The sequence below is a fragment of the Streptomyces actinomycinicus genome (assembly GCF_016741775.1).
In the GTDB taxonomy this organism is placed as follows: Bacteria; Actinomycetota; Actinomycetes; order Streptomycetales; family Streptomycetaceae; genus Streptomyces; species Streptomyces actinomycinicus.
This window is the reverse complement of the sequence record NZ_JAERRK010000027.1, coordinates 56639-114309: the sequence shown is the minus strand read 5'-3', so window position 1 is coordinate 114309 and position 57671 is coordinate 56639. Positions and strand designations below refer to the sequence as shown.

The following is a 57671-nucleotide window of genomic DNA, read 5'->3' as shown; positions in this document are numbered from 1 at the left end:
TACGCGCGGTGGGCCGTATGCCCTGGGAGGTGACGATCGACATCGTCCCGCCCTGTACGCACGTGCCGCCGCGGGCCCTGCTGGAGGCGGTGGCCTCGCTGCGCGAGCAGGGGTTCCGGATCAGCGCGGACGGCATCGGTGACGGTGACGTACCGCTGAGGCTGCTCACCGACCTCTCCCCCGACGTGATCAAGCTCGATGCGTCACTGCTGGCGCGGCCCGGCGCGGTGCGGGCCATGCGGACACTGTGCGAAGAGCTGGGCGCCCTGGTGGCGGTGGAGGGTGTGGAGACCGAACTGCAGTGCGCGGCGGCGCTGTCGGCAGGTGCCCAGTTGGCCCAGGGCGAGCTGTTCGCGCCGCCGGCCCGGATCCCCGCGGCGGACGTGTACGTTCCGCCGCGGACTGCAGGTGCCGTGACGGCGCCCCGGTCCGGTCCGTCGGTGCGGGAGTTCGTGCGTCCCGCTGCCGTCCTGCCGGTGACCGCTTCGGCCGGGCAGGTGCGGTCGCTGCTCACAGGGTCCCCTGAGGTCTCCGGTGTGCTGCTGGTGGACCAGACGGGCCGGCCCGTCCGGTCGGTGCACCGCTCGCGCTTCCTGCTCTCGATGTCCGGCCGCTACGGGCACGCTCTGTACGCCGACCGCCCGGCCTTCAAGCTCGGCGACGCGCCCCGCACGGTCGGCGTCGACGCGACGGCCTGGGAGGTGCTGGACGTGGTGGCGGTCGGCGGCCGGGACCGGACCTCCGACGATGTGGCCGTGGTGGACGCACGGGGCCGGTGCGTGGGGACCGTACGGCTGGCGGACCTCGTGCGGGCACTGGCCGAAAGCCGGGTCGAGGAGGCGGCCGGCCTCAACCCGCTCACCAGACTGCCCGGTTCGGACGCGATCGTGAGCGAGGTGGACCGGCGCATCTGCGACGGGCGGCCGTTCGCGCTCAGCTGGCTGGACATCGATCACTTCAAACAGGTCAACGACGGTGCCGGGTTCGCCGCGGGCGACGAGCTGATTCGCGCGGTGGGCCGTGCGCTCCAGGGCGCGGTGGCGGGACACGCGCGCGTGGGGCACATCGGCGGGGACGACTTCCTGGTGCTGGCCGACGCGGAAGCCCTCGATCCGCTGGTCGCCGCCGTGCTCGACACGCCCTGGTCGGCGGCAGGCCGGCCGGTCACGCTGTCACTCGCGACCGTCGTCTGCACCGCGGGCAGCGTCGACGACCATCACCAGGCCGCAGCCCAGCTCGCGCCGCTGAAGAAGGCGGCCACGGCGCTGCACGGCGCGAGCTGGGTGGTCGGGCATGCCGGCTTCCCCGGACACGAGATCCGCCGCGGCAGCCCGGGACCGGCTCCGGCCCAGGCCGGATACGCAGCCGCCGAGCCAGGATGGTGAACGGCTCTCCCGTACGTGTCCGTTGTGGCACGTGCGGGCCGGCCCGCATCGAGGGGCGAGCCGGTGTCACTGTCGCCGTCGGCAACCTTGACGCCCCCGGGGCGCCGGTGAACACTTCCCCGTGTCAGCCGACATCGCCGTACATTCTCGGTGTTATCAGGCACTGCGGAACGGGTCTGTCCTGCTCCACGGCCCGTCCCTCCAGGGCGATACGGCTGCGACGGCACGCTCGTCACGGACGCCGGGCGGGGCGCGGGTCCCTCCCTGCCTTCGACTGAAGTCGCCAAGGGGAACCTCCTGCACGGAGGGCCGGGGCCGATCGCCCCCAACCGCGCCAAGGGAGCCGCCATGAGCAACGGAGACATATTCGTCGGCGAAGTCATCGGCACCGCGATCCTGATCCTGTTCGGTGCCGGAGTCTGCGCGGCGGTCACTCTCAGATACTCGAAGGCACGAGCTTCGGGGTGGGTCGTGATCGCGTTCGGCTGGGGGTTCGGCGTGCTCGCCGGCGCGTACACCGCCGCGCCGCTGTCCGGCGGTCAGCTCAATCCCGCGGTCACCATCGGTATCGCCGTGGACACCGGCAAGTGGGACAAGGTCTGGGTGTACCTCCTGGGTCAGATCGTCGGCGCGATGCTCGGCGCCGTGCTCGCCTACCTGGTCTACCTCGCCCAGTTCCGGGCCAACGTCCGCCAGGGAGGGACCACCGAAGGCACCGCCGGCGAACCGGTGCCGACGCTCGGCATCTTCTCGACCGTGCCCGAGATACGGAATCCGGTCGCCAACCTCGTGACCGAGATCATCGCGACCGTCGCGCTCGTACTGCCGGTGCTCGCCTTCGGACTCACGAAGGGGCTGGGCGAGTCCGGCACGACCGTGCTGATCGTCTCCCTGCTCGTCGTGGGCATCGGGCTCTCCCTCGGCGGCCCCACCGGCTATGCCATCAATCCGGCCCGCGACCTGGGCCCGCGCATCGTGCACACCTTCCTGCCGATCCCCAACAAGGGCACCTCCGACTGGGGCTACGCCTGGATCCCCGTCGCCGGCCCGCTGATCGGCGGAGTGCTCGCCGGCCTCCTCTACAACGTGGCCTTCTGAACCTCACGGTCTCGACAGCGATCCAACCCAGCGACCCAGCGACCCAGGGACAGCCATGACGGACACCGCCGACACGTATGTCGCAGCCATCGACCAGGGCACCACGTCCAGCCGCTGCATCGTCTTCGACCACAGCGGCGCGGTCGTCGCCGTCGACCAGCGCGAGCACCGCCAGATCTTCCCCAAGCCCGGGTGGGTGGAGCACGACGCCACCGAGATCTGGTCCAAGGTGCAGGCCGTGGTGGCCGGAGCGCTCGCCAAGGCCGGGCTGCGCGCCGACCGGCTGAGCGCCCTCGGCATCACCAACCAGCGGGAGACCACGGTCCTGTGGGACCGCGCCACGGGCAAGCCCGTGCACAACGCGATCGTCTGGCAGGACACCCGCACCGCCGCCCTGTGCAGCGAGCTGGGCGGCACGGACGGCCAGGACCGCTTCCGCGAGCAGACCGGACTGCCGCTGGCCAGCTACTTCTCCGGGCCCAAGGCGGCGTGGCTACTGGACCACGTGCCCGGACTGCGGGACCGGGCCGAACGGGGCGAGATCGCCTTCGGGACCATCGACTCCTGGCTGATCTGGAACCTCACCGGTGGCACCGAGGGCGGCCGGCACGTCACCGACGTCACCAACGCCGGCCGCACCATGCTGATGAACCTGGACACTCTCCAGTGGGATCCCTCCATCCTGTCCGCGATGAACCTGCCCGAGGCCGTACTGCCCGAGATCCGGTCCTCCGCCGAGGTGTACGGCACCGCGGTCGGGCAGCTCGCCGGGGTGCCCGTGGCTTCCGCGCTGGGCGACCAGCAGGCCGCCGTGTTCGGGCAGGCCTGCTACGACGTCGGCACCGCGAAGAACACCTACGGCACCGGCAGTTTCCTGCTGTTGAACACCGGCAACCGGCCGGTCCCGTCGAAGAGCGGGCTGCTGACGACGATGGGCTACAAGATCGGCGGGGAGGCGCCGGTGTACTGCCTGGAGGGGTCCATAGCGATAACGGGCGCGCTGGTCCAGTGGTTCCGCGACCAGCTCGGGATCATCCGCTCCGCCGACGAGATCGAGACACTCGCGGCGAGCGTCGACGACAACGGGGGCGCCTACATCGTGCCCGCGTTCTCCGGCCTGTTCGCCCCCTACTGGCGCTCCGACGCGCGCGGCGTCGTCACCGGCCTCACGCGGTACGTCACGAAGGCGCACCTCGCGCGCGCGGTGCTCGAGGCGACGAGCTGGCAGACCCGTGAGGTCGTGGACGCCATGTACCAGGACTCCGGGGTGCGGATCACCACCCTGAAGGTCGACGGCGGCATGACGAAGAACAACCTGCTCATGCAGCACCAGGCGGACGTCCTCGGCGTGCCGGTGATCCGGCCCCGCGTGTCGGAGACGACCTGCCTGGGGGCCGCCTACGCGGCTGGGCTGGCCACGGGCGTGTGGGACGACCTGGACCAGCTGAAGTCGCACTGGCAGAAGGACGCGCAGTGGACGCCGGCGATGGAAGCGCCGGTGCGCGACCGCGAGTACCGCAACTGGCGCAGGGCGGTGGAGAAGAGCTTCGGCTGGCTGGAGGAGGACGGGGCGTAGGAACCGCCGCACGCGCGCGTGGGCGCTGCGCACAGGACCACGGCCCGTACCCCGGTCGGCGGGGGTACGGGCCGTGCCTGCCGGTCAGCCGATGGCGGCCTGGCGGCGCCCGGCCGCGTACTCCATCGCGTGCCGGACGACGCCGATGAGCACGTCCTTGACCGACTCCCGGTCCCTGGCGTCGCAGAGCAGGACGGGCACGTCCTCGTCCAGGTCGAGGGCCCGGCGGACGGCCTCGACCGGGTACCGGGCGGCTCCTTCGAAGCAGTTGACGCCGACGAGAAAGGGTATGGAACGCCGCTCGAAGTAGTCGACCGCGGCGAAGCAGTCCTCCAGGCGCCGGGTGTCGGCCAGGACGACCGCGCCGAGCGCGCCCTCGGTCAGTTCGTCCCACATGAACCAGAACCGTTCCTGCCCGGGTGTGCCGAAGAGGTACAGCACCAGGTCCTCGCGCAGGGTGATGCGACCGAAGTCCATGGCCACCGTGGTGGTGTGCTTGCCCTCCACGCCGCTGGTGTCGTCGACGGGCCGGCCGGCCTCGGTGAGCAGTTCCTCGGTGCGCAGCGGCCTGATCTCGCTGACCGCGCCGACGAGGGTCGTCTTGCCCACGCCGAAGCCGCCGGCCACGAGGATCTTGAGCGTGACGGGCTCGACCGGGGGCTTGCCGCGCTCAGAACGCCCGAAGATCATCGATCTCTTCTCCTGCTTGATGGGGTTCGGGCGACGGTCGGCCGTAGCCGCCGCCACCAGGGGTTTCGATGACGAGTACGTCGCCGGGACCGACGTCCGCCGAGCCGCTTCCGCCGAGGTCGGTGACCGTTCCGTCGGTCCGCTCGACCCGGTTGGCGCCGAGGGCTCCCGGGGCTCCGCCGGCCATGCCGTAGGGGGGCACGCGGCGGTGCTGCGAGAGCGTGGAGACGGTCATGGGTTCGAGGAAGCGGATGCGGCGCAGGGCACCGTCGCCGCCGCGCCACCGTCCGGCGCCGCCGCTTCCCCGCCGCACGGCGAACTCCTCCAGCCTGACCGGCAGCCGCCACTCCAGGATTTCCGGGTCGGTGAGCCGGGAGTTGGTCATGTGGGTCTGCACGACGTCGGCGCCGGGGAATCCGTCGCCGGCTCCGGATCCGGAGGCAACGGTTTCGTAGTACTGGTGCCGTTCGTTGCCGAAGGTGACGTTGTTCATGGTGCCCGAGCCCTCGGCCTGGACACCGAGGGCGGCGTAGAGGGCGCCGGTGAGGGCCTGGGAGGTCTCGACGTTGCCCGCGACCACGGCGGCGGGCGGCTCGGGGGCGAGCATCGAGCCGGACGGCACGACGATGTCCAGCGGGCGCAGGCAGCCGTCGTTGAGCGGGATGCCGTCGGCGACCAGGGTGCGGAAGACGTAGAGCACGGCCGCGTTGACGACGGCGAAGGGGGCGTTGAAGTTGGTGGCGAGCTGGGCGGAGGTACCGGTGAAGTCGATGGTGGCGCGCCGCTGCGCGCGGTCGACGCGGACGCGGACCCGGATGACGGCGCCGGAGTCGGCCTCGTAGGCGTACTCCCCGTCGTCCAGGACGTCGATGACGCGGCGGACGGCCTCCTCGGCGTTGTCCTGGACGTGCCGCATGTACGCCTGGACGACGTCGAGGCCGAAGTCCTCGATCATGTGGCGGACCTCTTCGACGCCCTTCTGGTTGGCGGCGATCTGGGCGCGCAGGTCGGCGAGGTTCGTGCGGGGGTTGCGGGACGGGTACGGCGCCTCGGTGAGCAGGCGGCGGGTCTCGCCCTCGCGGAAGCGGCCGTTCTCGGCGAGGAGCCAGTTGTCGAGGAGGACGCCCTCCTCGTCGATGGTGCTGCTGTGGGCGGGCATGGAGCCGGGCTGGATGCCGCCGATCTCCGCGTGGTGGCCGCGTGAGGCGACGTAGAAGAGGATCCGCGGCTCACTCTGCGTGTCAGACGCACGGTCGGTGTCGAAGACGGGGGTGATCACGGTGACGTCCGGCAGGTGTGTGCCGCCGTGGTACGGGTCGTTGACGGCGTAGGTGTCGCCGGGGCGCATCGTGGTGCCGCGGCGGCGGATGACCTCTTTGACGCTGGTGCCCATGGAGCCCAGGTGGACGGGGATGTGAGGGGCGTTGGCCACCAGGTTCCCGTCCGGGTCGAAGAGGGCGCAGGAGAAGTCCAGCCGCTCCTTGATGTTGACGGACTGGGCCGTGGACTCGAGCCGGGCGCCCATCTGTTCGGCGATCGACATGAAGAGGTTGTTGAAGACCTCGAGGAGAACCGGATCGGCTTGTGTGTCGAGATCGGAACTCTGCGTAATCGCCGTGCGTTCCATGACCAGATGCCCGTCAGCGGTCGCGGCGGCCCGCCAGCCGTCGTCGACGACGGTTGTCGCGCCGGCTTCCGTGATGATCGCGGGTCCGGTGACGGTGTCGCCGGGCGGAAGGGCTTCCCGGCGGTGGAGGGGTACGTCGCGCCAGGCACCGCCGGTGTGGAGGCGGACGGTGCCGGGCGCACAGGAGCGGCCCTCGTACGGGGCGAGGGCGGACAGATCGGGGGGTGCGGTGATGCCGGTGGCTTCGACGGAGAGGGCTTCGACGACGACCGGGCGGTCCAGGGTGAAGGAGTACGTGGCGCGATGACGTTCTTCGAACGCCTGCTTCATGGCGCCGGCCTCGGCCAGTTCGACGGTGAGGGTGGTGTCGGTCCCGTCGTAGCGGAGCTGGGCACGGCGGGTGACCTGGATGCGGTCCTCTGGGACGTCCTCGGCGAGCAGTTCGGCGCGTGCCGCGGCTTCCAGGTCGTCGGCCGTCTCGCGGACCCCGGGCATGGCGGCTGCCTCCAGGGGTGCCTCCACGGACTGCTCGCGCATGGCCGTCGTGTCGGCGAGGCCGATGCCGAGCGCGGAGAGGACGCCGGCCATGGGGGGTACGAGGACGGTGCGGATCCCGAGCGACTCCGCGACCTGGCACGCGTGCTGGCCGCCCGCGCCGCCGAACGTGGTCAGGGCGTAGCGGGTGACGTCGTGACCCTTCTGGACAGAGATCCGCTTCACGGCGTTGGCGATGTCCGCCACGGCGATCTGCAGGTATCCCTCGGCCACCTGTTCCGGGGTGCGGTCGTCGCCGGTGCGTTCGTGGACCTCGCGCGCGAGGGTGGTGAACTGCTCGTGGACGAGGGAGGCGTCCAGGGGCTGGTCGCCGGAGGGGCCGAACACCGCGGGGAAGTGGGCGGGCTGGATGCGGCCGAGCATCACGTTGGCGTCGGTGACGGTGAGGGGGCCGCCGGCACGGTAGCAGGCGGGGCCGGGGGCGGCGCCCGCCGAGTCGGGGCCGACCCGGTAGCGGGAGCCGTCGAAGTGCAGGACGGAGCCGCCGCCGGCGGCAACGGTGTGGATGTCCAGCATGGGGGCGCGCAGCCGGACGCCCGCGATCTGTGTGGTGAAGACGCGTTCGTACGCACCGGCGAAGTGCGAGACGTCGGTGGAGGTGCCGCCCATGTCGAATCCGATGACACGGTCGAAGCCGGCGCGCTGCGACATGCGGGCCATGCCGACGATGCCGCCGGCCGGGCCGGAGAGGACGGCGTCCTTGCCGCGGAACCGTCCGGCCTCCGTGAGCCCGCCGTTGGACTGCATGAACATGAGCCGGACGCCCTGCAGTTCGTCCGCGACGTGGCGTACGTAGCGGCGCAGCACCGGCGAGAGGTAGGCGTCCACCACGGCGGTGTCACCGCGGGGGACGAGTTTCATCAGCGGGCTGACCTCGCTGGACAGCGAGATCTGCGGGAAGCCGGTACGGGCGGCGAGTTCACCGACCGCGCGTTCGTGGGCGGGGTGGAGGTGACTGTGCAGGCAGACGACGGCGACCGCGCGGATCCCGTCCTGGTACGCCTCCCGGAGCGGGCCGGCCAGGGCCTCGAGGTCGGGGGCGCGCAGCACGGTGCCGTCAGCGGCGATGCGCTCGTCCACCTCCACGACCCGTTCGTGGAGCAGCTCGGGCAGCTCGATGCGGCGGGCGAAGATGCGCGGGCGGTTCTGGTAGGCGATGCGCAGGGCGTCGCGGAAGCCACGGGTGACGACCAGAAGGGTGCGCTCGCCCTTGCGCTCCAGCAGGGCGTTGGTGGCGACCGTGGTGCCCATGCGGACGGCCTCGACGGGCTCCCGGGAGTCCCCGAGGAGTTCACGGACGCCCGCGACGGCCGCGTCGGCGTACCGGCCGGGGTTGTCGGACAGCAGCTTGTGGGTGAGCAGCCGGCCGTCCGGGCGACGCGCGACGATGTCGGTGAAGGTACCGCCCCGGTCGACCCAGAACTGCCAGCCAGTCACGTCACTACCCCGCTTCCGCGCCGGTCACAGCGCTCGGAGGCCGTTGATCACGTCGCGCAGAATACTCTCGTCCGGCAGCTCGGCCGGGGGCACCGGGCGGGTCACATGGACGAGTTCCGCGTGTACGAGATCGCCGATGAGAACGCGGACCACGCCGGTGGGAAGGTCGAGTTCCGCGGCGAGTTCGGCGACCGACTGCGGTGTGTCCCGGCAGAGCCCGACGATCTCCACGTGTTCGGGGGACAGCGCCGGGTCCGCTTCGGCGTCCCCGGCGTCGGGCTCCGTGACGACCACCGCGATCAGGTCCAGGCGGTGCTGGGCCACGCTCGTGGTGCGGCCTCGCGTCATCGCGTACGGGCGGACGACCGGCCCGGCCTCGTCGTCGAACCAGTGGTTGCTTCCCTGACCGTCTCCGCTCATGCCATCCCACTACCCGCCTGCGGGCACATCGGTGCGCGGAGCGGCGCCCAGATGCACGCCGACCCGCTTGACCAGCAGTGTCATCTCGTAGGCGACCTGGCCGACGTCGGAGTCGGCGTCCGAGAGGACGGCGAGGCAGCTGCCGTCCCCGGCGGCGGTGACGAAGAGGAAGGCGTCGTCCAGCTCGACCACCGTCTGCCGGACGCTTCCCGCCTCGAAGTGGCGGCCGACGCCCTTGGCGAGGCTGTGGAAGCCGGATGCGACGGCGGCCAGATGCTCGCTGTCCTCCCTGGTCAGGTCCTTGGACACGCCCGTGGGCAGTCCGTCGCCGGACAGCACGACGGCCTTGCGGATGCTGGCGACCCGGTCGACGAGTTCGTCGAGCAGCCAGTCCAGCTCTCCCTTGTTCGTCGTCGCGTGGCCGGTGGCCTTCGGTGCGGTCATCGACCGTCCCCCTTTGTCGTTCCTGGTGCTGTGCCGTTCCGGGCCCCGTCGCCCGCGGCGTTCTCCTCGCGGCCACGCTGCCAGCCGCGCTGGAGCGAGGCCATTCGGCTGCGGACCTCGTCGGCGTCTCGGTCGGCGGGCTGCGCCGCTGGTTCGGCGCGCCGTTCGGAGTCCTGCTTGAGCTGGGGGGCCAGGCTGGCCTGGCGTACGCGCCGGGGCAGCGGCCCGGCACCGGGTTCTGCGGCCCTGTCGCCCGCGGTGGCGGCCCGGTCGCCCATGGTGGCGCCTCTGTCATCCGCGGCAGGGGCCGTAGTGCCGAGAGGCGGTGCGGTGCCGGCGAGTGGCGGTACCGGGTCGCCGGCACCGCCGGGGCCGGATGCCCGCGGCCTTGTCCGCCTGGGCAGTGCCGGTGCCTCGGGCCTCTCGTCCGCACCGCCCGCTTCGGCCGACGGGCGGTTCTCCGCGGGGTCGTCGGGGCCGGCGGGGCGCCGGGAGCCGACGGTGCCGCGGCGACGGGCGGGCAGGGGGGTCAGTCCGCCCGTGTCGGAGCGGGTCGGAGCGGCGGAGGGCTCCTGCTCAGGTTCCCCGCGGCGGGGGCGCTGGCCGGTGACCGGCTTGCCGTGCGAGCTGACCAGCTTGGGTGTCTGCCGCCGGGGCAGCGGGATCGGTCCGCGGTCGCCGGTCCCGTCCTCGGAGAGCCGGTCGGCGGGCGGGGCGGCTGCCTGGTCCTCGCTGTCCGGGTGGACGGGGCGGGAGCGGAACAGACCGCCGCGCTCGCTCTCCGCGTCCGTGAGGGCGCCGGGGAAGTCGTCGAGGGCGTCGAGATCGACTGGTGCCTCCAGCTCGACCGGGCCGTCCAGCAGGGAGGTCGGCATGCCGGGCAGCTGCAGCGGGCCCTGGGAGCGTCCGCCGGCCCGGCCGACCGCCCGCTCGGAGCCCTTCGCGGAGTGGGCCCGGTCCAGCCGGAAACCGATGCCGTTGGTGTCCGGGACGTCGTCGCTCAGCAGGGCGTCGGGCATGAAGACGACGGCAGTGGTGCCGCCGTACGGCGACGGCTGGAGCGAAACCCGGACGTTCTGGCGCTGGGCGAGGCGGCTGACGACGAACAGGCCGAGCCGGTCCGTGTCGGACAGCTCGAACTCGGGAGTCTCGGCGAGGCGCAGATTGGCGTCCAGGAGTGCCTCGGCCGTCATTCCGAGACCCCGGTCGTGAATCTCCAGGGTGAAGCCGTTGGCGACCCGCTCGCCGAGGACCTGGACGGCGGTGTGCGGGGGCGAGAACACCGTCGCGTTCTCGAGGAGTTCGGCGACGAGGTGGGTGAGGTCGGCGACGGCGGGACCGGTGACGGCGACCCGCGGCAGCCGGCGGACCTCGATGCGCTCGTAGTCCTCGACCTCGGCCACGGCGGCACGGACGACGTCCATCAGCTGCACGGGCCGGCGCCACTGCCGGGACGGTGCGGCACCGGAGAGGATCACCAGGCCTTCGGCGTGCCGGCGCATACGGGTCGTGAGGTGGTCCAGGCGGAACAGGTCGGCGAGTTCGTCGGTGTCCTCGGTCCTGCGCTCCATGCTGTCGAGGAGTGTGAGCTGCTTGTGCAGCAGTACTTGGCTGCGGCGGGCGAGGTTGACGAAGACCTCGGAGACCCCGGCCCGCAGCTCGGCCTGCTTGACGGCGGCCTCGACGGCTGCGCGCTGCAGTGTGTTGAGGGCTTGGCCGACCTCGCCCATCTCGTTCTTGTCGTACTCCAGGCGCGGCACCTCGGTCTCGACGTCGACCTGCTCCCCCACGGACAGCCGGCGCATCACGCTGGGCAGCCGGACGCCGGACGCCTCGTGGGCCTCCAGGCGCAGCTGGCGCAGGTCGCGGATGAGGCCGCGGCCGATCCGTACCGAGAGGACGACGGAGACCAGGAGGGCGACCAGTCCGAGGAGGCCGGCGACGGCGGCCTGGACGATGACTCCCATGGCTACGGGGCGGACCCGGTCCTGGAAGCGGTCGCCCACCTGGTCGTCCAGGGTGCCGAGTTCGTCCAGGACGGTGGCCGCTGCGGTGTCCCAGCCCTTCGCGGTGACATTGCGAGGTGTGCCGGAGCCCGCGCCGATGACGGTCTGCTCGGCCACGCGCAGCGGGGAGGTGGTGGCGTTGTTCCAGAAGCGTTCGTAGCGTTCGCGCTCCGCGGCGGGCAGCAGCGGCCGGCTGATGTCGTACAGGAGGGTGCGCTGGGCGACGAGGTCGGAGATGTCGCGGGTCTCTTCGCGGGTGAGCCGGCCGACCACGAGGGAGGAGCCGAGCAGGGCGTCCTCGCGGGAGAGCAGCTCGCGGGCGCGGGTGATGTTGACGAGGGCGCGGGCCTGTTTGTCGACCTCGACGTCGTCGATGCCGTCGAGGGATGCCAGCAGCGCGAAGCAGGGGTCGACGAGTCGGTTGTACAGCTCGAAGGCCTGGGCCCGCGTGACCGTGCCCTGCTCGACGCTGCGGCGCAGTGGGTCGAGACCGCGGAAGGCGTCCAGGAGGGCGGTCAGGTGCTCGCTGTCGTCCGCGTCCATGCCGTCGCGGAGGTCGTGGTCCTTGGCGTTCTCGCGGATCGTGGCGATGGCCCGGTCCGTGGCGGTGCGCGTGCGGTGCAGTGCCGTCAGTGCCTGGGAGGCCCTGGGGTCGGCGAGGTAGACGAGGGTCTGGCGTCGCTCCTGCTGCAGGACGCGGACGGTGTCCTCGGCCGGGTAGCCGACGTCCTCCACCACGGCGGACACATGGAACAGCTGGGCCACCTCACGCCCCGTCAGTACCGTGGCGAAGCCCCAGACGGCGGCCAGGGACACCAGCGGCACGAGAAGCAGCGCCACGATCTTCCGGCGGATGGACTTCCCGCGAAAGCGCATGGCCTCCCCCAGCTCGACCCCCGCCGGTCGGGGGTGCACATGTCCGTCAACAAACGGCGCGAGCCTACTACCGCCCCGCGGCTAACTCGAAGACATGTCCGGAGGGCGAACTTCCGCACCGGCGGCGAGACATGGCGAGTTGTCCGGGCATTACGGGAGATTGTCCCCACGATCCGGGCACGGTCACCCGTCCGTCCGCAGCCACACGGTCAGGCGGTTGGCCGGATTTTTACGCTGGTTGGGAATCATCCGGCCGTCTCGTTCGTCCTTCTCTACGGGAATTGGGGGCGGAATGGGCCACGGGAGCCGCATCCCGCACCCGGGCGGCGTAAAAGGACGCAAGCCGGGCAGCCACTGGGGAGCCGGGGTCTTCGGACGCCGGGGCGAACGGTCAGCCGGCGGTGGGGAGTGACACGGTGATGGGGACGGCGGAGCGGCGCGAGGCGTCCGACGAGAGCGTGGCGGTGCGCTCGCAGGCACGGCAGGGCCGACAGGCGCCGGATCGCGACATTCCGGTGCGGCGGCGCGCCGGTGACGCCGTCTGGGACGAACAGCAGCAGGACTGCAGGCCGTTGTGGGTGGAAGAGCCCGCGCGCAAGCATCCGATGCCCGATCCGGTGCGCAGCGCGGCGGTGCGGGCGGTGATCATCATCGCCGTCACGCTGATACAGGCGATGGTGGCGTTCCTGTGCACACTGGCCGGGTCGTGGCTGGCGTTCCCCATGGTGATCAGCAGCGTGGCGAGCACGGTCGTGGCCACCTGGGCCGTGGTCGACGTCTGGGTGACCCGTCAGGTGTGGAGCCAGCGGTACGGCGTGGTCTCGGAGCCCAGCAGCACCGCCCGGGCGTTGCGGCGTGAACGACGCGCCGGGCGGCGCCAGGAGCGGGCGGCCCAGCGGGAACAGGAGCGGATACGCCGGCGGGGCGCCGCCGGGCAGCTGTCGCACTCCTGACCCGTTCGGCCACGGTCGTCCCGCCCACGGGCCCGTGCCTCCTGGTCCCAGCGAGGCGATGCCTCCCCGTCCGCCGGGTGCGGTCCTCTCGGTCCGCCCGGGGCAGTGCCTGCCGGTCCGTCCGGGGCGGTGCCTGCTGGTCCGTCCGGCGCAGTGCCTGCCGGTCCGTCCGGGGCAGTGCCTGCCGGTCCGTCCGGGGCAGTGCCTCCCGGCCGGCTGTCAGAGCACAGCCTCCTCCTCCGCCCCTTGGCGGTCGCCCCGCTGGAGTGCACGGCGAAACCGCATGAAGGCGCGGGGCCGGTCCACGGAGAGCACGGCGACCGTGCGTCCGTCCCGCTCGTAGCGGGCGAGGAGACCGGCCTCGCCGGGGCCGCCGTCGTCGGCCATGCCGCCCTCGGTGAGGTGAACGGTGTCGCCGTCGCGGTACCGGCCGGCGAACTGGATCCGGGACCCGTACTGGTCGGACCAGAAGTACGGGACCGCGCGGGCGGTCGCGAGGGTGCGGCCGGCGAGCAGATTGGTCACGGCGACGCGGGGCTGCTCGGTGGCGGAGGTCCAGTGCTCGGCGCGGATGCCGCCGGTACGGGCGACGTCGCCGACGGCGACCACCTGGGGCAGGGCGGTCACACAGCCGTCGTCGCAGAGCACGCCGTCGTGCAGGGTGAGCGCCGAGCCCACCAGCCAGGCGGTGTTGGGGCGGGCGCCGATGCCGACGATCACGAGGTCGGCGGGCAGGCGGCGGCCGTCGGCGAGGTCGACCCCGGCGACGGCGCCGGTGCCGGTGCTGGTGCCGGTGCCGGTGAGCGCGGATACCCCGGTTCCGGTGACCAGTTCCACGCCTCCGCGACGGTGCAGGGCGGCGCACACGGCGGCCATCTGCGGGCCGAGTTGGGGGAGCAGTGGCAGCGGTGCGGCTTCCACCACGGTGACGGCGTGGCCCAGCCGGGCACACGAGGAGGCCGTCTCGGCACCGATGAAGCCGCCGCCGATGACGACGATCCGGCGCGGCCCCCCGGTGAGGGCGGCACGCAGGGCACGGGCGTCGTCCAGGGTGCGCAGGGTGTGTACGCCGGCGTACCCCTCGCCGGGCAGCCGGCGGGCGGTGGCGCCCGTGGCGATGACGACGCCGTCGGTGGAGACCGTGCGGCCGTCACCGAGGAGGACGGTCCGGCCGCGGGGATCGAGTCCGCGGGCGCGGACGCCGAGCAGCCACTCGGCGTCGAGTCCGGCGGTCTCCTCGGCGTCCGTGAGGGCCAGTTGATTCTCGTCGGCGCGTCCGGTGAGGAAGTCCTTGGAGAGGGGAGGGCGGTCGTAGGGGCGGTGGGGCTCCTCGCCGACGATCACCAGCCGGCCGTCGTAGCCCTGGGCACGCAGTTCACGGGCGGCATAGAGCCCGGCGAGGGAGGCGCCGACGATGGTCACGGTCCTCATGCGGCCGTGCCCTCCTCCGCGGTCAGGTGGACGTGGATCACGCCGTCCTGGACGGTGACACGGTGGGTGCGCACGGGGCGCCGGGCCGGCAGGCAGGTCGGCTCGCCGGTGCGCAGGTCGAAGGAGGCGGCGTGCAGCGGGCACTCGACCAGGCAGCCCTCCAGCCAGCCTTCGGAGAGGGATGCGTCCTGGTGGGTGCAGGTGTCGTCGATGGCGTACAGCGCGCCGCCCTCGGTGCGGAACACGGCGACCGGCGGTGTGGTCTCGACGCGGACGGACTCTCCCTCGGGGAGGTCTTCGAGGCGGCAGACGGGAATCACGGGCCCCCCTCTCGGTCCGGGACACACGGTCCGGACCTGCTCGATGCAGGCGTCAGGGATGCTGCCCGGAGCCCGGAACCTCGAGGGTCCGGGCCGGTGCAGCGGTAAGGGAGTGACGGACCGCCATCGGTCCGGGTGGTCCGGCGCCCTTCCGGGATCCGGACGGTTCGGTAACATGATGTTTCGCATGGCGCACGATCTAGCGCTATGCGCAACAGAATCCGGGCGGGACGACCGTCGCGTCAAGGGCTTCCCGCAGATGCGGCCCGAACCGGGCCCACAGGTGGTGAGAGTTGAGCCATGACCCGCACGCAGAAGCAGTCTGACCGCAGCGAGGAGACCACGGAGAGCCCAGGGGCCCGCGAGGGGCGGAACGGCCGCGGAGCGGCGAGTGCGGTGCAGTCGGTGGACCGCGCCGTCAGCGTGCTGGAGATCCTCGCCCGGCACGGCGAGGCGGGCGTCACCGAGATCGCCGAGGAACTGGACGTGCACAAGTCCACGGCGTTCCGGCTGCTCGGCGTCCTGGAGAACCGCGGCCTGGTGGCCCAGGCCAAGGACCGCGGCAAGTACTACCTGGGGGCCGGTGTACTGCGCCTGGCGGGGGCGGCGGCAGTGCGTCTGGACATCTCCCAGGAGGGCGTCCCGGTCTGCCGGGAGGTCGCGGACGAGCTGGGCGAGACGGTCAACATCGCCGTGCTGGACGACGACGCGGCGGTCAACATCATGCAGGCCCGCGGCACCGCGTCCGTGACCGCGCAGAACTGGCTGGGCAGACGCACCCCGCTGCACGCCACCTCCAGCGGCAAGGTGCTGCTCGCGCACATGTCGCCGACGCTGCGCGAGGGCCTGCTGGCACGGCCGCTGCCGCGGTTCACGGACCGTACGATCACCGGCGCGGCGATGCTGCGTGCGGAGTTGCAGGCCGTGGTCGAGCGGGGGTACGGCGTCACGAGCGAGGAGCTGGAGCTGGGCCTCGCGGCCGTCGCGGCGCCGGTGCGCGCGCACGACGGGAGGGTGATCGCCGCGATCAGCGTCTCGGGGCCGGTGTACCGGCTCAACGCCGACCGGCTGCCGGAGGTGGCCAAGCGGACGGTGGCCGCGGGCGCCGAGCTGTCCCGCCGCATGGGCTACGGCTTCTGAGGGAGCGTCGGACCGTCCGGGCCGTGCCGTTCCCCCGCCCGGGCCCTGCGCTCGCACGATGCCGGCGGTGGCGCGGCGCCGGGGGGTTCCCTGGTGCCGCGCCGCCGTGTGTCCGAGAGGTTTCGCCCCGCGGGTTCCCTTTGCCAAGGGTTAACGCGTACCCCTTGACGGCCGCCTGACGCCGTTCTCAATATGTTCCTCATCACGCAACCCATCGTGCAATGCGCAACAGCAGAGGAGCTTGTCGTGCCACACGAGGTCCGTGCCGTAGTCGCTGTGAAGAGGGGCGCACCCGTGGAGGTGCGGACGATCCTCGTCCCCGATCCGGGCCCCGGTGAGGTCCTCGTGGATGTGCAGGCCTGCGGGGTGTGCCACACGGACCTCCACTACCGGGAGGGCGCGATCACCGACGACTTCCCGTTCCTGCTGGGTCATGAGGCGGCCGGCACGATCGCGGCGGTCGGACCGGGCGTCACGGATCTGGTGCCCGGGGATTACGTGGTGCTGGCCTGGCGGGCGCCGTGCGGCGGCTGCCGTTCCTGTCGCCGCGGCCGGCCCTGGTACTGCTTCGACTCCCGCAACGCCGCCCAGCCGATGACCCTGCTGGACGGCACGCCGCTCACCAACGCCCTGGGCATCGGCGCCTTCGCCGAGAAGACGCTGGTCGCGGCGGGGCAGGCGGTGAAGATCGACCCTGCCGCGCGGCCCGAGGCAGCCGGTCTGATCGGCTGCGGGGTGATGGCCGGTTACGGCGCGGCGGTCAACACGGGCAACGTCGGCCGCGGCGACTCGGTCGCCGTCATCGGCTGCGGTGGTGTCGGCAACGCCGCCATCGCGGGCGCCTGCCTCAACGGCGCCATGAAGGTGATCGCCGTCGACATCGACGACAAGAAGCTGGACCAGGCCGAGAAGTTCGGCGCCACGCACACCGTCAACTCCCGCGGGACGGACCCCGTCGCGGCCGTGCGCGAACTGACCGGCGGCTTCGGCGTGGACATCGCGATCGACGCGGTGGGGCGGCCCGAGACCTTCGAGCAGGCCTTCTACATGCGCGACCATGCCGGCCTGCTGGTCCAGGTCGGTGTCCCCTCCCCGGAGATGAAGATCGAACTCCCGCTGATCGACGTCTTCTCGCGCGGCGGCGCCGTCAAGTCCTCCTGGTACGGCGACTGCCTGCCGAGCCGGGACTTCCCGTTCCTCATCGACCAGTACCTGTACGGCCTGCTCGACCTCAACGCGTTCGTCTCCGAGACGATCGCCCTGGACCAGGTGGAGGAGGCGTTCGGCAAGATGCACCGCGGTGAGGTGCTGCGCTCGGTGGTGGTCCTGTGAGTGTGCACGGGGCCGTACGTGTCGAGCGGGTCGTCACCTCCGGCACGTTCAGCCTGGACGGCCAGACCTTCGACGTCAAGAACAACGTCTGGCTGATCGGTGACGACGAGGAGGTGCTGGTCGTGGACGCCGCGCACGACGCGGGGGCGATCCACCGGGCCACCGCAGGCCGCCGGGTCCGTGCCGTCGTCTGCACCCACGCCCACGACGACCACATCGGCGCGGCGCCCGCGCTCTCCGCCCTCACCGGCGCCCCCGTCCTGCTCCACCCCGCCGACCTCGAGCTGTGGTCCCAGACGCACCCGGACCGCAAGCCGGACGGTGAGCTGTCCGACGGCCGCGTCCTCCCGGTCGCCGGCATCGAGGTACAGGTCGTGCACACCCCGGGCCACACCTGGGGCAGCTGCTGCCTGTACGCCCCCTTCCTCGACGCCGTCTTCACCGGCGACACCCTGTTCCACGGCGGCCCCGGCGCCACCGGCCGCTCGTACTCCGACCGCCCGGCCATCGAGGAGTCGCTCCGCACGCGGCTGCTCACCCTGCCGGGGACCACCGTCGTCCGCACCGGCCACGGCGAGGACACGACGGTCGCCGCCGAGCGGCCGAACGTCCCGGCCGCCTGAGCGGCCTCCCGCCCTCTGCCGTCCCCGCCACCACAAGGAGGGGCATGTCCAGCACATCCGAAGACCAGCCCGGCACGGCCCGCACCCGGCACAGCACCGGCGCAACCCGCACCGTCGGCCCCCGCGTGGTCGTCATCGGCGCCGGCATCGTCGGCTGCTCCCTCGCCGACGAGCTGACCGCGCGCGGCTGGACCGACGTCACCGTCCTCGAGCAGGGTCCGCTGCCCTCCCCCGGCGGCTCGACCTCGCACGCGCCCGGACTCGTCTTCCGCACCAGCCCGTCCAGGACCCTCGCCGAGTTCGCCAAGTACACCGTGGAGAAGTTCCGCTCCCTGGACGCGGACGGCGTCTCCTGCTTCGACCAGGTCGGCGGACTGGAGCTGGCGACCACCCCCGAACGCCTGGCCGACCTGCACCGCCGGGCCGGTTACGCCGCCTCCTGGGGCATCCGTGGCGAGGTCGTGAGCCCGGCCCGCTGCAAGGAACTGTGGCCGCTGCTGGACGAGTCGGTCGTCCTCGGCGGCTTCCACACCCCCGAGGACGGCCTGGCCCGGGCTCTGCTCGCGGCCCGCGCCCAGATGGACCGGGCGACCGCGCGTGGCGCCCGTTTCCTGGACCGGCACACCGTCACCGGCATCGAGCGGCAGGACGGCCGGGTCACCGCGGTGGTCACCGACCGGGGTGCTTTCCCGGCCGACCACGTGGTCTCCGCGGCCGGATTCTGGGGGCCCGTCATCGGCCGCATGGCCGGCGTCGACGTACCGCTGCAGCCCCTCGCGCACCAGTACGCGAAGACGGGGCCGCTGCCGGAGCTGAGCGGCACCACGGCCGACGCCACGCGGCCCATCCTCCGCTTCCAGGACCGCGACCTGTACTTCCGTGAGCACGCCGACCGCATCGGGATCGGCTCGTACGCGCACCGGCCGATGCCGGTCGATCCGTTCACGGTCCCGGCGTACGACGAGGCGCGTGCCCGGGACATGGAGATGCCGTCCTCGTTCCCGTTCACCGTCGAGGACTGGGCACCGAGCTGGGAGGACTGCCGCCGGCTGCTGCCGGCGCTGCGCGAGAGCCTGATCGAGGCCGGGTTCAACGGGGTCTTCTCGTTCACGCCGGACGGCATGCCGGTGCTCGGTGAGGCACGGCGGCTGCGGGGCTTCTGGCTGGCCGAGGCGGTCTGGGTGACCCACTCCGCCGGGGTGGCCAGGGCGGTCGCCGAGTGGATGGTCGACGGACGGCCGTCGATCGACGTGCACGAGTGCGACCTCACCCGCTTCGAGGACGCACAGCGTTCACCGTCGTACGTCCGTGAACGCGGCTCACAGCAGTTCGTCGAGGTGTACGACGTCCTGCACCCGCTGCAACTGGTGGAGCAGCCGCGTCCGCTGCGAGTCAGCCCCTTCTACGCCCGCCAGCAGCAGCTCGGCGCGTTCTTCCTGGAGGGCACCGGCTGGGAGCGCCCGCACTGGTACGAGGCGAACGCCCCGCTCGTGCACGCCCTCGGCGGTCTGCCCGAACGCGACGCCTGGGCGGCTCGCTACTGGTCCCCCATCGCCGCCGCCGAAGCGACGGCCACCCGCGAGCGGGTCGCCCTCTACGACATGACCCCGCTGCGCCGCCTGGAGGTCACCGGCCCCGGCGCCCTCGCCTTCCTCGACCGCATGACCAGCAACAACCTTCGCAAGAAGCCCGGCGCGGTCACCTACACCCTCCTCCTGGACGAGACCGGAGGCATCCGCTCCGACCTCACCGTCGCCCGGCTCGCCCCCGACCGCTTCCAAGTGGGCGCCAACTCCCCCGCCGACCTGGACCGGCTGCTCCGCCACGCACCCCCCGGCGTACAGGTCCGGGACATCACCGCGGGCACGTGCTGCATCGGCGTCTGGGGGCCGCTCGCCCGCGAACTCGTCCAGCCGCTCACGCGGGACGACTTCTCCCACGAGGGCTTCGGCTACTTCCGGGCGAAGCAGACGTACCTGGGACACGTGCCGGTCACGGCGATGCGGCTGAGCTATGTCGGCGAGCTGGGCTGGGAGCTGTACACCACCGCCGACCTGGGCCTCAGGCTATGGGACACGCTGTGGGAGGCCGGGCAGGGACTCGGGGTGATCGCCGCAGGCCGCTCCGCGTTCAACTCCCTGCGTCTGGAGAAGGGCTACCGGGCCTGGGGCACCGACATGACCGACGAACACAATCCGTTCGAGGCGGGCCTGGGTTTCGCCGTCCGCATGGACAAGGAGGACTTCGTCGGCAAGGCCGCGCTCCGGCACTCCGGTGAACCCGCCCGCCGGCTCACGCCGCTGCTGCTGGACGACCCGGCCACCGTCGTCCTCGGCAAGGAGCCCGTGTTCGTCGACGGCACGCCCGCCGGCTACGTGACCAGCGCCGCGTACGGCTACACCCTCGGCCGCTGCGTCGCCTACGCCTGGCTCCCGGCCGGTCTCACCACCGGAACAGGCGTCCACATCGAGTACTTCGGCGAGAAGGTGCCCGCCACGGTCGCCGACGAGCCGCTGTTCGACCCGAAGATGACCCGTATCCGTCGCTAGGAGGCGTCCGTGTCACCGTCGTACGACGTCATCGTCATCGGTCTCGGCGGCATGGGCAGCGCCGCCGCCCACCACCTGTCCGCGCGCGGCGCCCGCGTCCTCGGCCTGGAGAAGTTCGGCCCCGTCCACAACCGCGGCTCCAGCCACGGCGGTTCGCGGGTCACCCGGCAGTCGTACTTCGAGGACCCGGCCTATGTGCCGCTGCTGCTGCGCGCCTACGAGCTGTACGAGGACCTGGAGCGGGCCACCGGCCGGGAGATCGCCGTGCTCTGCGGCGGCGTGATGGTCGGGCGCCCGGATTCACGGACCGTCGCCGGCTCACTGCGCTCGGCGCTGCAGTGGGACCTGCCGCACGAGATGCTCGACGCCGGGGAGATCCGCCGCCGCTTCCCGACGCTGAACCCGGACGACGACGAGGTGGCCCTCTACGAGAAGAAGGCCGGCCTGCTCCGGCCCGAGAACACCGTCGCCGCGCACCTCCAGCTGGCCACCCGGCAGGGCGCCGAACTGCACTTCGAGGAAGCGATGCTGCGGTGGGAGCCGTACCGGGACGGGGTGCGCGTGCACACGGCCGAGAACACGTACACGGCAGGGCAGCTGGTGATCTGCCCGGGTGCGTGGGCACCGCAGTTGCTGACCGACGTCGGGGTGCCGTTCACGGTCGAACGGCAGATCATGTACTGGTTCCAGCCCAAGGGCGGCACCGCCCGGTTCGTCCCCGGGCACCATCCGATCTACGTCTGGGAGGACGCGGCCGGCGTCCAGGTGTACGGCTTCCCTGCCATCGACGGTCCCGGACGGGGGGCCAAGGTCGCCTTCTTCAGAAAGGGCCGGGTGACGAGCCCCGAGACCATCGACCGGACCGTGCACCCGCACGAGATCCGGGCCATGGCGGACCACATGTCCCGCTGCATCCCGGACCTGCCCGGCACCTTCCTCAAGGCAGCGACCTGCATGTACACCAACACCCCGGACGAGCACTTCGTGATCGCCCGGCACCCCGCACACCCGGAGTCGGTGACGGTGGCCTGCGGTTTCTCCGGACACGGCTTCAAGTTCGTACCGGTGGTCGGCGAGATCCTGGCCGATCTGGCGCTCACCGGTACCACCGCGCACCCGATCGGCCTGTTCGACCCCGCCCGCCCCGACCCCCGACTTCGCTCGGGCGACGGGACTTCCACCGCCGCCGCGTCCGCCTGAGGAGTCCGCCGTGACGACGACCCCGATCTCCCCGAGCCTCATCGCGACGCTTCCGGGTCACTACTACACCGACCCGGAGGTCTTCCGGCTGGAGCAGGAGAAACTGTTCGAGTCGATGTGGTTCTGCGCCGTCCGCAGCGCCGACCTGGACCGGCCCGGCGCGTTCCGCACGGTCCAGGTGGGCCGTGAGAGCGTCCTCATCACCCGCGCCCGCACCGGCGAGCTGCGCGCCTTCCTCAATGTGTGCCGGCACCGAGGGGCACGGCTGTGCACCGAGGAGTCCGGCGAGGTGCGGCGTACCCTGCAGTGCCCTTACCACGCATGGACGTACGACCTTGACGGCAGGTTGATCGCCGCCCCCAACTTGATCAACATGCCTGACGTCGACCGGGTCGCGTACGGGTTGATCAAGGTGTCCCTGCGTGAGTGGCTGGGCTACGCCTGGGTGTGCCTCGCCGACGAACCGCCCTCCTTCGAGCACACGGTGATGCACGCGGCCGTGGAACGGCTGGGCGACCCCGCCGCCATCGAGCACTACGGAAGCGAGCGGCTGGCCCTCGGCAGGCGCATCACCTACGACGTGCGGGCCAACTGGAAGCTGATCGTCGAGAACTTCATGGAGTGCTACCACTGCGCGACGATCCACCCCGAACTCACCGAGGTGCTGCCGGAGTTCGCGGACGGCTACGCGGCCCAGTACTACGTCGGCCACGGCGCGGAGTTCGGTCAGGAGATCAAGGGCTTCACGGTGGACGGCAGCGAGGGCTTCGCCACGCTCCCCGCGGTCACCACGGACCAGGACCGCCGCTACTACGCCATCACGATCAAGCCGACCGTTTTCGTCAACCTCGTCCCGGACCACGTCATCCTGCACCGCATGTTCCCGCTGGCCGCGGACCGCACGGTGGTGGAGTGCGACTGGCTGTACGCGCCCGAGGTGGTGGCGTCGGGCGCGGACGTGTCGAAGTCCGTGGAACTGTTCCACCGGGTGAACGCCCAGGACTTCGAGGCGTGCGAGCGCACCCAGCCGGCGATGTCCTCGCGCGCGTACCGCGAGGGGGGCGTGCTGGTCCCCAGCGAACACCACCTCGGCGTCTTCCACGAGTGGCTGCTGTCCCGGCTGGGAGACGCCGGAGGCGGAAGAGACGCGGGGCGCCTGCGAGACGAGGGAGACGCCCGTGCCTGATCTCCACATCGACGGCGTGTGGCGCAGCGCCCTGGACGAGCGCACCCGGGAGATCCGCTGTCCCGCCGACGGCTCGCTGGTCGGGGTGGTGGACGAGGGCGGCGGCAAGGACACGGTGGAGGCCGTCGCGGCGGCCCGGCGGGCGTTCGACTCGGGACCCTGGCCGCGGACACCGGCAGCCGAGCGCGGTGACCTGCTGCTCAAGGTCGCGGACCTCCTCGTGCGCGACAAGGCGGACCTGGCCCGCGCCGAGTCCCTGGACACGGGCAAGCGCCTGGTGGAGAGCGCGTACGACATCGACGACGTCGTCGGCTGTTTCCGCTACTTCGGCCGGCTCATCGCCGGTGAGAACGGCCGGGTCATCGACACCGGGCGGGACGACGTCGACAGCCGGGTGGTGTACGAGCCGGTCGGCGTCTGCGCGCTGATCACGCCCTGGAACTACCCGCTGCTGCAGACGGCGTGGAAGGTCGCCCCGGCGCTCGCGGCCGGCAACACCTTCGTGCTGAAACCCAGCGAGCTGACCCCGCACACAGCGATCCACCTGGTACGCCTGCTGGCCGAGGCCGGGCTGCCGCCGGGCGTGGCCAACCTGGTGCCGGGCGCCGGCCCGGAGGCGGGCGCCCCGCTCGGCGACCACCCGGATGTCGACCTGCTCTCCTTCACCGGGGGCCTGCAGACCGGCCGGCGCCTCATGGCGGCGGCGGCCGGCACGGTGAAGAAGGTGGCTCTGGAACTCGGCGGGAAGAACCCCAACATCGTCTTCGCGGACGCCGACTTCGAAGCGGCCGTCGACATGGCGCTGACAGCGGTGTTCCTGCATTCCGGGCAGGTCTGCTCGGCCGGGGCCCGGCTGCTGGTCGAGGACTCTCTGCACGACCGGTTCGTGGACGAGGTCGTGCGGCGGGCGCGGCTGATCCGGCCGGGCGGGCCGTTCGACGAGCGGGCGCAGACCGGGCCGCTGATCTCGGCGGCGCACCGGTCGAAGGTCGAGGCGTACGTGGCCAGGGGACTCGCGGAGGGTGCGGTGCTGCGCTGCGGCGGCGCCCGGCCCGCCGGGCCTGGCTACGACTCGGGCTTCTACTACCTGCCGACCGTCCTGGACGCCTGTACGAGCGGGATGTCGGTGGTCCGGGAGGAGTCCTTCGGCCCGGTGCTGACCGTGGAACGGTTCGCCACCGAGGAGGAGGCGGTCCGGCTCGCCAACGACACGGTCTACGGCCTTGCGGGCGCCGTGTGGACCGGGGACGAGGCCAGGGCCGCCCGGGTCGCGGCGGGGCTGCGGCTCGGCACGGTCTGGATCAACGACTACCACCCGTACGTGCCGCAGGCCGAGTGGGGTGGTTACAAGCAGTCCGGGTTCGGCCGCGAACTCGGACCGGCGGGACTCGCCGAGTACCGCGAGACGAAACACATCTGGCGCAACACCGCGCCGGCGCCGCAGGGCTGGTTCGGCTGACCGGACCGACCGGCCTCCCGCCACCGGCACCCGCAGGGGCCGCTGCCCGTCCTCCCCCAGGCCCACGAGGAGTCCGCTCATGACGACCATCGAACAATCGCCAGGACCAGACCGCCACGACGACACCGAACTCGCCGAGTTCGGCTACCGGCCCGAACTCAAGCGCACCCTGGGCAACTTCCACACCTTCGCCGCGGGGATCAGCTACATCTCGATCCTCACCGGCACTTTCCAGCTGTTCTACTTCGGTTACGGCAGCGGCGGCCCCGCCTACTGGTGGTCGTGGCCGATGGTCTTCGCCGGCCAGTTCATGGTGGCCCTGTGCTTCGCCGAACTGGCGGCCCGCTACCCGGTGGCGGGCTCGGTCTACAACTGGTCGAAGAAGGTCGGCAATCCGCATCTCGGCTGGCTCGCCGGGTGGATGATGTTGATCGCGTCCATCGTGTCCATCTCCGCCGTCGCGCTCGCCTACCAGTTGACGCTGCCGCAGATCTCGTCCTTCTTCCAGTTCGTGGGGGACGGCACCGGCACGTACGACGTGGCGACCAACGCGGTCGTCCTGGCGGCCGTGTTGATCCTGTTCACCACGCTGGTCAATGCTTTCGGCGTCAAGCTGATGGCCACGATCAACACCGCGGGTGTATTCATCGAGTTGATCGCGACCGTTGTATTGATCATCCTCTTCGCCGTCCACATCACCCGTGGTCCTCAAGTCGTCATGCAGACGAACCACACGGGATCGGGCTACTCGACGGGTTACCTGGGCGCGTTCCTGGTGGCCTCGCTGGCGTCCGCGTACGTCATGTACGGCTTCGACACCGCCGCCTCGCTCGGTGAGGAGTCCCTGGACCCGTCCCGCAACGCACCGCGCGCGATCATCCGCGCGATCGTCGCCTCCTTCGTCCTGGGCGGACTCGTCCTCCTGCTCGCCCTGATGAGCGTCTCCAGCCTCAAGGGCGACAAGCTGTCCACGGACGGCCTGCAGTACATCGTGCTCGACGTACTCGGCCCGACGGCGGGCAAGGGGATGCTGTGGTGCGTGCTGATCGCGGTCACGGTGTGCGCGCTGGCCGTGCACACCGCGGCGATCCGGCTGGCGTTCGCGATGGCCCGGGACAACAACCTGCCCGCGTCCTCGCTGCTGGCCCGGGTCAGCCCCCGTTTCCGGACCCCGGTGCTGCCGGCCGTGATCATCGGTGTGCTGGCGCTGGCGATCCTCGTGGTCAACATCCGCCAGCCGCAGATCTTCACGGTCGTCACGAGCATCGGCATCGTCATGATCTACCTCGCCTACCTGGGCGTCACCGTGCCGATGCTGGTGGCCCGGCTGCGCGGCAGGTGGCAGCCGGCCGGCGAGGGCCGGTTCTCGCTGGGCCGCTGGGGACTGCTCGTCAACGCCGTCGCGGTGGTGTGGGGCACCGTCATGACGGTCAACCTGATCTGGCCGCGCGCCTCGGTCTACAACGCGGCCGCGCCCTACCACTGGTACCTGCGCTGGGGCGCCGTCCTGTTCGTCGCGGTCATCGCGGGCGGCGGCTTCGCCTACTACTGGTTCGTCCAGCGGCACCGCACCGGCGTGCTCGCCGAGCACCGCCTGGACGCCGCGTCCGCCGCCCCGACCGCTCCGCTCGCCGCCCCGGCGGCCGAGTGATTCCGCCTGTACCCGGCCGGCAAGGAGGCCACATGAGCATCGATGAGTTCGACTACGTCGTGGTCGGCGGCGGTACCGCGGGCAACGTCGTGGCCGCCCGGCTCTCCGAGGACCCCTCGGTGACGGTCTGCGTCCTGGAGGCGGGTCCCAGCGACGTCGGCGACGACGACGTCCTGAGGCTGGAACGCTGGATGGGCCTGCTGGAGTCGGGTTACGACTGGGACTATCCGGTGGAACCGCAGGCCAGCGGCAACAGTTTCATGCGGCACGCGCGCGCCAAAGTGCTGGGCGGCTGTTCGTCGCACAACTCCTGCATCGCCTTCTGGGCGCCCGCAGAGGACCTGGACGACTGGGCGGCCCAGGGCTGTACGGGCTGGAGCGCGGCCGACCTGTTCCCGCTGTACCGGCGGCTGGAGAACAACGACGCGCCCGGCGACCACCACGGGCGCACCGGGCCGGTGAAGCTGCGCACGCTGAAGGGCGGGGACCCGTGCGGCGCGGCCCTGCTGGAGGCGTGTGCACAGGCCGGCATCCCCACGGTCCCGTTCAACACCGGCAGGACGGTGGTGCGCGGGGCCAACTGGTTCCAGATCAACTCCGACGAGAACAACGTCCGCCAGTCCTCGTCCGTGGCCTACCTGCACCCGGTGCTGGGCAAGCGTCCGAACCTGGAGGTGCGGACCGGGGTGCGGGCCAAGAAGCTGGTGCTGGAGGGCCGGCGGTGCGTGGGCGCCGAGTACCTGGACCCCGACCTGGTGCACACGCGCACGGTACGGGCCCGGCGCGAGGTGGTCGTCTCCTGCGGCTCGATCGACTCCCCGAAGCTGCTGATGCTGTCCGGGATCGGGCCGGCCAGGCATCTGCGCGAGGTGGGCGTGGAGGTGGTGGTGGACGCACCGGGCGTCGGCGAGAACCTGCAGGACCACCCCGAGGGCGTGATCATGTGGGAGGCCGGACAGCCGATGCCCACCACCTCGAGTCAGTGGTGGGAGGCGGGCATCTTCTACGACACCGAGCCAGGCCTGGACCGGCCGGACCTGATGTTCCACTACGGTTCCGTGCCGTTCGACATGAACACCGCACGCTGGGGCTACCCGACCTCGGAGAACGCGTTCTGCCTCACGCCCAACGTGACCAAGGCCAGGTCGCGCGGCACGGTACGGCTGCGGACCCGGGACTACCGGGACAAGCCGAAGGTGGACCCGCGGTACTTCACGCACGAGCACGACGTCCGGGTGATGACGTACGGGCTGAAGCTGGCGCGTCGCATCGCCGCGCAGCCGGCGCTGAGCGGCTGGGCGGGGGCGGAGCTGGCTCCCGGACCGGACGTACGGACGGACGACGAGCTGCTCGACTACATCCACAAGACGCACAACACCGTCTACCACCCGTCCTGCACGGTGAAGATGGGCGCCGACAGCGACCCCTCGGCCCCGCTCGACGCGCGGCTGCGGGTCAAGGGGGTCGCGGGACTACGGGTGGCCGACGGGTCGGTGATGCCCGAGCTGATCGCCGTCAATCCGTGCATCACGACGATGGTGATCGGTGAGAAGTGCGCGGATCTTCTGAAGGCCGACGCCAACTGACGCGGTGCTCGAGGTCGCGGGGCTGCTGCGGACCGCCTGCGGCTGGTCGCGCAGTGCCCCGCGCCCCCTACGGGGCGCTGCTCGCAGGCTTCTTGAACATGCGTGTCGCCGTGATCTCGCTGTGCACCGCCTCGCCCGCCCGGGGCTGCTGGGGCAGGCCGGGCCTGAGGTGTTCCTCCACGCTGATGTACTTCAGGCCGGCCCGCAGGTCGGCGTCGTTGCGCAGCCGGATGACCAGCGGGAACTCGGCGAGGGCGGTGGTGTCGAACAGGCCGGTGGTGTACAGCAGCTGCACCCCCAGCGCGTCGGACACGGCCCGCTGGAGTTCCAGCAGGTACGTCGCGTTGGCGCGGCCGATCGGGTTGTCCAGGAAGAGCGTGCCCGCGTGCCGGTGCTTGTCCCGGCCCCGGTCGTTCGAGCGGAGTGCGGCCATGGTGCAGTACAGGGCGATGGCCGCGGTGAGCAGCTGGCCGCCCGAGAACACGTCACCCATCTGGCCGACGGGGACGCGCTCGGCGCGCAGGACCGCGTCCGGCTTGAGGATCTCGACGGCCACGCCCTTGGGCTGGAGGGCCGCCGCGACGCCGCGCAGCAGCAGGGACATGCCGTCGCGCCGCAGGTCGGAATTCTTCTTGACCGCCGCGCGCGTGGCCTCGTCGATGACCTCGCCGAGGCGTTCGGTGAGCGTGGCCTGGTCGGGCTCCTCGAAGCGGATGCGCAGGAATTCCTGCCCGGACCACTCGCCGAGCCCCTCGGGCAGCCGGGACAGCCGCTGCGCGGACCGCAGCGTCGCGAGTGCCGATTCCACGAGGCCGCGCAGCCGGTCGACGATCGAGTCCCGGTTGCGCTCCAGCTGGGCCAGTTCGTCGGTGAGGACCCGCAGCCGGGGTGCGAAGGCGTCCGCCCACTTCTGGGCGTGCTCGGGCAGGGCGGCGGCGGGCAGCTCGCGGATCTGCTGCCGAGCGGGGGTGCGGACCTGCTCGTAGCGCGTGGAGTTGGCGTGCCGGACGAGGACGTCGCTCGCCTCGCGCACGGCGGTCTCGGCGGCGGACAGGTCGGCGGCGCAGCCGCGCAGCGAACGGCGGGCCTCGGCGGCGGAGTGCCGGGCCTCCTCCAGGCTGCCGGGGTACGGCTCCGGCTCCTCCTGGTCCTCCTCGGTGGTGTGCTCGCGCAGCAGGTCGCGGAGCATCGCGGCGATCTCGTCGAAGCCGCCGGCCGCGTCCTCGGCGGCGCGGTGGGCGGCGAGGAGTTCGGCGTGCGCCTCGCGGGCCGTGGTCAGCGCGCCGGTGCGGGCGGCGAGTTCGGCGGTGGCGGTGCGCAGCAGCGCCTGGGCGTGCTCGGCGTCGCGCGGGAGGAGTTCCTCCGGCAGCTCGGTGTGCGCCTCGCCGTCCTCGGGTGCGTGCCGTTCGGCCTCGCCGCGCAGCCGGCCGAGCTGTTCGCTCGCGGTCGACATCCGGGTCTCCAGGAGCTGCACCAGCTCCTCCGCGCGCGCGGCGGCGGCCTGCCGGGAGGGGCCGTCGGAGCCGTCGGGCGACTGCAGCAGCTGCTCGGCGCGGGTGCGGACCTTGTTGCTGAGCCGGTCGAGTTCGGCGCGGGCGGCGCTCTCGTCGCTCTCCGCGCGGGCCTGTTCGGCGCGCAGGTCGGCGCCTACGCCGACCTTCTCGTACACCTGGGAGGCGGCCCGGTAGGCCTCACGGAGCGCGGGCAGGGACGCCTCCGGTGCGTCCGTGTCCTCGACCGGTACGTCATCGGGGGCGCCGGCGATCTCGGAGCGCTCGGCGCGCAGGGCGCGTGCGGTGCGACGGGCGTCGTCGGCGGCGCGCTGGGCGGCGCGGCGGTCCTCGTCGGCGGCACGGGCGCGGTCCAGGCAGGCCTGGGCGCGGGCCTCGGACTCCGTCGCCTCGTCGGCGAGTTCGCGCAGCTTCACCTGCCATCCGGCACGCTCGCGCAGCCGGTGGGCGAGTCCGGCGAGGGCGTCGGCGGCGCGGCGGGCCTTCTGCGCGGTCTCCTGCCGTTCGTCGCGGACCCGGACGGCTTCGGCGGCGGCCTCGTCGGCCTCCGCGCGCGCGGCGCGGGCCTCGGCCAGCTCGGCCTCGGACTCCTCGGCGAACGCGCGGGCCTCCTGGGCGGCAGCGGTCATCTCGGCGAGGCGTCCGGCGGGGCAGCCGGTGCGCCAGGAGGCGAGCCGGGCGGCCAGTTCGCGGTCCTTGCCGAGCCGGGCGGCCAGGGTGCGGATCTCCTCGTCGCGCGCGGTGGCCCGCGCGCGCAGGGCCTGCCGCTCCTCGTCGGCGGCGTGCTCGTCGTGCATGGCCGGGTTCGGCGGCACGAGGAAGACGTCGTCCGGCGTGGCGTCGGCGGCGGGGGTGGGGGCGAGCAGGGCGGCGGCGGTGCCGACGGCGACGGCGGAGCGCGGCAGCAGGGCCGCGTCGCCGAGGGCCTCGCGTGCACGCGCGTGCGTGTCGGGGTCGGTGATGATCACGCCGTCGACCAGTTCGGGCCGGGCGGCGAGCACGCGTGCGTGGTCGGCGGGGTCGACGGCCTGCGCGAGGTAGCGCCAGCCGGGCAGGGCCGGGATGCCGTGCTCGCCGAGGAACTCGACGGTGGCCAGCACGTCGGGGCCGGGCGGCAGCAGTCCGCCGTCGCCGAGGGCGCCGAGGATGCGGGCGTCGTCGGCGGCGGCCGTGCGCAGGTCGAACAGGTGCCGTTCGGCGGCCGACACGGCGTCGTCGAGGAGTGTGCGCAACTCGTCGGCGAAGCGGTCGAGTTCCTCGGCGGTGAACGGGCTCTGACCGGCGGTATCCGTACGGGGCCCCGCGGGCGTGTCGTCGTCCGTGTCCGACCTCGGCGCGGGTACCCGCGCCCGGTTCGGCGCGCCCGGCAGGCTCAGCAGCTCCGCGAGCCGCTCCTCGGCGGCCAGGGCCTCGGCCAGCCGCCGTTCGGCCTCGTACGCCCGCTCGGCCGCGGTGGCCGCGTCGGCCGCGCGGGCTGTGGTCAGCTCCGCCCGGGACTCGGCCGAGGCGGCCTCGCGCGCGTGCTCGGTGGCCTTGCGGGCGGCCTCGCGGGCCGTGTCCCAGGCGGTCACGGCGGTCTTCTCGGCGTCGCTGGCGGCGAGCGCGGCGCGGGCCGGGTCGGCGTCCGGGGCGCTGTCGTCGAGCCAGCCCGCGCGGACCGCCTCGGCGGTCTCCTGTTCGACCTCGGCGAGCCGCTGGCGCAGGTGACCGGCCTCGCTGCGGGCGCGCTGCGCCTCGGTGGCGGCGGAGGTGGAGTCCCGGTAGGCGCAGTCGCTGACCTCCTGGAGGGCGCCGGAACGCTCCTCCTCCTCGTTGGCGAGGGCCTCCGCGCTCCCGGCGGCGGCGTGCAGGGCCCGTACGAGATCCACGGCGGCCTTGGCGCGGGCGGCGAGTGCGGGGGCGGCGTCCCGTTCGGCCTCCTGGATGGCCGCGGACACGCGCGCGATCCGGTCGGCGGCGGCGCGGTGGCGCAGTACCGCCTCGGCGGCCTGCCAGGCGGAGTGCAGGGTCCGGGCGTCGGCCAGCTCGCGCTTCTGCGCGGCGGCGGACTTCTCGGCGGCGGCGAGCGCCAGGGAGGCGTGCCGGTAGGCGAGTTCGGCGGCGATCAGGGAGCTGCGCTCACGGGCGCCCTCGGAGTGCGTGACGGTGTACGCGGCTGCGGTGACCCGCTGGGCGAGCTCGGCGGCCCGGACCCGCTCCTGCACGGCCCGCGCGGACAGCCGCCGGGCCAGCGTGCGGGTACGGCGCTCGGCGCCGGCGTGGATGTCACGCGCGCGTGAGCGTGCCTCGGCGGCCTCCACGATCCGGCCCAGCAGGTCGACCGAGCCGGCGGTGAAGTCGCGTTCGGCGATCAGTTCGGCACGCCGCCCGAGCTTGTTGCCGAAGCCGCTGACGAGGTCGGCGAGTCCGTCGGTGTCGCGGGTGTCGGTGACGGCGCGCAGCAGCAGGTCGGTGAAGTCGGAGTCCTTCTTCACCGCGAAGAGACCGGCCGCCTCGCCCTCGTCGGCGTTCATCTCGCGCTGGTAGCGGAAGAGTTCGGGGTCGAGGCCGAGGTCGCCGAGGTGCTCGGTCCAGCGCTCGTGGGTCTCCTCCCAGTGCACCTCCAGGTGCGGGTAGGCCTTGCCGGCCTCCGTGAGGGCGTCGCGGAAGCCCTTCATGGTGCGGCGGCGGCCCTGCGCGCCGGAGCTGCCCTCGGCGGCGGGCCGTACGGCGGTGGACTCGGCGACGGGAAGGTTGTCCAGGCTGAGGCCGGGGCCGGGCCGGAAGGAGTACCAGGCCTCGGCGAACTTGCGGGGGTCGTTGGACACTTGGCGCCCGCGCCATTCGCTGACCTTGCCGACGACGACGCACTCGCCGGTCAGCACGTGCTGCCATTCCAGGGCCACGTGGCCGCAGTCGTCGGCGAGCAGGAACTTGCGCAGCACGCCGGAGCTGGCGCCGCCCAGGGTGTTGCGGTGGCCCGGCAGCATCACCGAGAAGATCAGTTTGAGCAGTACCGACTTGCCGCCGCCGTTCTCCAGGAACAGTACGCCCGCGGGCGCCGGCCGGCGCGGCGGGCCGGACGGCTCCTCCGCGAAGAACTCCGCCTGCGTGGGCGCCGGGTCGGGCACGGGGGCGCCGACACCCCGCAGGTCAAGCACGGTGTCGGCGTAGCGCGCACCGGCGGGACCGATGGAGTAGAGGCGGACCCGGGACAGCTCGTACATGGCGGACTCTCGTCAGTCTTCTTGCAGTTGTGGGGGGTCAGGAGTGGAAGGGCAGCCCGGCGTCGGCCACCAGGTCCAGGTCGTCGGTGTCCTCGGCGGGCATGAGGGTGGCCGTGCCGTCGGTCACCGGGACGATGCCCAGCTCCAGCAGTTCGGCCAGGGCGGCGCTGCCGGCCATGTCACGGACCTGGAGCTGGTAGCGGGCGGTGGTGCGGTAGGTGCCGCCGTTGTCGTCGCCGGTGCGCTGCAGGAAGCCCGAGTCGGTGAGGAAGGCCAGGGCCTTCGCCACGATGCCGGTGGTGGACGCGGCCGGCCGGCGGGCGTCCTTGGTGGCGCCGGTGGCGCTGCGCCTGGCCCAGATCCGCCAGGCGGCCTCGAGGCCGGGCGCGTCGGTGGCCGGGTCGGTGTTCTCGCCCTGCTCCTCGGCCCGCTCCTCGAGCCTGCGGCAGGCCTGCCGGACGAAGGCGTCGACACCGTTGACCGTGACCCTGCCGATGTAGGTGTCGTCGGCCAGGTCCTCCGGGCGCGGGAAGGCCAGTGCGGCGGCGGCGAGGTGGGCGAGTCCGTGCAGGAAGCGGTCGCCGGAGTCGGCGGCGGTGCGACGCGCGTAGTCGCCCATGCGGACGGCGAACACCGACTCCTCGGCGGCCGTCACGGCCATTCCCGCGCGCGGGGACACCTCCAGGACGACGAGGCCCAGACCGGCGGCGACGGCGTCCGCGAGCCGGGCGAACGCCGGGTCGTCGCGGTGGCGGCGCAGCAGTTCGGTGTACTCCTGGTCGCGCGCGGGCTGCAGCTTGGGCTGCAGGCCGAACGCGACGAGCCGCGCCGCGTCGGCGGCGTCGGCGGGGGTGACGGCGGCGGACGCCGACGGGGCCGGGGCCTCCGCGTCACTCCACTCGACGTGCTCGCTCACGACTGCAACTCCTTGATGTTGGAACGAGGGTGTCGTGCGACTCCCTCAGGGGCGCGGGGAACTGCGCGACCGGTCGCCACGGGCGCGCACCCGCCCACCGGCAGGACCATCAGGCGGCCTCCGTCCGGTCCGCCGCCATCCCGGCCGCGTCGAGCAGCGCGGTCCCCACGATCAGATCGGCCCCGCCGAACTCGGGATCGTCCAGCTCGGTCCCGTCGTCCACGGCGAACAGGAGCTTCTGCTCGCCCTGCCGGTAGGCCGTGCCGACGGCGGGGCTGGCCGCGTGCACGGCGAGCAGCGCGACCAGGTACGCCAGGTCGGGGTCGCCGGTGCGACGGGCCTCCGCCAGCAGTCCCGACAGCCGCCGCGGCGCGTCGGCGGGCAGGTCCAGCAGTTCCATGGCGGCGGCCAGCTGCTCCTCGCTGAACCGGCTGTCGTCCGGTGTCGCGATCAGGTCGGGCTCGGGCATCTCCGCGCCCAGGTGTTCCCGCTCGACCGGCGGCGTCAGCAGTATGTCGACGAGGTCCGCGATCCGGACGGACACCGGCGTGCGCAGTCCCGTGCCGCGTCCGAAGAACGCGTCGGTGACCCGGATGGCCTGCTCCAGGGGCAGCGGCAGGACGGGCGCGAGGAGGTGGCCGTAGAGGTCCGTGCCGGAGGTCGTGGCCGGGGTGGCGAAGGCCTGCCGGTCCTGTTCGGCGCGGAACAGCGGACCCGCCTCCAGCAGACGTGACTGGAGCTGGGTGTGGCGCCGGATGCAGTCCTTGACGATGTCGACGAGTTCGGCGGCGCGGCGCTTGTGCTCGGGGTCCTCGGTCTCGTCCCGGGCCTTGCGGATGTTGGTGAGGATCGCGTTCTCGTGGCGGTAGCGCTCGGCCACGTGGTCCAGGGCTTCGGCGATCATGTCGGGGACGGCGCTGAGCCAGTCGACCGCGCGGACGTTGCGCCGGGTGGCGTCCAGGGCGCGGCGCAGCGTCTCGGAGTACTGCACCGTGCGGTAGCGCGCCTGTTCGGCGGCGAGCTGGGCGTCGGCGAGCCGGCCGCGGTTGATCAGCACCTCCAGCTTGACCTCCGCGGCGATCTGGGCGCTGGTCACGTCGGTGTCGAGGGCACCGACGAGGACGTTGACCGCCTCGTCCGTCGTCCGCAGGTAGACCGTGCCGCCGGGTCCGGGGACCTCCTCGATCAGCTTGAAGTCGTAGTCACGGCGGACGTACGTGCCGTCCGGCGCGAAGGTGCCGTACACCGCGCGGAAGCCGCGGTCCACGCTGCCGACATTGATCAGGTTCTCCAGGACCCAGCGGGCCACGCGCTCGTGCTCGGCGGTGGGCCGGTGCGGGGCCTGGGCGGCGATGCGCGGGATCAGCCGGGCGACGATCTGCTCGTGGTCCGCACCCGTGTCGAAGTCCATGTTCAGCGTGACCAGGTCGATGGCGGCCAGGGCCACCTCGGCCATCCCGTACACCGAGTACTCGCCGGCCAGATTCGCCTTGCGCGCGTCCAGATCGTGCAGCGGCGCGGTGCAGGCGAGCGCACGCAGCCGACGCGCCAGCCCCTCGTCGGCGGCCGGGCCCGGAGCCGGGCGCGGCCCCGCGCTGAGCTGGGGCGGAACGCTGTCCGTCGATGCAGGCGAAGTCACGGTGCACAGACTAGGTCCTCGGTCTGACATCGACCCAAACGAGCGGCTCCGCCGCTTTCGCCTACGGGCCGCCGTCCTCGCACACCCGGCGCCGGTACACCTCGACCACCCGCTCCAGCGAGTCCGCGAGGTAGGTCGCCAGCAGTTCTTCCGCCGCGCGCCGGTCGCCGGACTCCAGCGTGCGCAGCAGCTGCCGGTTGCGGGCGAGGTACGGCTCGTGCAGGCGGCGCGGGTCGTCCACGACGTGGAAGGCGAGCCGCAGCTCGGCGAAGACGCTGCGCATCAGCTCGTCGGTACGCTCGCTGCCGGCCAGGGCGACCAGTTCCCGGTGGAAGTGGATGTTGGCCGTGCCCAGCGCTTTCCAGTCATTGTCGAGGGTCGCCCGCTCCCCCTCGGCGACCGCGGCGGCCAGTCCCTGGAGGGGGTACGGCGGCTCGCCCAGGCCGCGCACGACCGCGCACTCGACGAGGGAGCGCGTGCGGTAGATGTCCTCCACGTCCTCGACGGTCAGGACCCGGACGAACACGCCCCGGTTCAGCTCGTGGACCAGCAGGCGCTCGTGCGTGAGCAGCCGGAACGCCTCGCGCAGGGTGTTGCGGGAGACCCCGAGCGCCCCGCCGATGCTGTCCTCGGACAGCCGGGTGCCGGGCGGGAAGTAGCCGTCGGCGATGCGGCTTCTGAGGATGTCCGAAACCCGCTCCGCCGTGCTGGTGCGCCCCAGGAGGGCACGGTCGTCGGCCAGTCCCGTCAGCTGCTCTGCCATGCCCGGAATTCAATCGCAGACACCAGGACGAAACAACATAGGTATTGAAGGATCGTTCAACGATCCTCTACGGTGCTCCGCACGGCTCACTTCCCAGCACCCTCCGTCCCCCTCTGCGAGGTGCCCATGAGCACAACCCCTCCGCCCCGAGCCCTCGACCCCGGCTCCCCGCCGGGCGCGGGTGAACGCCCCGCCGAGGACGGTGCGTTCGGCTGGCTGCACGCCCTCGGCCCGCGCGGCCGTCGCGCCTTCGCCGGTGCTTTCGGTGGATATGCCCTGGATTCGTACGACTACTTCACTCTGCCGCTGAGCATGGTGGCGCTCTCCGCGTACTTCGGCCTGAGCAGCGGTCAGACCGGCCTGTTCACGACGGTCACGCTGGTGGTCTCGGCGGTCGGCGGCGCCGCGGCGGGCGTGATCGCGGACCGCGTGGGCCGGGTCAGGGCCCTGATGATCACCGTGCTCACGTACGCGGTCTTCACCGTCGCCTGCGGCTTCGCGCCCACCTACGAGACGCTGCTGGTCTTCCGCGCCCTGCAGGGCCTCGGCTTCGGCGGCGAGTGGGCGGTCGGGGCGATCCTGGTCGCCGAGTACGCGAGCGCACGCCACCGGGGCCGTACGCTCGGTGCGATCCAGAGTTCCTGGGCGGTCGGCTGGGCGCTGGCGGCCGTCGTCTACACGCTGGTCTTCTCCTTCGTCGGCGACGACATGGCGTGGCGGGTGATGTTCTGGACGGGTGCCCTGCCCGCGCTGCTGGTGGTGTGGCTGCGCCGCCGGGTGCACGACGCCCCCCGGGCGGCGGCGGCCCGCGAACAGGACCCGGGCCGCGGCTCGTTCGCGGCGATCTTCCGGCCGGGCCGGGAGGGCCGCCCGGGCCTGCTGCGCACCACGGTCTTCGCGAGCCTGCTGTCGACCGGTGTGCAGGGCGGCTACTACACGCTGGCGACCTGGGTGCCGACGTACCTGAAGACCGAGCGCGGCCTGTCGGTCGTCGGCACCGGCGGCTACCTGACCTTCCTGATCTCCGGCGCGTTCCTCGGCTACCTGACCGGCGGCCACCTCACGGACCTGATCGGCCGGCGGAAGAACATCTGGCTGTTCGCGCTGCTGTCGGCGCTGTGCATCCTGGCCTACGCGAACATCCCGCACGGCGCCGACACCCTGCTGCTGGTGCTCGGATTCCCGCTCGGCTTCTGCATGTCGGCCATCTTCAGCGGCTTCGGCTCCTACCTGAGCGAGCTGTACCCGACGGCGGTGCGCGGCACCGGGCAGGGCTTCACGTACAACACGGGCCGCGCGGTGGGCGCGGTGTTCCCGACCCTGGTGGGCTTCCTCGCCGGCAGCTGGGGCGTGGGCGGCGCGCTGGTCTTCGGCGCGGTCGGCTACGGCCTCGCGGCGCTGGCCCTGCTGGGGCTGCCGGAGACCCGCGGGAAGGAGCTGGCGTGACGCAGGTGAACCGCACCCGGGACCGTCCCGTCACCGCGGCCGACGAGCACGCGCACGCGTGGAGCCCGCAAACCGCACGGGCCCGCTTCCGCGAAGGCCTGACCGGCCCCACGGCCGGGGTCGCGGCGGGCCACACGCAGGCCAATCTGATCGCGGTGCCCGCCGACTGGGCCTACGACATGCTGCTGTTCTGCCAGCGCAATCCCAAGCCGTGTCCCGTGCTCGACGTCACGGACGCCGGCTCCCCGGCGACCGTTCTCGCCGAGGGCGCCGATCTGCGCACCGACCTGCCGCGCTACCGGGTGTGGCAGGACGGCGAGCTGGTGGACGAGCCCACGGACGCGCGCGCGTACTGGCGGGACGACCTGGTGTCGTTCCTGCTCGGGTGCAGCTTCACGTTCGAGTGGGCGCTGGCCCGCGCGGGCGTGCCGATCCGCCACGTCGAGCAGGGCCGCAACGTGCCGATGTACGTCACCGGCCGGGACTGCCGTGCGGCGGGCCGGCTGCGCGGGCCCATGGTGGTGTCCATGCGTCCGGTGCCGCCCGAGCGTCTGGGTGCCGCGATCCGCGAGAGCAGCCTGCTGCCTGCCGTGCACGGCGGTCCGGTGCACTGCGGGGACCCCACGGCCCTCGGCATCGAGGACCTCGCCCGGCCGGACTTCGGCGACCCGGTGGCCGCGGACGACGGGGACATCCCCGTGTTCTGGGCCTGCGGAGTGACCCCGCAGGCGGCCGTGATGGCGTCCCGGCCGCCGTTCGCGATCACCCACGCGCCGGGCCAGATGTTCCTGACCGACGCCCGCGACGAGCAGTACCGGCTGGTCGGCATCGACTGAGACCGCCGGCCGACGGTCCCCGCGAGAACCGGGGACACGGAACGGAGAACGAGAACACCATGACCGCGATCGATCTCAACGCCGACCTCGGCGAGGGCTTCGGCCGCTGGCGGCTGACCGAGGACGAGCAGTTGCTGTCCGTCGTCACCAGCGCCAACGTGGCCTGCGGCTTCCACGCCGGGGACGCGGCCACCATGCGCCGGGTGTGCGAACTGGCGGCCGCGCGCGGGGTGACGATCGGCGCGCAGGTCTCCTACCGGGACCTCGCCGGGTTCGGGCGGCGCGCGATGGACGTGCCGCCCGCCGAACTGGCGGCCGAAGTGGCCTACCAGATCGGCGCCCTGGAGGTGTTCGCGCGGGCGGCGGGCGCGCGCGTGGCGTACGTCAAGCCGCACGGCGCGCTGTACAACCAGGTCGTGCACGACGAGGAGCAGGCGCGCGCGGTCATCGAGGGCGTGTGCCTGGCGGACGCCTCGCTGCCGTTGCTGGGCCTGCCCGGTTCGCGACTGCTGGAGCTGGCCGCGGAGGCGGGCCTGCCGGCCGTCACGGAGGCCTTCGCGGACCGGGCGTACACCGACGACGGCACGCTGGTGCCGCGCGGCCGGGAAGGCGCGGTGGTGACCGACCCGGACACCGTGGTGGAACGCTCGGTGAGTCTCGCCCGCTCCGGAGCGGTCACGGCGCACTCCGGCGCGCAAATCCTGGTGCGCGCCCGGTCGCTGTGCCTGCACGGCGACACGCCCGGCGCGGTGGACCTGGCCCGCCGGGTACGCGAACGGCTGCTGGCGGCGGACGTACGGGTGGAGGCCTTCGCGTGAGGACGCTTCCCGTCGGCGACGACGCCCTGCTGGTCGAGGTGGCCTCCGGGGAGGAGGCGCAGGCGCTGCACGCCGAGTTGCTGCGGCGCCGCGCGGAGGGCACGCTCCGCGCCCGTGAGATCGTCCCCGCCGCCCGTACGGTCCTGCTCGACGGGCTCGACGACCGGGACCGCTGGACGGCCGAACTGGCGTCCTCCGGCGTACCCGGGACACCGGCACGCGCGCGCGAGCTGATCGAGCTGCCCGTGCGCTACGACGGCCCGGACCTCGCGGAAGTCGCCGCGCACTGGCGGGTGACCGAGCGGGAGGCGGCCCGCATCCACGCGGGCACCGAGTTCACCGTGGCCTTCTGCGGATTCGCCCCCGGCTTCGGCTACCTCACCGGCCTGCCGGCCCGCTACCACGTCCCGCGCCGCGCCACGCCCCGCACGGCGGTCCCGGCCGGGGCGGTCGCGCTGGCCGGGCCGTACACGGGCGTGTACCCGCGCTCCTCACCGGGTGGCTGGCAGCTGATCGGCACGACGGACGCCGTCCTGTGGGACCACGCGCGCGTACCGGCCGCACTGCTGGCACCGGGAACGCGCGTGCGTTTCGTACCGGCGGAGGACGCATGACCGACCGTGCGTTCGTCGTGGTGCGCGCCGGGGCGCTGACGACCGTGCAGGACCTCGGGCGGCCGGGGCACGCGCATCTGGGCGTCCCCCGTTCCGGGGTGCTGGACCCGCCCGCGGCCGCGCTGGTGAACCGGCTCGTCGGCAATCCACCGGGCGCGGCCGTCCTGGAGACCACCCTCGACGGCTGTGCGGTCCGTCCCCGGTCCGCGGTGACCGTCGCGGTCGGTGGCGCGCCCTGCCCGGTACGGGTGGGCGGCCGCCCGGCCGCGTGGGGCGCCCCGGTCGTGGTTCCCGCCGGTGAGCTGCTGGAGGTGGGCGCGGCCACGGCCGGTGTGCGCAGCTACGTGGCCGTCTCCGGCGGCATCGCGGTGGAGCCCGTCCTCGGCAGTCGCGCCACCGACCTGCTGTCCGGACTGGGCCCGGCCCCCCTCACGGACGGCACGGTGCTGCCGCTGGGCGCCCCGGCCGGCCCTCCCGCGCGCGTGGACGGCACACCGCAGCCCCGTCCGCCGGCCGAACTCGTGCTCCGGGTGACACCGGGCCCGCGCGCGGACTGGTTCACGGCACAGGCGGTACGGGACCTCGGCACACGGGCGTACCGGGTCTCGGCGGCGAGCAACCGGATCGGCCTGCGCACCGAGGGGCCCGCGCTGGAGCGGGCCCGGACCGGTGAACTCCCCAGCGAGGGCATGGTCCTCGGCGCGGTCCAGGTCCCGCCGGACGGGCGCCCGGTGGTCTTCCTGGCGGACCATCCGACCACCGGGGGCTACCCGGTGATCGCGGTGGTCCGCTCCGCCGATCTGCCGGCCGCCGCGCAGGCACTGCCGGGCACCCCGCTCCGTTTCGTGCCGGTGCGGCGCCGCTGAGCCCCGACGGCGCCCCACCGGCCGTCCACTCGGCCCGGCCCTATGACGCCGGCACGGCCTCCACGGCGCCCTCGGGCACATCCGCGCCCTCGCCGCGACGACCGCGCCGGACGGGAACGGCCTGGACGGCGCCCTCGGACCCAGCCGCCCCCCTGTCGGCACGCCCTCGCGGCACCGGAACCACGCCGACGGCGCCGTCGGCTCCGCCCGCCGCGGTGTCGATCCCGCCCCACGCGACCGGAACCGGACCCGAAGCGGGGGCCGCAACTGGCGCCTGAGCCGGAACCGTCTCCGCAGCGCCGACCGGCAGGGCCGCGGCCTGTCCCGCACGGCGCTGCCGGAAGCCGGCGTCGGCGCAGGTGTCCCCAGAGGTGCCGGCGTCGGCAGAGGTGCCGGCGTAGGTGGCGTTAGCGCTGGTGTCGACGCTTACGCTGGCGTCGGCGTAGACGCTGGCGTCGGCGTCGGCGTCGGCGTCGGCGCCGCGGTCGGTGCCGGTCTTCTGCGGCAGGGCCGCCAGGGCCGCCGAGGCGGCCGTCGCCGCGCGCAGGTCCAGGCGGTCGCCGGTGCCCCGGGCTCGGTGGCGGAGTTCGTCGGCCGCGAGGCGCAGCAACTGCGGCAGCAGGTCGTTGCACCGCCGGATCACCCAGCCGGTCCCGGCCGTGGCGAGCCACCACAGGCTGGCCGTCCTGGTCGGCGCGGGGAACTCCGGCTCGGGGGACGGCGGTTCGCCGCTCGCACGACCGGCCTCGGCGAGCAGGGCGTGGTAGTGCAGGGCGAGCCGGCGGTGGCCGCGCTCGCCCGGGTGCAGCCGGTCCGCGCTCCACAGGCTCCGGTCACTGACCCAGGATCCGTCCGCCGCGTGCAGGTGGACGGCGCCGTACCGGTCGGACAGGGCGTGGACGACCGTGTTGACCGCCCGCTGCCGGCGGGCCAGCGGGCGGGCCAGGGCGTCCGGGAGCCGGAGCATCGCGCCGGGGTCGGGCAGGCAGGCGGTGAGCAGGGTGGCGCCCTGGCCGGCGAAGACCGCGTACACCTGGTCGAGATGGGCGGCCACGGCGTGGATGTCGAAGGTGTGCCGCAGCGTGTCGTTGACGCCGATGACCACGGACACCAGGTCGGGGCGCAGCTCCAGGGCGGCCGGAGTCTGCCGTTCCAGCACGTCCCGGGTCTGTGCCCCGCTGACCGCGAGGTTGGTGAACCGCACGTGGTCGCTGTTCTCGGCGAGCGAGGGCGCCAGCAGGGCGGCCCAGCCCCGCCACCCGGTGCCGACCGGGTCGCCCACTCCCTCGGTCAGCGAGTCCCCGAGGGCGACGAAGCGGACGGATCTCATGCCACGCCCTCCGGCACGGTGGGACGGGATCCGGCGGGGCGCAGGACCTCCGCGTCGTGGGCCGCGAGGAAGGCCTCCACGGCCGCTCCCCAGCCGAAGCACTCCGCACGCGCGCGTGCCGCGTCCCGCCGCTCGGGCTCGCGGCGCTCCAGGAGCAGTTCCACGGCGTCCGCGAACGCCTCTCCGTTGCCGGCCGCGGCGGCTCCGGCGGACCCGATGACCTCGGGCAGCGCGGACGACGCGCTGGCCACGACGGGCGTGCCGCACGCCATGGCCTCCAGCGCGGCCAGGCCGAAGGTCTCGGCGGGCCCGGGCGCGAGGCAGACGTCGGCGGACGCCTGGAGCGCACCGAGGGCGGCGCGGTCGGCGACGTGCCCGAGGAAGGCCGCCGGCAGCCCGCGGTCCCGGGCGCGCTGCTCCAGCCGGGCCCGCAGCGGCCCGTCCCCGGCCACCACGAGCACCGCCCGCCGGCCGCGCCGCAACAGCGCCTCCAGGGCGTCCAGAGCCGTGCCGGGGCGCTTCTCCACGGACAGCCGGGAGGCCATCACGAGGAGCGCCTCGTCCCCGCGCGCGTGGAGCGTGCGCAGCCCGGGGTCACGGAGGCCGGGGTGGCGTTCCGTCAGGTCGACGCCGAGGGGGGCGCGTACGACGTTGCGGGCGCCGATGCGGACGAACTCGCGCTCGGCGAACTCGGTGGTGCACACCACCCGCGAGTAGACGTGTGCGGTCCGGGTGTTGAGGCTGTCGGCGGCGCGCCGGGCGAGGTGCTCGGGCAGGCCCCAGGTGCGCAGCACGCCGTCGGCGGTCTCGTGGGAGACCATGACGGCGGGCACGCGCGCGCGACGGGCCCAGCGGCCGGTCCAGCGCAGGGTGGTCCGGTCGGAGACCTCCAGGCGGTCCGGGGCCAGTTCCTCCAGGAGGGCGGCCACGCGCCGCTTGTCGGTGAGGACGCGGTAGCCGCCCGTGCCGGGCAGCAGCGGGCCGGGCAGGGTGATGACCCGGCCCTGTTCGGTCTCGCGGTCGGTGTGCCGGTCGCCGGGGATGATCAGGACCGGCTCGTGGCCCGCCGCGCGGAAGCCCTTGCCGAGTTCCCGCAGGGCGGTGCGCAGGCCGCCGGAGGCGGGGGCGACGAAGTTGGCGAGGCGGACTATGCGCAGGGACGGGCCGGTCATGCCGCCACCGCCGGCGTGCGGGCCGCGAGTACCGCGTCGTAGTGGGCGATCAGCTGGTCGCCGACGGCGGCCCAGGTCCGGCCCTCGACCATCGCCCGGGCGGCGGTGCCGAACGCGGCGCGCCGTGCGGGGTCTGCGGCCAGCGCGCGGACCGCCTCGCGCACGGCGTCGGCGTCGCGCGGCGGGACGAGCAGGCCGGTGCGGCCCTGGGCGACCAGGTCGAGGGGGCCGCCGGCGGCGGGCGCGACGACGGGGACACCGCTGGCCATGGCCTCCTGGACGGTCTGGCAGAACGTCTCGAAGGGGCCGGTGTGCGCGAAGAGGTCCAGTGAGGCGAAGATCCGGGCGAGTTCGTCCCCGGTGCGGCGGCCGAGGAAGACGGCGCCGGGCAGGGCCTCGGTCAGCTGGGGCCGGCTGGGGCCGTCGCCGACGATCACCACCCGTACGCCGGGGAGTCCGCAGACCCCGGCGAGGAGTTCGACGTGTTTCTCGGGGGCGAGCCGGCCGACGTAGCCGACGATCAGCTCCCCGTTCGGGGCGAGTTCGCGGCGCAGCGCCTCGTCCCGGTGCTGTGGCCGGAAACGTACGGTGTCCACGCCGCGCGGCCACAGCCGTACCCGCGGTACGCCGTGCGCCTCCAGATCGGACTGCGCGGCGCTGGAGGGGGCCAGGGTGCGGTCGGCGGCGGCGTGCACGGAGCGGATCCTGCGCCAGGCGGCGGCCTCTCCGGCGCCCATGTAGGTGCGGGCGTAGCCGGCCAGGTCGGTCTGGTAGACGGCGACGGCCGGGATGCCGAGCCGGGCGGCGGCGGCCATGCCGCGGACGCCGATGACGAAGGGACTGGCCAGGTGGACCACGTCGGGGCGGTGCGCGACGAAGGCCGCGGCGAGCCGCCGGCTGGGCAGGGCGACCCGGACCTGGGGATAGCCGGGGAGCGGGAGGGAGGGGATCCGGACGACCGGGCACGGGGCGTCCGTGTCCGGGCCGCTGCCGGGGGCGGGGGCGGGGGCGACGACGAGCGGGTGGTGACCGCGATCTACGAGGTGCCGGGCGGTCTGAAGCGCGCAGTGGGCCACGCCGTTCACATCGGGGGGAAAGGATTCGGTCACGATGACGACACGCATACGGGTGTTGTCGCCGCGCCGGAAGTGCCCGCGTCGACTTCGATCTTTCCGGGCGGGGAACGTCCCATGAGCGTTGGACTGCACACCCGAGCAGGTCAGACGGCCGTCATGGCCGCCTGACCTGCGGGCCACCCGGTGTTCACCCGGCGGGCGGTCGTCCGCCCGGGCGGGAGGCGCGGTACGGGCCGGTCCGGGCGGGGCTCAGCCGAGGGCCGCGTCGGGTCCGATCCGGCTGCGCACCGCCGTCTGCACCTCGGCTTCCTCGGCGGGGTCCGCGGCCAGGCGGCGCAGCCGCTCCACGACGCGGGCGTCACCTGTCTCGGCGTGCCGGGCGGCGAGTTCGCGGGTGGTCTCCTCGCAGTCCCACAGGCACTCGACGGCGAAGCCGGTGGCGAAGGAGGGATCGGTGGCGGTCAGGGCGCGGGCGGCGCGACCGCGGAGGTGGGAGGAGGCCGTCTCGCGGTAGACGTGGCGCAGGACGGGCGCGGCGCAGGTGATGCCGAGGCGTCCGGCACCGTCGACGAGGGTCCACAGGGTGGGTGCGTCCGGGCCTTCGCCGCGCACCGCCTCGCGGAGGGCACCGAGGACCAGGTCGCGGTCCTGTGCGCCGCCGCGGCAGGCGAGCATGCGGCCGGCGGCGGCACCGAGCGCGTCGGGGCGCTGGGCCCAGCCGCGCGCGCGGTCGACTGCGGCGACGCTGCGCATCCGTTCGAAGGCGTCGACGGCGGCCTCCACGACGACAGCGGTACCGTCGACGACCGCGGCCTCGATCAGGCCGAGGGCGTCGGGGTCGTTGCTGTCTGCGAGGTAGCGCAGTGCGGTGCAGCGGGCTCCGTCGTCGCCGTCCCTGGCGGCCCGCAGGATCTCGGGCCGGTCCTCGGGGCCGGCCACGGCCACCAGGCACCGGGCGGCGGGCACGTGGAGGGCAGCGCCGCGCTCCAGGCCCTGCTGGGCCCACTCGAAGACGGCGCGCACGCTCCAGCCGGGGCGCGGGCCGGTGGGCCGCATCTGCCGCTGCCAGCGGTCGAAACAGCCGGTTTCCTGGGCGGCACGCACGCGCGTACCGATCGATTCCCGCGGATCGTCGGCCCACAGCCGCCAGGGCCGTGGCTCGAAGGCGTCGCGTACGGCGGCGGCCAGCTCGGCCTCGCCCTCGGGATCGGTGCCGAAGCGGGCCAGGACGGGGGCGGCGAGGGCGCGCAGCCCCGCGTCGTCGTCCCGCAGGGCCAGCTCGTCCAGGGCCCACGCCCAGTTGGAACCGTGGGCGGCGTACCTGCGCAACAGTTCGAGGGCGTCCCGCCTGCCGTACGAGGCGAGGTGCCCGAGCACGGCCAGGGCGAGGCCGGTGCGGGACTCGTCGGTGTCGAGGACGTCCTCGGGACCGAACAGGTGCGCCTGGACGGCGTCCAGCTCGCCGTTCAGATCGAGGTAGAGGCGGGCGTAGTACAGGGAGCGGTTCTCCACCTGCCAGTCGTGGCGGGGGTCGCGCAGCACACAGTGGTTCAGGGCCGCGAGCGCTTCGGCGCGCGGGGCCGTGAGCGCGTGCAGCGTGCCGTCACCACGGCCGCGCTGGAGCAGCCCGAGCAGCGTACCGCTGGGCGCTATGACCGGATCGAACATGGGAAACAGCCTCACATCAAGCGTCGACGCAACCGGGGAACACGCACTACCTGGCCGCGTGACACAACGTCGGAGCGCCCGCCGTCTCTTGCTTGCTGTAGACCATCTCTCTCTGCCTCTCGTCGGTGGCCCATGCGGACCGCATCACGGCCCGCGCGGTGCGGCAACACCTGCCCAGCCATCGCGTCCGTGAATCACGTCGTCATGATGACCCGCGGTGTGAGCTGCCGCGACCGTATTTCCGGCGGCCCTTTACCGCCTCCCCCGTTTTCTGTTTCGTACCTGGTCAGGACACTTGGCTCAGTGTGCGCCGAACAGTTCCAGAAGTTCCGTCTTGGCGAACATCCGGGCCGTGTCCACGGCCGAGGGCGTGCCCGCGGAAGGATCGGCTCCGCCCTCCAGGAGGGCCTTGATGACGTCCGTCTCACCCTTGAAGACGGCACCGGCGAGCGGGGTCTGGCCCCGGTCGTTGATCTGGTCCGCCGCCGCGCCGCGGGCGAGCAGCGCACGGACCGCGTCGGCGTGACCGTGGTAGGCGGCGAGCATCACCAGGGAGTCGCCGCGGTCGTTGGTGAGGTTGGCCGGAACACCCGCGTCGACGTACGCCACGAGCGCCTCGGTCTGCCCCTGCCGGGCCAGATCGAAGATCTTGGTCGCCAGCTCCACGACCTCGGGGTCGGGGGCTTCACTCATCGGCCGGACCGCCTCTCCATGCGCGTTCGGGGACTGCTTCGGGGACTGAGCGAGCGTACGGCAGCGCAGGGAACGCAGCCGTACGAGTGAATCGCCAGCGTACTGGCTCCTGCGGCACATGACCCGATGTGCCCGAGGTAAAGATCACCAACGGCCCGGTCCCAGCCGTTCCGCCTGGTCAGCGGCGCCGGAAGACACTCCGCCGACTGGGGGAAATCTACCGGATTCCACCCAGTTGCACCTTTAATAGTATGGATACATCCTGTGATCCTGGAAGAACTCATGGTGACTGTCCCCCACCTTCGACACCAGGAGGCCCGAAATGATCCTCTCCCTGTCTGGCGTGTTCCTGCTCGGCGTCGTCGTCTTTCTCTTCTTCCGCAAGGACGGACTGAAGGGCTCGCACGCGACGGTCTCGGCGCTGTTCGGCTTCTACCTGTCGAGCACGGCCATCGCACCGAGCATCAAGGCCGGCGGCGAGAGTCTCGCCAGCCTCCTCGGCGGTCTCAAGTTCTGATCCCGCCAGCCCCGCCCGCACGCACGATCAGGAGACAGCAGTGGCCCGGCGCCCTCTCCCCCGCATCCTGAGCAAGGACAGCGCCCAGATCGCCCGGACGCAGATCGCCCGGAGCAGGGAGCTGGCCCGGACGGCGGCCGACAGCGCCACCGACGTCCTGCACCCCCTGATCACCGTCACGCGCGGGTTGCGCCGGCTGGGCTCCGCCGGGCGGCGCAAGTGGGCGGACACGCCCAAGGACAAGCGGGGGCCACTGCTGTTCCTGGTGGCCTCCCTGTTCCTGGTCGTGGCCCTGGTGCCGTACGGGCCGCTGCTCGCCGTCATCACCGTGATGGCGGCCGCGGCCTGGCAGGGCCGCGACCGCACCCCCGCGGAGCCCGAAGGGCCCGACGAGACCCAGAAGGAGCGGCTGCAGTCGCTGTACGAGGCCCTGGTGCCGTACTTCACCGGCGCCGAGGACCCCGCGCCGCTGTACGCGCACGGCGGGGACTGGGAGAAGGTCTTCTCCGCGCCCGAGTTCGACGACGCCGGGCGCGTCGGACACCTTGTGATCCGCTACCCGGCGTACTTCCCGGACGGCGAAGCCCCGGCCCGCGCACGGATCGAGCAGCTGCTCACCGCGAAGGCCGGGCGGGGCCGCGAGTACCACTTCTCGTGGGACGAGGCGGGCAACCAGCTCGCCGTCACCGCCCTCGCCCCGCTGCCCGCCGACATCCCGGCCCAGCACTTCGTCACCGCGCCCGGCGAGACCGTCCTCGGCTTCACCGACCCGAGCGAGGTCCAGCGCACGCTCCCCCTGTCCTACGGGGAGGAGGAGATCGACGTCCCGCCGGTCGTGTGGCGCACCGGCATCCGCTCCACCGAGCCGCACCTGCTGGCCATGGGCCACCCCGGCAGCGGCACGTCCACCCTGCTGCGTTCCATCGCCCTGCAGGCCCTGCAGTACGGTGACGTGCTGATCGTCGACGGCGGCGGCACCGGCGAGTACGCCTGCCTGACCGGCCGGAACGGCGTCCTGGGCGTGGAATGCGCCCTCCCCGGGGCACTGGCCAGCCTGGAGTGGGCGGCGCAGGAGACCGAGCGCCGGCTCATCGCGATCAATCTGGCCCGGCAGGCGGGCGACCCGCCGCCGGAGGACACCCGGCGCCCGCTGTGGCTGCTGCTGGACCGTCCGACCGTCTTCACGCACCTCGCCACGACGGAGGGCCGCAAGGAGCCGCAGACCCTGCTCCAGGTGCCGCTGCGGCACGGCAGGGCGGCGAACGTGACCGTGGTCGTGGCCGAGCAGTTCGACGGCGCGGAGGCGTTGAGCGACGGGGTACGACAGCACACGCGCGCGCGTGTCGTGCTAGGTGCCGCGACGTCACGGCAGGTGGAGGCGGTTCTCGGGGTGCCGCCGCACACGACCACGCCGGCGCACGTGCCGCCCGGGCGGGGGTACGCCCGGCTGGGCTCCGGCCCGGTGCACCGGCTCCAGGTGCCGCGTACGCCGGATCCGTACGACGACGCCACGAGTGACGCCGACCGGCAGGCGGTACTGGAGTTGCTGCCCGCGCGGGCCACCGCCGCGGAGCCCGGGCCGGGGGATCTCGCGAAGCCGGCACTGGAGAAGACACCGGCGATCGCAGAAGCGATGGCGGCCGAGAGCTAGCGGCTACGCCACGAACGTCCGCGGGGCCTCGCTCGCCCCCGTCGCGCCCGATTCCACCAGGCGGGCCGCGGCGGCGAGCCGGGCGGCCGCTTCGTCCGCGACCGCTCCCCCGACGGTGAACGGCAGCCGTACGTAGCCCTCGAACGCGCCGTCGACACCGAAGCGGGGGCCGGACGGGACCCGGACGCCGGCTCGTTCGCCCGCCTCCGCGAGGCGGGAGCCGGAGAGGCCACCGGCACGGACCCAGAGGGTCAGACCGCCGCTCGGAACCTCGAACTCCCAGCCCGGCAGCTCCCGGCGGATCGCGGCCACCAGTGCGTCACGGTTCTCCCGCGCCTGCGCCCGCCGCAACTCGACCGCCTGCTCCCACCCCCCGGTGCTGAAGAGCCAGTTCACCGCGAGCTGCTCCAGCACCGGCGTCCCCAGATCGGCGTACGCGCGCGCGGCGACCAGGCTGCGGATGACGTCCGGCGCCGCCCGCACCCAGCCGATGCGCATGCCCGCCCAGAACGCCTTGCTCGCCGAGCCGACCGTGATCACCGTGGAGCCGGCCGGGTCGAACCCGCACACCGGGCGGGGCATGCCGCCGTCCCGGAAGCCGTCCTCGAGCCAGAGTTCGGACATCGTCTCGTCGGCCACGAGCACCGTGCCGGCCGAGCGGGCCGCGTCGACCAGCCGGCGCCGCTGGTCCTCGTCGGCGAGCGCCCCGGTGGGGTTGTGGAAGTCGGCGACCACGTAGGCGATGCGCGGCGCGGCCTCGCGCAGGACCTGCCGCCAGCGGTCCATGTCCCAGCCGGACAGCCCCTCGGCCATCGCGACCGGTACGAGCCGGGCGCCCGCCTCCCGCATCAGCTGGAGGATGTTGGCGTAGGACGGCGACTCCACGGCGATGCGCTCGCCCCGGCCCGCGAACAGGTGGCAGATCGCGTCGATGGCTCCCATCGCACCGGTCGTCACCATGATCTGCTCCGGCATCGTGGGGATCCCGCGCGCGGTGTAGCGTTCGGCGATCATCGAGCGCAGGGCGGGCAGTCCGGCCGGGTAGTCGCCGTGCGTGTGGGCGTACGGCGGCAGTTCCTCCAGGGCACCCTGCACGGCCCGGGTGAGCCACGGCTCGGGCGCCGGGAGGGAGGCGCAGCCCAGGTCGATGACCGAGCCGAGGGCCTCGGGTGGCAGCGGTTCGAGGCCGCGGGCGGGGATCGGGTTGCCGGCCGGTACGGCGGTCCAGCTGCCGGCTCCGCGCCGGGACTCCAGGAAGCCCTCGCTGCGCAGCGCCTCGTACGCCGCCGCGACCGTCGTACGGCTCACGGAGAGCGCCATGGCCAGCTCACGCTCCGCGGGCAGGCGGGCGGCGACCGGGACCCGGCCTTCCAGCACCAGCAGCCGGATGCCGTCGGCGAGGGCGCGGTAGGCGGGGGGACGGCGGCTGCCGGGACCGGCCGGACGGTCCTGCTGGGAGTTCAGGAGCCGGCCGAGCTGCGCGGCTCCCACCGCCGAGGTCCAATGCGCCATGACGATCAGTCCACCTTCCCCGAATTGGCCATGGATGGGGATCCACCCCAAGCCACAGAGTGTCATGCGCCAGGCCACTGTCACCACCCAGGGGGGTATCCCTTGTCCCTTGCCAGCGACCCCGCTCCCACCGAGGAGTCCGCTCCCGGCGACCCCGCGCCCACGGAGCCCGGCCACCGCAGCCCCGCTCCCACCGAGCCCGGTCCCCGCCGCCCCGCCGCCACCGAACCCGGCCCCCGCGGTTCCGCGGCCACCGGCCCCGGAACCGGCGACCGCTCCGGGGCCGGCGCCTCCGGTTCCGGTGACGCGCGGGTCAGCGGGCCGGCTTCCGACGGCTCCGGGCCCGGCCCCCGCCGTCGTGCCGGACGGCGGCTGATCCAGCTCTACGCCGGACTCGCCCTCTACGGCGCGAGTTCCGCGCTGCTCGTGGTGGCGGGGCTGGGTCTGGAGCCCTGGAACGTGCTGCACCAGGGGCTGGCGGAGCTGACCGGGCTGAGCATCGGGGTGGTGTCGATCGTCGTCGGCGCCGCGGTGCTGCTCCTGTGGATCCCGCTGCGCCAGCGCCCCGGGCTCGGCACGGTCTCCAACGTGTTCGTGGTCGGCCTCGCCATGGACGGCACGCTCGCCCTCCTCCCGGACGCGCACTCCCTCGCCGTACGCGTGCCGCTGCTGCTCGCCGGGATCGTGCTGAACGGCATGGCGACGGGTCTGTACATCACGGCACGCTTCGGGCCGGGCCCGCGCGACGGGCTGATGACGGGACTGCACCGGCGCACCGGCCGCTCGATCCGGCTGATGCGGACGGCGGTCGAGGTGGCGGTCGTGGTCACCGGGTTCGTCCTCGGCGGCACCGTAGGGGTGGGCACCGTGCTGTACGCGGTGTCCATCGGCCCGCTGGCCCAGGTCTTCCTGCGGGTTTTCGCCGTCGCGCCGGCATCGGCAGGCAGCACGGTCGTTGCCACCTCGACACCCGAGCGAGCGATACTGCCCGGGTGACGCTCACGACACCGCCCATACGCCACCCGTACCTGGACCATCCCGGACCGATCGCCTTCGCCCACCGGGGCGGGGCGGCAGACGGCCTGGAGAACACCGTGGCGCAGTTCCGGCGCGCGGTGGAGCTGGGCTACCGGTACATCGAGACCGACGTGCACGCGACGGCGGACGGCCTGCTGGTCGCCTTCCACGACGCCACCCTGGACCGGGTCACCGACGGGGCGGGCCGGATCGCCGACCTGCCGTGGGCGGAGGTGAGCCACGCGCGCGTGGGCGGCCGCGAACCGGTGCCGCTGTTCGAGGAGTTGCTGGACACCTTCCCCGAGGTGCGCTGGAACGTCGACGTCAAGGCGGAGCCCGCGCTGCGGCCCCTGCTGGCACTGATCGAGCGCCGAGACGCCTGGGACCGGGTCTGTGTGGGCTCCTTCTCCGAGGCGCGGGTGCTGCGCGCCCAGCGGCTGGCCGGGCCGCGGCTTGCGACCTCGTTCGGCACCCGCGGGGTGCTGAACCTGCGGCTGCGTTCCTGGGGGCTGCCGGCCGCGGTGCGCCGGTCGGCCGTGGCGGCACAGGTACCCGAGGCCCAGTCGGGCGTGCCCGTGGTCGACCACCGCTTCGTGCGGGTCGCACACGCGCGCGGGCTGCAGGTGCACGTCTGGACGATCAACGAACCGGAGCGCATGCACCGGCTCCTGGACCTCGGGGTTGATGGCATCATGACCGATCACATCGACACGTTGCGCAAGGTCATGGAGGACCGCGGCGTCTGGGTCTGAGCCCGGCCGTCCGACCCGAACCTTCGCAGTTCAGCGGGGAAGCGAGGGCACGGGTGGGCACCGACACCGTGCGTGCACGGGCGGCGGACGAGGCCGCCGGTCTCAGGCGCGAGCAACGCGGCTGGTACTTCTACGACTGGGCGTGCTCGGTCTACTCGACCAGCGTCCTGACCGTCTTCCTGGGCCCGTACCTCACCGCGGTCGCCGAACGGGCGGCGGACGCCGACGGCTATGTGCATCCGCTCGGCGTCCCGGTCCGGGCGGGCTCGTTCTTCGCCTACTCGGTCTCCCTGTCGGTGATCGTGGCGGTCGTCGTGATGCCGCTCGTGGGCGGCGCGGCCGACCGCACGGGCCGCAAGAAGCCCCTGCTCGCCGCGGCGGCGTACACCGGTGCGGCGGCGACCACCGGGATGTTCTTCCTGGACGGCGACCGCTATCTGCTCGGCGGGCTGCTGCTGGTCGTGGCCAATGCGGCGCAGTCCGTCGGGATGATGCTCTACAACTCCTACCTGCCGCAGATCGCCCCGCCCGAGCAGCGCGACGCCGTCTCCTCCCGTGGCTGGGCCTTCGGCTACGCGGCCGGTTCCCTGGTGCTCGTCGTGAACCTGGTGCTGTACTCGGCGCACGACTCCTTCGGCCTGTCCGAGTCGGCCGCGGTCCGCGTCTGCCTGGCCTCGGCCGGCCTGTGGTGGGGCGCCTTCACGCTGGTACCGCTGCGCACCCTGCGGGACCGGCACGCGCGCGTGGAGGGCGCGACGGCACCCGGGCTGCGGCAGCTCGCGGCGACGGTCCGGGACATGCGCCGGCACCCGCTGACCCTGGCGTTCCTGCTGGCGTACCTGATCTACAACGACGGCATCCAGACGGTGATCTCCCAGGCCTCGGTCTACGGCTCCGAGGAACTGGGGCTCGGGCAGTCGACGCTCATCGTGGCCGTACTGCTGGTGCAGGTGCTGGCGGTGGCGGGCGCGCTGGCGATGGGACGGCTGGCGCGGACGTACGGCGCGCAGCGGACGATCCTCGGCTCACTGGTGGCGTGGACGGTCACCCTGACGGCCGGCTACTTCCTGCCGGCGCGGGCGCCGGTGTGGTTCTTCGTGCTGGCCTCGGGGATCGGCCTGGTCCTCGGCGGCAGCCAGGCGCTGTCCCGGTCGCTGTTCTCCCACCTGGTGCCGCCGGGCAAGGAGGCCGAGTACTTCTCGGCGTACGAGATGAGCGACCGCGGGATGAGCTGGCTGGGGCCGCTGCTGTTCGGCATGACCTACCAGCTGACCGGAAGCTACCGCTCCGCGATCATCTCGCTCGTGGCCTTCTTCGTCCTCGGTTTCGTGCTGCTCGCACGGGTGCCGGTACGGCGGGCGATCAGCGAAGCGGGCAACGCGGTTCCGGAAAAGATCTAGCGCCGATTTAGCACTCGGCGTGAAAGGGCGGTAGTGTAACCGTTTGGCCTGCCAGGCGTACCGTTACTGCGCGTCAAAGATGCCGAAACGCTGGGTGACATCTGCTAGCAGATGTGACAAACCGGGCGCCTGTGGGTAGAACAAGGGGCGGCTACGACGGCGACGCATGACCCGGAACGGGAATCTTTACCGCCGACCGGACGTTGACCGGATGACGACGACAGCGACACCTGTCCTGTGGGCGACAAGCCCGGGAGGCACGATTCATGAGTGAGCGAGCTCTTCGCGGTACGCGCCTCGTGGTGACCAGCTACGAGACGGACCGCGGTATCGACCTGGCCCCGCGCCAGGCCGTGGAGTACGCATGTGAGAAGGGACATCGTTTTGAGATGCCCTTCTCGGTCGAGGCGGAGATCCCGCCGGAGTGGGAGTGCAAGGTCTGCGGGGCCCAGGCTCTCCTCGTTGACGGCGACGGCCCTGAAGAGAAGAAGGCCAAGCCCGCGCGTACGCATTGGGACATGCTGATGGAGCGGCGCACCCGTGAGGAACTCGAAGAGGTCCTCGAGGAGCGTCTGGCGGTTCTGCGCTCGGGGGCGATGAACATCGCGGTCCACCCCCGGGACAGCCGCAAGAGCGCGTAACGCGCAAACAGCACCGACGATCGCGGGCGCCGTACGTGAAGACGTACGGCGCCCGCGGTTTTTCATGCCGTGGTCCGACCGCGCGGTCTGCCCCGCCGCGGCCCGGAGGTCTGCCCGGCACCGGCCGGCTCAGCGCCTCAGCAGCGCTCAGCGCGTCAGTGGCGGCCACTGCTCCCGCGGTTCGGAGCGGTCTTCCCTGATCACCTCACCCGGCACCACCTTGCCGTCGGGCCGGTGCATGCGGGCCTGCTGGAAGGCGTCGCCGAGGCTGCCCGGCGTCGCCGTGCGCAGCCTCTTCTCCACTGCGTTCTCGGTGAAGCGGCTCAGCGCCTTCTGGACCGGCGGGAGCAGCAGGAGCAGGCCCGCCACGTCGGAGAGCAGGCCGGGGAGCATCAGCAGCAGGCCGCCGAGCATCGTCAGGCCGTTGCCGCCGCCGCGGGCGGGTGATCCGCCCCGCTGCAGTGCCTCGTTGAGGTTCTGGAAGGCGCGGCGGCCCGCCCGCTTGATGACCACGGAGCCGGCCACGACGCCCGCGACGAGCAGCAGGAACACCGTGAGGCCGCCTGCCGCGCCCGCGACCAGGGTCAGCAGCCAGATCTCCAGCACCAGCCATGCGGCGAGGCCCAGCGGCAGATACCTGCGCAGCCGGGAGCGACGGGGCCGGGTGGTGTACGGGGTGGTCGGAGCGCCAGTCGTCATGCACCCAGTGTGCCTGGGCGCGGCTCAGCACGGTATAAGCGTCCGATCAGCCGAAACCGTGCCCGGACCCAGGCCCGCCGACCGCCGCACAGGTCCGGTCCCACACCCTCGGCCCTGCTCGCACCGGCCCGCGGACCGGCCCCGCCCCCAGCGCCGCACGCACCGACCCGCAGACCAGCCCCGCGCCCAGCGCCGCACGCACCGACCCCGCGGGCCGGCCCCGCGCCTCAGTCCTGCTTGTCCTTGCCGGTGAGTTTGCCGAAGCGGTCGCCGACGCCCCAGGCGGTGACCCGCCACAGCGCCTCGACCACGATGTCGCGGCTCATCTTGGAGTCGCCCAGTTCCCGCTCGACGAAGGTGATCGGGACCTCGACGACGTGGTAGCCGGCCTTCACCGAGCGGCGGGCCAGATCGACCTGGAAGCAGTAGCCCTGCGAGGCGACCTCACCGAGGCCGAGGCCCTCCAGGGTCTCGCGGCGGAAGGCCCGGAACCCGCCGGTCACGTCCCGGATCGGCACGTCGAGCATGAGCCGCGAGTAGGTGGAGCCGCCCCGCGAGAGGAACTCCCGGGACTTCGGCCAGTTCACCACCCGGCCGCCGGGCACCCAGCGGGAGCCGAGGACCAGGTCGGCGCCCTTGAGCGCGGTGAGCAGCCGGGGCAGCTCCTCGGGCTGGTGGGAGCCGTCGGCGTCCATCTCGACGAGCACGCCGTAGTCCCGCTCCAGGCCCCAGCGGAAGCCCGCGAGGTAGGCGGCGCCGAGGCCCTCCTTGCCCTTGCGGTGCAGCACGTGGACGCAGTCGTCCTCGGCGGCCAGCTCGTCGGCGAGCTTCCCGGTGCCGTCGGGGCTGTTGTCGTCCGCGATCAGCACGTGCGCCTCGGGGACGGCCTTGCGCACCCGGCCCACGATGGCCTTGATGTTCTCCGCCTCGTTGTAGGTCGGGATGATCACCAAGGCCGTGCCGAGCGGACCGAACTGCCTCCCCTGGGCCGTGGCCGCGAGGGTCCCGTCGCCGTCGTTCACTGCTGCCCCTTCATGTCGTACGCAGAGGTCCACCATAGTGGCCGCGGCCTGGGGAGACGTGACGGCTCCCGCGGATGGTGGTGTCGATTCCACAAAAGCGGGGTAAGAGACCTTCTTTTGACGCCTTCCGGCTTCCTTTCGACGCCTTCCCCCGCGCTCCCGGCAGCCCGTTCGGCGCGGCGGATGGGGGCCCGGCGCCCTTCGGGCCGACCTGGGACCCGCTGGCTGCGGGTCGACCGAAGCCGTTGTCTACTGAGCACGCGGGCCCCACCCGGGTCACACCTGGCCGACCAGCTGGATCGCTCCCTTGCCGGCGCGGGCGCTGAGCCTGGCTCCCAGTGACGGTGCCCCGGTGCGGCACACCGTCCCTGACCCAGCGGCGCTGCGACGAGCCGTCTGAACGCTCCCCGGTCGGGCGTCCGGTGGTGGACTCGGACGAACCTACCGGCCCCCGGCCGTCGACTGTCAACAGTCGTCTGACCTGGGAAGAGACCACCGTTACGGCGCCTCGTGCAGAGGATGCGCAGGTGGGGCGGCGGAGCCGCGGCGGCCATCCGCGGCCGCGCCACCCCGGGAGATCACTCGCCCGGCCCTACGAACACCGTCCGGCCGCCCACCACGGTCCGCAGGCAGACCGGCAGGTCACGGCCCGGGGTCAGGTCGGGCAGGCCGGGGGTGCCGGAGCGCGGGTCGGTGGACCAGCGTGCGACCCGGTCGTCGGGGGCCTGGACGATCAGCTCGTCGGTGCGCCAGACGGCGTAGTCCGCGGGCGCGCCGGGGACCAGGACGCCGGCGTCGTCCCGGCCGACGGCCCGCCAGCCGCCGCGCGTGTGCGCGGTGAACGCGGCGCGGACGGAGATGCGGTGCTCGGGCGTGTGGTGGAAGGCGGCGGCACGGACGGTGCCCCACGGGTCGAGCGGGGTGACCGGGCTGTCGGAGCCGAACGCGAGGGGTACACCGGCGCGCAGCAGCGCGGCGTAGGGGTTGAGGGTGCGGGCCCGCTCGGCGCCCAGCCGCCGGGCGTACATGCCGTCCTCGCCGCCCCACAACGCGTCGAAGGCGGGCTGGACGGACGCGATCAGGCCCAGCTCGGCGAAGCCGGCGACCGTCTCGGGGGTGAGCATCTCGGCGTGCTCGACGCGGTGCCGGACCGCCCGGATCCGGGCGAGGCCCAGCTTCCCGGCTGCGGCGCGCACGCCCTCGACCACGGCGGACACGGCCGCGTCGCCGATGGCGTGGAAGCCGGCCTGCAGACCGGCCTCGGTGCAGGCCACGACGTGGGCGGCGACGGCGTCGGCGTCCAGGTAGGCGGTGCCGGTGTGGCCGGCGTCGGCGTACGGCTCGTGCAGGCAGGCGGTGTGCGAGCCGAGGGCTCCGTCGGCGAAGAGGTCGCCCGCGGCACCGGCCGCGCCCAGGTCGCGGGCCTTGGCGGCGTCCTGCTCGGCCCAGTAGCCGACCACGCGGGGGCCCGGCACCTCGGAGGCGAGCGTCAGCAGCGCGGTGAAGTCGTCCTCGGAGGAGATCTGCGGGCCGCCGCACTCGTGCACGGTGCCGATGCCGAGGGAGGCGGCGTGGGCCAGGGCGGTGCGCTGGGCCTCGGCCCGCTGGGCGGGGGTGACGGCGGCGAGGGCGGCCTCACGGACGGTGTGGTGGGCGTCCCGGGTGAGCGGGGCGTCCTCGCGCGGGACGTCGCCGGGGATCAGGTCCAGCAGGGCCGTGGTGACGACCGCAGAGTGCACGTCGATGCGGGACAGGTACAGCGGGCGTCCGCCGGTGGCCTCGTCCAGTTCCACGCGGGTGGGCGGACGGCCGCCGGGCCAGCGGGCGGCGTCCCAGCCGTGGCCCAGCAGGACCCGGTCGCCGGGGCGGGCGGCGGCGAACGCGCGGATCCGCGCGAGGGCCGCCTCGAGCGAGGACGTGTCCGACAGGTCCAGGCCGGTCAGGGCGAGGCCGGTGGCGGTGGTGTGCACATGGGCGTCGGTGAAGGCGGGGGTGACGAGGGCGCCGTCGAGGTCGACCACCTCGTCCACGCCGTCGGCGAAGGCGTCGGCGGCGCCCTCGGAGCCGACCCAGGCGACCTGCCCGCGCTCGACCACCATCGCGGTGGCGAAGGGGTCTGCGGGGCTGTGCACCTCACCGCGGCGCAGGAGGACGGTCTGGGGCTCGGCGGACTGCTCACTCATGGGCACAGTCTCTCGCGTGCACGGGGCACGCAGGGCACCGGGGCGGCTGGTTCAGATCTTCGGGGGACGCGCCTCGTAGGGGGTCGACAGGACCACGGTGGTGCGGGTGGAGACGCCGGCCAGCGAACGCAGCCGGGCGAGCAGTTCCTCCAGCTCGTGCGGGGTGGACACGCGCACCT

44 protein-coding genes and 1 pseudogene (2 of these 45 running past the window's edge) are annotated in these 57671 nt (G+C 73.0%); 24 read left to right on the top strand and 21 right to left on the bottom strand.

Going from position 1 to position 57671, the window contains the following annotated elements:
• The 3 genes from JK359_RS34825 to glpK all read left to right on the top strand — a co-directional run.
• A protein-coding gene (locus tag JK359_RS34825) for a GGDEF domain-containing protein (protein ID WP_201843630.1) crosses the window boundary here: on the top strand, window positions 1-1385 show its 3' portion. Its footprint begins 268 nt before the window's first position; only the last 1385 of its 1653 coding nucleotides appear in the window; its start codon lies beyond the left edge, outside the window; it ends in the stop codon at window positions 1383-1385.
• Between the two features lie 348 nt (window positions 1386-1733).
• A complete protein-coding gene (locus JK359_RS34820) occupies window positions 1734-2483 on the top strand; it encodes an MIP/aquaporin family protein (protein ID WP_201843629.1) in 750 nt (249 codons plus the stop codon).
• A gap of 55 nt (window positions 2484-2538) precedes the next feature.
• On the top strand, window positions 2539-4059 hold the full coding sequence (glpK, locus tag JK359_RS34815) for a glycerol kinase GlpK (RefSeq protein ID WP_201843628.1): 1521 nt from the start codon (window positions 2539-2541) through the stop codon (window positions 4057-4059).
• A gap of 84 nt (window positions 4060-4143) precedes the next feature.
• On the opposite strand, the gene JK359_RS34810 is transcribed toward glpK, so the two are convergent.
• Genes JK359_RS34810 through JK359_RS34790 form a run of 5 tightly spaced genes read right to left on the bottom strand, consistent with a single transcriptional unit; the run spans window position 4144 to window position 12114 of the window.
• A complete protein-coding gene (locus tag JK359_RS34810; RefSeq protein WP_201843627.1) occupies window positions 4144-4749 on the bottom strand; it encodes a GTP-binding protein in 606 nt (201 codons plus the stop codon).
• Window positions 4730-8368 (bottom strand): hydantoinase B/oxoprolinase family protein, encoded by a 3639-nt coding sequence (locus JK359_RS34805; protein ID WP_201843626.1) that lies wholly within the window; start codon window positions 8366-8368, stop codon window positions 4730-4732. The genes JK359_RS34810 and JK359_RS34805 overlap by 20 nt, the downstream gene beginning before the upstream one ends.
• A 24-nt stretch (window positions 8369-8392) precedes the next feature.
• On the bottom strand, window positions 8393-8788 hold the full coding sequence (locus JK359_RS34800; RefSeq protein ID WP_201843625.1) for a DUF742 domain-containing protein: 396 nt from the start codon (window positions 8786-8788) through the stop codon (window positions 8393-8395).
• Window positions 8789-8797: 9 nt separating this feature from the next.
• Complete coding sequence (locus JK359_RS34795) at window positions 8798-9232, bottom strand: roadblock/LC7 domain-containing protein (protein WP_201843624.1); 435 nt, start codon at window positions 9230-9232, stop codon at window positions 8798-8800.
• Window positions 9229-12114 (bottom strand): sensor histidine kinase, encoded by a 2886-nt coding sequence (locus tag JK359_RS34790; RefSeq protein ID WP_201843623.1) that lies wholly within the window; start codon window positions 12112-12114, stop codon window positions 9229-9231. The genes JK359_RS34795 and JK359_RS34790 overlap by 4 nt, the downstream gene beginning before the upstream one ends.
• A 419-nt stretch (window positions 12115-12533) precedes the next feature.
• Here JK359_RS34790 and JK359_RS34785 point away from each other — a divergent pair, with 419 nt between their 5' ends.
• On the top strand, window positions 12534-13067 hold the full coding sequence (locus JK359_RS34785; RefSeq protein WP_201843622.1) for a hypothetical protein: 534 nt from the start codon (window positions 12534-12536) through the stop codon (window positions 13065-13067).
• 219 nt (window positions 13068-13286) lie between these two features.
• On the opposite strand, the gene JK359_RS34780 is transcribed toward JK359_RS34785, so the two are convergent.
• Together JK359_RS34780 and JK359_RS34775 are read right to left on the bottom strand one after the other, a co-directional pair.
• A complete protein-coding gene (locus tag JK359_RS34780) occupies window positions 13287-14498 on the bottom strand; it encodes an NAD(P)/FAD-dependent oxidoreductase (RefSeq protein WP_201843621.1) in 1212 nt (403 codons plus the stop codon).
• Entirely contained in the window at window positions 14495-14818 is a 324-nt protein-coding gene (locus tag JK359_RS34775) for a bifunctional 3-phenylpropionate/cinnamic acid dioxygenase ferredoxin subunit (RefSeq protein WP_201843620.1), read from the bottom strand. Before JK359_RS34775 ends, JK359_RS34780 begins: the two co-directional genes overlap by 4 nt.
• A 300-nt stretch (window positions 14819-15118) precedes the next feature.
• Here JK359_RS34775 and JK359_RS34770 point away from each other — a divergent pair, with 300 nt between their 5' ends.
• The 9 genes from JK359_RS34770 to JK359_RS34730 all read left to right on the top strand — a co-directional run bounded on the left by JK359_RS34770 (window position 15119) and on the right by JK359_RS34730 (window position 27544).
• Window positions 15119-15958, top strand: a complete 840-nt coding sequence (locus JK359_RS34770) for an IclR family transcriptional regulator (RefSeq protein WP_201843619.1) — start codon at window positions 15119-15121, stop codon at window positions 15956-15958.
• A 246-nt stretch (window positions 15959-16204) separates the two neighbouring features.
• Window positions 16205-17290, top strand: coding sequence for an S-(hydroxymethyl)mycothiol dehydrogenase (locus tag JK359_RS34765; RefSeq protein WP_201843618.1), 1086 nt, complete (start codon window positions 16205-16207; stop codon window positions 17288-17290).
• Window positions 17287-17913, top strand: coding sequence for an MBL fold metallo-hydrolase (locus JK359_RS34760; RefSeq protein WP_201843617.1), 627 nt, complete (start codon window positions 17287-17289; stop codon window positions 17911-17913). Before JK359_RS34765 ends, JK359_RS34760 begins: the two co-directional genes overlap by 4 nt.
• A gap of 44 nt (window positions 17914-17957) precedes the next feature.
• The gene (locus tag JK359_RS34755) at window positions 17958-20462 is read left to right on the top strand and encodes a GcvT family protein (RefSeq protein WP_236678913.1); all 2505 of its coding nucleotides are present in this window, start codon (window positions 17958-17960) and stop codon (window positions 20460-20462) included.
• A gap of 9 nt (window positions 20463-20471) precedes the next feature.
• Window positions 20472-21662: an N-methyl-L-tryptophan oxidase gene (solA, locus tag JK359_RS34750; protein ID WP_201843616.1), complete on the top strand. Its 1191-nt coding sequence runs from the start codon at window positions 20472-20474 to the stop codon at window positions 21660-21662.
• Window positions 21663-21672: 10 nt separating this feature from the next.
• A complete protein-coding gene (locus JK359_RS34745) occupies window positions 21673-22848 on the top strand; it encodes an aromatic ring-hydroxylating oxygenase subunit alpha (protein ID WP_201843615.1) in 1176 nt (391 codons plus the stop codon).
• The gene (locus JK359_RS34740) at window positions 22841-24307 is read left to right on the top strand and encodes an aldehyde dehydrogenase family protein (RefSeq protein WP_201843614.1); all 1467 of its coding nucleotides are present in this window, start codon (window positions 22841-22843) and stop codon (window positions 24305-24307) included. The genes JK359_RS34745 and JK359_RS34740 overlap by 8 nt, the downstream gene beginning before the upstream one ends.
• 79 nt (window positions 24308-24386) lie before the next feature.
• Window positions 24387-25958 carry an APC family permease gene (locus tag JK359_RS34735; RefSeq protein ID WP_201843613.1) on the top strand — a complete coding sequence of 524 codons (1572 nt, stop codon included), beginning with the start codon at window positions 24387-24389 and terminating at the stop codon, window positions 25956-25958.
• A 32-nt stretch (window positions 25959-25990) separates the two neighbouring features.
• Window positions 25991-27544: a GMC family oxidoreductase gene (locus tag JK359_RS34730; protein WP_201843612.1), complete on the top strand. Its 1554-nt coding sequence runs from the start codon at window positions 25991-25993 to the stop codon at window positions 27542-27544.
• 67 nt (window positions 27545-27611) lie between these two features.
• On the opposite strand, the gene JK359_RS34725 is transcribed toward JK359_RS34730, so the two are convergent.
• The 4 genes from JK359_RS34725 to JK359_RS34710 form a co-directional block, all read right to left on the bottom strand.
• Window positions 27612-32261 (bottom strand): hypothetical protein, encoded by a 4650-nt coding sequence (locus tag JK359_RS34725; RefSeq protein ID WP_201843611.1) that lies wholly within the window; start codon window positions 32259-32261, stop codon window positions 27612-27614.
• A gap of 37 nt (window positions 32262-32298) precedes the next feature.
• Window positions 32299-33177, bottom strand: coding sequence for a hypothetical protein (locus JK359_RS34720; protein WP_201843610.1), 879 nt, complete (start codon window positions 33175-33177; stop codon window positions 32299-32301).
• Between the two features lie 109 nt (window positions 33178-33286).
• Window positions 33287-34816: a hypothetical protein gene (locus tag JK359_RS34715; protein ID WP_201843609.1), complete on the bottom strand. Its 1530-nt coding sequence runs from the start codon at window positions 34814-34816 to the stop codon at window positions 33287-33289.
• A 61-nt stretch (window positions 34817-34877) separates the two neighbouring features.
• Window positions 34878-35579: a GntR family transcriptional regulator gene (locus JK359_RS34710; RefSeq protein WP_201843608.1), complete on the bottom strand. Its 702-nt coding sequence runs from the start codon at window positions 35577-35579 to the stop codon at window positions 34878-34880.
• Window positions 35580-35705: 126 nt separating this feature from the next.
• On the opposite strand from JK359_RS34710, the gene JK359_RS34705 reads away from it, so the two are divergent.
• The 5 genes from JK359_RS34705 to JK359_RS34685 are packed head-to-tail and all read left to right on the top strand — an operon-like array spanning window position 35706 to window position 40159.
• Window positions 35706-37025, top strand: coding sequence for an MFS transporter (locus JK359_RS34705; RefSeq protein WP_201843607.1), 1320 nt, complete (start codon window positions 35706-35708; stop codon window positions 37023-37025).
• 5 nt (window positions 37026-37030) lie between these two features.
• Window positions 37031-37861 carry a putative hydro-lyase gene (locus tag JK359_RS34700; RefSeq protein WP_201843643.1) on the top strand — a complete coding sequence of 277 codons (831 nt, stop codon included), beginning with the start codon at window positions 37031-37033 and terminating at the stop codon, window positions 37859-37861.
• Window positions 37862-37920: 59 nt separating this feature from the next.
• Window positions 37921-38679, top strand: coding sequence for a LamB/YcsF family protein (locus JK359_RS34695; RefSeq protein WP_201843606.1), 759 nt, complete (start codon window positions 37921-37923; stop codon window positions 38677-38679).
• Window positions 38676-39293, top strand: a complete 618-nt coding sequence (locus JK359_RS34690) for a 5-oxoprolinase subunit B family protein (RefSeq protein ID WP_201843605.1) — start codon at window positions 38676-38678, stop codon at window positions 39291-39293. Before JK359_RS34695 ends, JK359_RS34690 begins: the two co-directional genes overlap by 4 nt.
• Complete coding sequence (locus JK359_RS34685) at window positions 39290-40159, top strand: 5-oxoprolinase subunit C family protein (protein WP_201843604.1); 870 nt, start codon at window positions 39290-39292, stop codon at window positions 40157-40159. Before JK359_RS34690 ends, JK359_RS34685 begins: the two co-directional genes overlap by 4 nt.
• Window positions 40160-40664: 505 nt before the next feature.
• Here JK359_RS34685 and JK359_RS34680 read toward each other — a convergent pair.
• The 5 genes and pseudogenes from JK359_RS34680 to JK359_RS34660 form a co-directional block, all read right to left on the bottom strand.
• Window positions 40665-41489: pseudogene (locus JK359_RS34680) on the bottom strand (SGNH/GDSL hydrolase family protein); the annotation flags it as partial.
• Entirely contained in the window at window positions 41486-42661 is a 1176-nt protein-coding gene (locus JK359_RS34675; RefSeq protein ID WP_201843603.1) for a glycosyltransferase, read from the bottom strand. The pseudogene JK359_RS34680 and the gene JK359_RS34675, both read right to left, overlap by 4 nt.
• Window positions 42658-43785 (bottom strand): glycosyltransferase family 4 protein, encoded by a 1128-nt coding sequence (locus JK359_RS34670; protein ID WP_201843602.1) that lies wholly within the window; start codon window positions 43783-43785, stop codon window positions 42658-42660. Before JK359_RS34670 ends, JK359_RS34675 begins: the two co-directional genes overlap by 4 nt.
• A 201-nt stretch (window positions 43786-43986) precedes the next feature.
• Window positions 43987-45405, bottom strand: a complete 1419-nt coding sequence (locus JK359_RS34665) for a HEAT repeat domain-containing protein (protein WP_201843601.1) — start codon at window positions 45403-45405, stop codon at window positions 43987-43989.
• 300 nt (window positions 45406-45705) lie between these two features.
• Entirely contained in the window at window positions 45706-46098 is a 393-nt protein-coding gene (locus JK359_RS34660) for an ankyrin repeat domain-containing protein (RefSeq protein WP_201825269.1), read from the bottom strand.
• 322 nt (window positions 46099-46420) lie between these two features.
• On the opposite strand from JK359_RS34660, the gene JK359_RS34655 reads away from it, so the two are divergent.
• Both JK359_RS34655 and JK359_RS34650 read left to right on the top strand, forming a co-directional pair.
• Window positions 46421-46615 carry a hypothetical protein gene (locus JK359_RS34655; RefSeq protein ID WP_031174416.1) on the top strand — a complete coding sequence of 65 codons (195 nt, stop codon included), beginning with the start codon at window positions 46421-46423 and terminating at the stop codon, window positions 46613-46615.
• 40 nt (window positions 46616-46655) lie between these two features.
• Window positions 46656-48266, top strand: coding sequence for an ATP-binding cassette domain-containing protein (locus tag JK359_RS34650; protein ID WP_201843600.1), 1611 nt, complete (start codon window positions 46656-46658; stop codon window positions 48264-48266).
• A gap of 3 nt (window positions 48267-48269) precedes the next feature.
• Here JK359_RS34650 and JK359_RS34645 read toward each other — a convergent pair whose 3' ends face one another.
• Window positions 48270-49778, bottom strand: coding sequence for an SCO1417 family PLP biosynthesis transcription factor (locus tag JK359_RS34645; RefSeq protein WP_201843599.1), 1509 nt, complete (start codon window positions 49776-49778; stop codon window positions 48270-48272).
• Window positions 49779-50150: 372 nt separating this feature from the next.
• Between JK359_RS34645 and yczE the strand changes: the two genes are divergently transcribed.
• The 4 genes from yczE to JK359_RS34625 all read left to right on the top strand — a co-directional run bounded on the left by yczE (window position 50151) and on the right by JK359_RS34625 (window position 53588).
• Window positions 50151-50774: a membrane protein YczE gene (gene yczE / locus JK359_RS34640; protein WP_201843642.1), complete on the top strand. Its 624-nt coding sequence runs from the start codon at window positions 50151-50153 to the stop codon at window positions 50772-50774.
• Complete coding sequence (locus JK359_RS34635; RefSeq protein WP_201843598.1) at window positions 50771-51547, top strand: glycerophosphodiester phosphodiesterase family protein; 777 nt, start codon at window positions 50771-50773, stop codon at window positions 51545-51547. Before yczE ends, JK359_RS34635 begins: the two co-directional genes overlap by 4 nt.
• Before the next feature lie 53 nt (window positions 51548-51600).
• Window positions 51601-52947, top strand: a complete 1347-nt coding sequence (locus tag JK359_RS34630; protein WP_201843597.1) for an MFS transporter — start codon at window positions 51601-51603, stop codon at window positions 52945-52947.
• A gap of 266 nt (window positions 52948-53213) precedes the next feature.
• The gene (locus tag JK359_RS34625) at window positions 53214-53588 is read left to right on the top strand and encodes an RNA polymerase-binding protein RbpA (RefSeq protein WP_003977404.1); all 375 of its coding nucleotides are present in this window, start codon (window positions 53214-53216) and stop codon (window positions 53586-53588) included.
• Between the two features lie 147 nt (window positions 53589-53735).
• On the opposite strand, the gene fxsA is transcribed toward JK359_RS34625, so the two are convergent.
• From fxsA to JK359_RS34605, 4 genes are all read right to left on the bottom strand, one after another.
• Window positions 53736-54287, bottom strand: coding sequence for an FxsA family membrane protein (fxsA, locus tag JK359_RS34620; RefSeq protein WP_201843596.1), 552 nt, complete (start codon window positions 54285-54287; stop codon window positions 53736-53738).
• Between the two features lie 227 nt (window positions 54288-54514).
• The gene (locus JK359_RS34615) at window positions 54515-55309 is read right to left on the bottom strand and encodes a polyprenol monophosphomannose synthase (RefSeq protein ID WP_201843595.1); all 795 of its coding nucleotides are present in this window, start codon (window positions 55307-55309) and stop codon (window positions 54515-54517) included.
• Window positions 55310-55887: 578 nt separating this feature from the next.
• On the bottom strand, window positions 55888-57492 hold the full coding sequence (locus tag JK359_RS34610; protein WP_201843594.1) for an amidohydrolase: 1605 nt from the start codon (window positions 57490-57492) through the stop codon (window positions 55888-55890).
• A gap of 51 nt (window positions 57493-57543) precedes the next feature.
• Window positions 57544-57671, bottom strand: the end of a protein-coding gene (locus JK359_RS34605; RefSeq protein ID WP_201825251.1) for an Lrp/AsnC family transcriptional regulator. 313 nt of this gene lie beyond the right edge of the window; only the last 128 of its 441 coding nucleotides appear in the window; the start codon falls outside the window, past its right edge — the gene reads right to left on this strand; its stop codon occupies window positions 57544-57546.

What these genes read in the sequence shown, in the direction of transcription:
- JK359_RS34785 (WP_201843622.1), top strand. Translation starts at nt 12,534, where the DNA reads ATGGGGACGGCGGAGCGGCGCGAGGCGTCCGACGAGAGCGTGGCGGTG.
- JK359_RS34755 (WP_236678913.1), top strand. Translation starts at nt 17,958, where the DNA reads ATGTCCAGCACATCCGAAGACCAGCCCGGCACGGCCCGCACCCGGCAC.
- fxsA (WP_201843596.1), bottom strand. Translation starts at nt 54,287, where the DNA reads ATGACGACTGGCGCTCCGACCACCCCGTACACCACCCGGCCCCGTCGC.
- JK359_RS34730 (WP_201843612.1), top strand. Translation starts at nt 25,991, where the DNA reads ATGAGCATCGATGAGTTCGACTACGTCGTGGTCGGCGGCGGTACCGCG.
- JK359_RS34685 (WP_201843604.1), top strand. Translation starts at nt 39,290, where the DNA reads ATGACCGACCGTGCGTTCGTCGTGGTGCGCGCCGGGGCGCTGACGACC.
- JK359_RS34625 (WP_003977404.1), top strand. Translation starts at nt 53,214, where the DNA reads ATGAGTGAGCGAGCTCTTCGCGGTACGCGCCTCGTGGTGACCAGCTAC.
- JK359_RS34695 (WP_201843606.1), top strand. Translation starts at nt 37,921, where the DNA reads ATGACCGCGATCGATCTCAACGCCGACCTCGGCGAGGGCTTCGGCCGC.
- JK359_RS34610 (WP_201843594.1), bottom strand. Translation starts at nt 57,492, where the DNA reads ATGAGTGAGCAGTCCGCCGAGCCCCAGACCGTCCTCCTGCGCCGCGGT.
- JK359_RS34660 (WP_201825269.1), bottom strand. Translation starts at nt 46,098, where the DNA reads ATGAGTGAAGCCCCCGACCCCGAGGTCGTGGAGCTGGCGACCAAGATC.
- JK359_RS34710 (WP_201843608.1), bottom strand. Translation starts at nt 35,579, where the DNA reads ATGGCAGAGCAGCTGACGGGACTGGCCGACGACCGTGCCCTCCTGGGG.
- glpK (WP_201843628.1), top strand. Translation starts at nt 2,539, where the DNA reads ATGACGGACACCGCCGACACGTATGTCGCAGCCATCGACCAGGGCACC.
- JK359_RS34800 (WP_201843625.1), bottom strand. Translation starts at nt 8,788, where the DNA reads ATGAGCGGAGACGGTCAGGGAAGCAACCACTGGTTCGACGACGAGGCC.
- JK359_RS34655 (WP_031174416.1), top strand. Translation starts at nt 46,421, where the DNA reads ATGATCCTCTCCCTGTCTGGCGTGTTCCTGCTCGGCGTCGTCGTCTTT.
- JK359_RS34705 (WP_201843607.1), top strand. Translation starts at nt 35,706, where the DNA reads ATGAGCACAACCCCTCCGCCCCGAGCCCTCGACCCCGGCTCCCCGCCG.
- JK359_RS34790 (WP_201843623.1), bottom strand. Translation starts at nt 12,114, where the DNA reads ATGCGCTTTCGCGGGAAGTCCATCCGCCGGAAGATCGTGGCGCTGCTT.
- JK359_RS34675 (WP_201843603.1), bottom strand. Translation starts at nt 42,661, where the DNA reads ATGACCGGCCCGTCCCTGCGCATAGTCCGCCTCGCCAACTTCGTCGCC.
- JK359_RS34725 (WP_201843611.1), bottom strand. Translation starts at nt 32,261, where the DNA reads ATGTACGAGCTGTCCCGGGTCCGCCTCTACTCCATCGGTCCCGCCGGT.
- JK359_RS34810 (WP_201843627.1), bottom strand. Translation starts at nt 4,749, where the DNA reads ATGATCTTCGGGCGTTCTGAGCGCGGCAAGCCCCCGGTCGAGCCCGTC.
- JK359_RS34820 (WP_201843629.1), top strand. Translation starts at nt 1,734, where the DNA reads ATGAGCAACGGAGACATATTCGTCGGCGAAGTCATCGGCACCGCGATC.
- JK359_RS34770 (WP_201843619.1), top strand. Translation starts at nt 15,119, where the DNA reads ATGACCCGCACGCAGAAGCAGTCTGACCGCAGCGAGGAGACCACGGAG.
- JK359_RS34735 (WP_201843613.1), top strand. Translation starts at nt 24,387, where the DNA reads ATGACGACCATCGAACAATCGCCAGGACCAGACCGCCACGACGACACC.
- JK359_RS34670 (WP_201843602.1), bottom strand. Translation starts at nt 43,785, where the DNA reads ATGCGTGTCGTCATCGTGACCGAATCCTTTCCCCCCGATGTGAACGGC.
- JK359_RS34645 (WP_201843599.1), bottom strand. Translation starts at nt 49,778, where the DNA reads ATGGCGCATTGGACCTCGGCGGTGGGAGCCGCGCAGCTCGGCCGGCTC.
- JK359_RS34795 (WP_201843624.1), bottom strand. Translation starts at nt 9,232, where the DNA reads ATGACCGCACCGAAGGCCACCGGCCACGCGACGACGAACAAGGGAGAG.
- JK359_RS34780 (WP_201843621.1), bottom strand. Translation starts at nt 14,498, where the DNA reads ATGAGGACCGTGACCATCGTCGGCGCCTCCCTCGCCGGGCTCTATGCC.
- JK359_RS34665 (WP_201843601.1), bottom strand. Translation starts at nt 45,405, where the DNA reads ATGTTCGATCCGGTCATAGCGCCCAGCGGTACGCTGCTCGGGCTGCTC.